We start from the raw sequence: 56,912 nt of genomic DNA on the forward strand, positions 1-56,912 counted from the left end.
GACCCTCCGGGCTTCGTTCTTTCGTGTTTCCAGCTTATCAGATGTTTTCCGCTCCGTTTCCGGGGCTTCGTTCATCCAACTCGCCGGTGTCTTCCGGGGCTTGACGCCCTGTCCGACGTTTCAAACTCTAGCCGATCCCCGCTCCGAAAAGCGAATCCGACCGCAACCCAATAAAACGAGCACACCGAATACGCACCAGGCCACGACGCACGCAGGCGAAGCGACCCGGCCCGAACCGGGAAGTGGTGTTTCAGAGGATTGGCCACCCCGGGACCGTCCGCGCAGCTGCGTGTCCGGTGCTCCCTGTCAGGCGACTAGGAGACAGTACTCCTACTCCGGGCCCAAGCCAAACGCCCCTGCCCGGCTCCGCTCCGTCCCGTCCCCGCCCCACCCCCGGACGCCGATGAACGCCGGCGTTCATCGTTTGTCTACCGCCCTCCCCCAAGCTCGTGCCACACCGCGCCCCGAGGACCTGGCGGCGCGATCGCACGAGAGAACCACGAGGTACACGGGGACATGAAGACGATGAAGGCCCTCCGGCAGATCGCCCTGGCCACCGCCACCACCGCGCTCGCACTGGCCGGGGCCGTGGCCTCCACCGGCACCGCGGAGGCGGCGATCGACCGGGCCACCGACCACGTCTCGATCTGGGACGACGAGCCGCTCTACCCGGGCTGGTACATCGAGTCCGGCTCCACCAGGATGATCATGCAGCCCGACGGCAACTTCGTCGTCTACCAGTTCGGCACCGACGTCAAGATGGCCAGCAACACCGTCGGCTGCGGCTACAAGGCCGTCATGCAGGTCGACGGCAACTTCGTCGTCTACGCCGCCAACGGCTACGCCTGCTGGTCGTCCGGCACCGCCGGCCACCCGCACGCCAAGCTGACCGTCACCGTCAACGGCACCTCCGGCGTCTACTGGGGCGGCGGCATCATCCCCCGGCTCGCGCACTCCTCCGACCGCGGCCCCTTCTCCGGCCCGGGCTCGGTCTTCTTCTCCTCCGACCTCTACTGAGGTCTCCCCGGCGCGTCCCCCCGGAGCGCGAGCCAGCTGACCAGGTCGGCCACCGTCCACCGCGGCCGGGCGGCCAGCCGCTCCGCCGCCGTCCGCAGCAGCACCGGCAGGTGGCCGCAGAGCGCGGCCACCTCGGCCACCGCCTCCGGCTCCCGCCGGACCCGCTCCGCGCCGGCGATCCGGGCGAGCAGCTCGTAGGCGTCGTGCGGCTCCAGCGGTCCCACCGCCAGCCGCACGGCGTCCCCGGGCAGCGCGCCCGGCTCCGCGCCCGCCACCACCGCGGCGCAGCCGGGCGCAGCCGGCAGCAGCGGCCCCGGCTCGGCCATCCCGTCGAGCAGCACCAGCACCCGACGCCCGGTGAGTGCCGCGCGGTAGCGCGCGGACAGCTCGTCGAGGCCGGCCGAGGAGTCCGCGCGATCCCCCAACGCCCGCAGGAAGCCGGCCAGCACCGCGCCGGAGCCGCCGCCGCCCGCGTACAGCTGCCTGCCCGCGTACAGCTGCCCGTCCGGGAAGGCGTCCTGGACGGCGTGGGCGACATGCACCGCCAGCGCCGACGCGCCGCAGCCCGCCGGGCCCGACAGCCCCAGCACCGGCCTGCCGCCCGCCCGCAGCGCCCGCTCCGCCTCCCGCACCTGCGCCGCCCGCCCGACCAGGTCCGGAATGTCCGGCGGCAGCTGACACGGCCTCGGCAGCCGCCGCAGCAGCACCGGGGTCTCGCCGCGCCGGATCTGCTCGGCCAGTTCGACCAGCGCCGGGGCGGGTTCGAGCCCGAGCTCCCCGTCCAGCCGCTCCCGCAGCGCCTCGTACCCCGCCAGCGCCTCCGCCGTACGGCCGCAGCGGTGCAGCGCCAGCAGGTGCAGCCGGTGCACCTCCTCGTCCTGCGGGTACGACGCCGCCAGCCCGGCCAGCGGATCCAGCGCCTCGGCGTGCCGGCCGAGCGCCAGGTCCAGGCCGAGCAGTGCCTTCACCGCCGCGAACCGCCCCGCCGCGAGCCGCTCCCGGACCCGCTCGGCGAACGCCCCGGGCACCCCGTCCAGGGCGCGCTGCCCCTCCCAGGAACCCAGTGCCCGCGCCAGCGACTCGCGTGCCCGCAAGGGGTCATGGTGACGCAGCGCAATGGCCTCGGCCACCGCGGCCTCGTAACGGAAGAGGTCCACCGCCGTGCGCGGCACCTCCAGCCGGTAGCCGCCCGCCGTCCCGACCAGCAGTCCGGGCGTGCCCAGGGCACGCCGCAGGCGGTGGATGTGCGTGCCGATCTGCCCGACCGGATCCTTCGGCCAGCGGGTGTCGTCCGCCCCCCACAGGTCCTCGACCAGCCGATCCGTGGACACCAGCTGTCCCGGCGGGATCAGCAGCGCCGCGAGCACGGCCCGCTGCTGCGGCCGGCCGAGGTCGAGCTCACGGCCCTCGCACCGGGCCCGCAGCGGACCCAGCAGGCTGAAATCGAGCCCCACCGCCCACCTCTCGAAAGACATCGATCCGGTACACAATCTGTGACAGAGAATAGGCCGCCGGGGTATGGGGGCCCCGCCGTCCGGCCGGAACTGGCGGGATCCCGGCACAGAACGGCTTTCGGGGACGGGACGGGGACGGGACATGGGTGACATCGGGGGGTCCGGACTGCGGTTCGGACTGCTGGGACCACTGCGGGCCTGGTACGGGGAGCAGGAGCTGGAACTGGGCAGGCCGCAGCAGCGGGCCGTGCTCGCCGTCCTGCTGGGCGCGGCCGGGCGGACGGTGGCCGTCCCGGTGCTGGTCGAGGGGGTGTGGGGCGGGGCCGCACCGGCCGACCCGCGCAAGGCCGTCCAGCTCGCCGTCTCCAGGCTGCGCGCCGCGTTCCGGCCGTACGCCGGGGACGACCCGGAGCGGATGCCGCTGGTCCGGGTCGGCGACGGCTACGCGTTCAAGGCGGCCGGGGCCGAGCTGGACTCGGCCGCGTGGGACGCCCTGCTGGCCGAGGCCCGACGGCTGCGCGACGCGGACGCGCCGCCGCAGGAGGTCCGGGAGGTGCTGCGCCGCGCCCACCGGATGTGGGTCGGCGAGGCACTGGCCGGACTGCCCGGGCCGCACGCCGAGGCCGTCCGCGCCCACCTGACCGAACAGCGGGTCTCGGCCAAGGAGACGGAACTGGAGCTGGACGCCGACCTCGGCGACCGCACCGACCTCACCGCCGCGGCGGCCGCCCTCGCCCTGGAGCACCCCGGCCGCCCCCGGCTCACCGCCCTCCTGATGCGCGCCCTCTACCAGGCCGGGCGCAAGGCCGAGGCGCTCGCCGTGTACGAGGACGCCCGCGCCTGGCTCCCGCCGGGCGAGGACGGACCGGCCGGGCTCCAGCTGCGCATCCTGCGCGAGGACGCCTCCCTGCTGCCCGCGAACGCCACCGCCGGCCCGACCGAACCGGCCGCCGCCGAAACCGACAGTTGGCAGGCGCCCGACCAGCTCCCGTCCGGCCTGCCCGACTTCACCGGCCGCACCGAGGAGGCCGAGACCCTCGCCGACCGCCTCGCCGGCGCCGGCGGCCGGGCCGTCGTGGTCTCCGCCCTGGACGGCATGGGCGGCGTCGGCAAGACCACCCTCGCGGTGCACGTGGCCCGCCGGGTCCGCGACCGCTTCCCCGACGGACAGCTCTTCGCCGACCTGCGCGGCGCCGACCGCACCCCGCCCGACCCCGGCACGGTGCTCGCCGGCTTCCTGCGGGACCTCGGCGTCGACCCGGGCGAGATCCCGCCGGACACCGGCGAACGCAGCGCGCTCTACCGCTCGGCCCTGGCCGGGCGGCGCGTCCTGGTCGTCCTCGACAACGCCGCCACCACCGGCCACGTCGAACCGCTGCTGCCCGGCTCACCCGGGTGCGCGGTCCTCGTCACCAGCCGTCACCGGCTGACCGGCCTCGCCGGGGCCCACCAGCTGCGCCTGGACACCCTGCCGCCCGAGCAGGCGCTGGAGCTGTTCACCCTGATCGTCGGCGCCGAACGCGTCGCCGCCGAGCCCGGGGCCGCCGAACAGGTCGTCCGGGCGTGCGGGCTGCTGCCGCTCGCCGTCCGCATCGTCGCCTCCCGGCTCGCCGCCGACCCCTCCCTCAGCTTGGCCGCGCTCACCGAAGGGCTTCGCCGCGAGCACCGGCTGGCCGAACTCAGCGACGGCGAACGGACCGTCGAAGCCACCTTCGCGCTCTCCTACCGCCGCCTCGACGCCGAACTCGCCCGCGCGTTCCGGCTGCTCTCCCTGCCCGACGCCCCCGACGTCCCGCTGCCCTGCGCCGCCGCCCTGCTCGACCGCACCGAGGCCGAGACCGGAGAGCTGCTCGAAACCCTCGTCGACCTCAATCTCCTGCACTCCCCGCGCTTCGGCCGCTACGGGTTCCACGACCTCGTCCGTGCCTACGCCCGCGGCCGGCTCGCCGAGGAGGACGGTGCCGCCGAGAGCACCGCCGCCACCGACCGGCTGCTCGACTTCTGCCTCGCCAGCGCCCGCAACGCCGACCTCGCCGCCCGCAGGCCCGACCCGGTCGAGCTCAGCCTGCTCGACGCGGCCGTGTCCCACCCCGGCCGACCGGTCGCCGACGGCGCGCAAGCCGTGCGCTGGATGCGCGAGCAGGCCGAGGTGCACGCCGCCGTCATCGCCCTGAGCTGCGCCGACCCGGCCGTGCCGCTCGACCGCGCCGCCGAACTCGCCGACCGGATGAGCTCGGTGCTCGCCGAACGCACCCAGACCACCGTCATCGCCGACCTCGCCGAACGCCTCGCCGGTGAGGCCGAGGCCCGCGGCGACCACGGCCCGCACGCCCTCGCCCGGTACGTGCGCGGCTCCATGCTCTGGCACGTCAACCGCTACGCCGAGTCCGCGGAGGAGATCCGCCGGGTCGTCGACATCTGCACCGCCACCGGCACCGAACGGGTCCTCGCCAAGGCCCTGCTCACCCTCGGCGGCAATGCCCGCGTCCACGGCCGCTACGCCGAGGCCGCCGAGCACGCCGGCCGCGCCGCGGGGCTGTTCCGCCGCCTGGACGCCGGACGCTCCGAGGGCAGCGCGCTCGGCGAGTTCGCCTTCAGCGCGGCCCAGACCGGACGCCTCGACGAGGCCCGGGACGCCGCCGAACGCTGCGCCCGCCTGATGAGCGACTCCGGCCCGGTCTCCGCCGCGACCGGCCGCTACTACCTCGCCCGGGTACTGCGGCTGTGCGGCGACCCGGAGGCGGCGCTCGCCCACGCCGTCGGCGCCCGCGAGGAGTTCGCCGCCCTCCAGGTCACCGTCTTCGCCGCCGCGTCCGGGGACCTCGCCGCCCGCATCCACGCCGAGGCCGGCCGCTGGCTGCTCGCCGTCGACGCCGCCGAGGCCGTCCTCCCGCTCGCCCGCCGCACCAGCGCCGCCCTGGAGGCCGCCCTGCTGCGCACCCTCGGCACCGCGCTCACCGGCCTCGGCCGCCCGCGCCAGGCCCGGGCCTGTCTGACGGACGCCCTGGAGGTGTACGAGCGGCTGGGGCTCAAGGAGGAATCCGAGCAGGTCAGGGGGCTGCTGGAGCGGTAGACGCGGTATCAACGCGGAGGTGCACTACGCGCGTTGACCGACCGTCTACCGCAGTGCCGGAACGTCTCTCTCGTCAGGCCCCGGGCCGCAGCGGTTGCGGCCCGGGGCGACACCACAGACGAGAGGCGCAACCATGCCCACGCTCCCCCAGCACGGTCAGAACTGGACGCTCAAGTCCGCCAACGGAACCGTCGCCGACCTCCGCTCCAGCCAGACCACCGCCGGCACCGCCATCCAGTCCTGGGGCCCCAACGGCACCACTGCCCAGGGCTGGACCTTCTGGGCCAAGGAGAACGGCAGCTTCCTCCTGGAGACCCTGCTGACCACCGGGCGGCACGCAGGCGGCCAGGCCATGGTCATGGACTTCAACTACTCCATCGGCCAGACCTGGCTCTACAACGAGCACAACCAGCCCAACCAGCACTGGTGCTTCGAGCCCCTCGACAACGACTGGGTGCGCATCCGCACCACCCGCACCAACGACGGCATGCTCTTCCTCACCGCCGCCGCCCCGGGCTCGCCCCTCACCCTGGCCAAGCAGGACGACGGCAACCCGGCGCAGCGCTGGCAGCTCGTCCCGGCCGGGAGCGCCGGCAGCGGCGGCCAGCAGCAGCCCCAGCCGCAGCCCCAGCCCCAGCCGCAGCCCGGCGGCGGCGGCGGCGGTGACTTCCGCACCGAGATGCTGAACTCCGTCAACGCCGAGCGCGGCCGGGTCGGCGCCCCGCCGGTGCGCCTGGACGACCGCCTCAGCGCGGCCGCCCAGCGCCACGCCAACGACATGGCCTCGCACGACCTCACCCAGCACAACGGCACCGACGGCAGCAGCCCCTGGGACCGCATCGCGGCCGCCGGCTTCTCCTCGCGGGCCTCCGCCGAGAACGTCACCCCGAGCAACAGCGTGCCGGAGGCGATGCAGATGTGGATGAACAGCCCGGGCCACCGGGTGAACATCCTCAACCCCGACTACAACTTCATCGGCATCGGCTACGCGCCCCGCCAGCGCGGCAACTGGGGCCGCTACGTGCAGACCTTCGGCAAGGCCTGAGACCCCGACCGGCACCCTTCCAGCAGCAAGGAGTCCCTACCCATGTCCTCGAACGCGGCGGACCTGATCCGCATCGCCCGAGACGAGGTCGGCTACCACGAGGGCCGCAGCGGCGGGCACTGGAACAACATCCAGAAGTTCTCCCCCGCCGTCGCCGGCCTGGAGTGGTCCCAGGGCGAGGCCTGGTGCGCCACCTTCGTCGCCTGGTGCGCCGAGCAGTCCGGCAACGACGGGCGCTTCCCGGTGAGCGCCTCCTGCGCGGAGGGCGTCGCCTGGTTCAAGGAGCGCGACCGCTTCACCGAGTACCCGGTCATCGGCGGCCAGGTCTTCTTCGGGCCCGGCGGCGGCAGCCACACCGGCATCTGCGTCGCCTACACCAGCTCCACCATCACCACCGTCGAGGGCAACACCAACGACGGGGGAAGCTCCGAGGGCGACGGCGTCTACCTCAAGACCCGTGAGCGCCACTCGGACTGGGTCCACGGCTACGGCATCCCGGACTTCGCCGAGGGCGTCGTCCTCGCCGATCCGCAGTGGAAGGACCGGTCCGGGGCGCTCTACTTCGGGCAGGAGGCGTCCGCCGACGACAGCCCCGCCGGCGGCGCCCCGTCCGGCACCGCCCCGGCGGCCGGCGGCGACGGCGACGGTGGCTACGAGCCCTTCCCCGGCGCCGACTTCTTCCACGACGGCCAGAACAGCGACGTCATCACCCGGATGGGAGAGCGCCTCGTCGCCGAGGGCTGCTCCGCCTACGCCGAGGGCCCGGGGCCCGAGTGGTCCGGCGCCGACCGCGAGTCCTTCCGCAACTGGCAGCACAAGCTCGGCGACTCGGGCGCGGACGCCGACGGCGTCCCCGGCCCCAAGCAGTGGGCCGCGCTCGCGGTCCCGCGCGGCTGACGCCGGGCACACGGCACACCCACCTCACCAGAAGGAGAAACCGATGAGCACCATCATCCGTACCCGCAGGCTCCTCGCCTCGGTCGGGACCGTCGCGGCCGTCGCGGGGGCGGTCGTGGCGGGCGCGCCCGCCGCACAGGCGGCGCAGGCCGGCGCCTGCGACCTGTCGCCGTCCGTGGGGGGCATGACGGCCGTGAACAACGGCTCCGGGGCCGGCGCGCTCGACCTGTTCCACAACGTCGAGGCCAACGGTCAGCCGATCATCATCTATCCGGCCAACCAGTCGCCCGCGCAGACCTGGTCGTTCTGGAAGTACTGCGACGGCACCACGGCGATCTCGCACGGGCAGGGCAAGGTCGTCGACCTCGACACCGGCTCGGGCGCGGTCCGCCTCTGGGACACCCCCGGCGGGCTGGACGGCCTCAACCGGCCGACCGGCGACTGGATGCCGGCCAACCAGAAGTGGCTGCTGACCGACAACGACCGCGGCTGGTACATGATCATCAGCGCGGCCACCGGGCAGTGCCTCACCTCCAACGGCGGCGGCCAGGCCACCGGGGTGACCTCCTGCAACACCGGCGACCCGGCCCAGCGCTGGCTGCTGGGCTGACGAACCACCGGGCCCGGTCCGCTCCTCGACGTCGAGCGGACCGGGCCTATCCTCGTCCGCGTGCCCCTCATCAGCCTGCACGACCGCGCCGCGCTCGCCGCCCGCTTCCGCACCGATCCGGCGCTGCACCTCTTCGAGCTCGGCGACCTGGACGACACCCTCTGGCCCAACACCACCTGGTACACCGCCGCTCCCGACGCCGGGCACGGACCGGTCGCACTGCTCTACAGCGGCGGCGACACCCCCGTCCTGCTCGCCTTCGCCCGGCCCGCCGGCCTCCCCCCGCTGGAGGCGCTGCTGCGCGACCTCCGCCCCTTCCTCCCCCGCCGGTTCACGGCCGGGCTGCCGGACGGCGCCGAGCGGGCGCTCGCACCCGACTACGCGGTCGAGCGCCGGACCCCGCTGCTGCGGATGCTCCTCACGGCGGAGCTCCCGGCCGAGGACACCCACGAGACCCGGCCGTTGGGCCTCGCCGACGTCGACGGCGTCCGCGCCCTGCTCGCCGAGTCCTACCCCGACTCCTGGTTCGACCCCCGGATGCTGGCCGGCGGCGGCTACGTCGGCGTCCGCGAGAACGGCCGGCTGCTGGCCGTCGCCGGGGTGCACGTCCACTCGCCCGCCCAGCGGGTCGCCGTGCTCGGCAACGTCACCACCCACCCCGACGCCCGCGGCCGCGGCCTCGCCCGGGCCTGCGTCACCGCGCTCTGCCGCCGGCTGGCCGCGAGCACCGACCACCTGGGCCTGAACGTCCGCACCGACAACGCCCCGGCGATCCGGCTGTACGAGCGGCTCGGCTTCACCACCGTCGCCACGTACAACGAGCTGGTGCTCGGCGCCACCTCATAGGGCGCGTCCCGGACGCCGCGGCCCGGGCACCGCGTCCCGGACGCCGGACCGCGGCGGACCGGATCGCGAGCGACCGGTCACGGCTCCTCCACGCGCCCCTCACCCGCCCCGCACCGGCGCCCCACAGCCCCCGCACCGGCCCCGGGCCGCGTCTCGCCGCCGCCCGGCCGGGCGGCGGATCACGAGTCGATATCCCTTGTCACGGCCGCGCCAGGGACTCGTCACGAGCGTGTCAAAGCGGCGCCGAACCCATGGTCCCGATCGTTCGCGCTGCGCTATGAACGTCCCTCAGGAGGACCGCCGGGACCGGGGGTCCGCAACCACGGGGGATCCACACGTGAAGCCCATCCGCAGCAGTCGCCACGCCCTGGCCCTGGCCTCGCTGGCCGCTGTCGGCGCGCTCACCCTGACCGCCTGCAACGACGACGCCTCGTCGTCCGACACCGCGACGACCCCGCCGGCGACCGGTGCGCCCGCCACCCAGGCCGCCTCGCCGAGCGCCGCGGCCACCACCCCGGCCGCCCCCGGTTCGGCCTCCGTCCCGGCGGGCGGCACCGCCTCCGGTACGGCCGCCGCGCCCGCGCCGGCCGGCAGCGCCCCGGCGGCCGGGACCACCCTGAAGCTCGGCGACGCCGCCACCATCCCGTTCAGCTCGGGCAGCACCAAGGGCACCATCGCGCTCGCGGTCACCTCGATCGAGAAGGGCGACCCGGCCGACCTCACCTCGCTCAACCTGGGCGACAAGGCCAAGGGGCTGGTGCCGTACTACATCCACTACAAGGTCACCAACGCCGGCGGCACCGACCTGTCCTACACCAGCGTCAACCACATGAAGGGCCTGCTGGCGGACGGCACCGAGGCGCAGGAGCTGATGGTCATCGGCTCCTTCCCCAAGTGCAAGAGCGAGTCGCTGCCCAAGGGCTTCACCAACGGCCAGTCCGCCACGTCCTGTGCGGTGGCGATGTCCCCGGAGGCCTCCAAGGTCGCGGGCGCGGAGTACTGGGGCGAGCCGTACACCCTCGGCAAGGGCCTCAACTGGAAGTGATGCCCGGGTGGTCCGGGCGGGGGCGGCGCACTGCCGCCCCCGCCCGGACCTGCCCAGCCCCGTGCCGTCAGCTCCGTGCCGTCGGCGACGACGCCGACGACGACGCGCCGTGGATCCGCAGGAAGGCGTCCACACCGGCCGCCGCGATCCGCTCGACCTCCTCGTCCGCCACCGGGAGGGCGCCCCAGAAGGAGCGCTCGGCGATGCCGTGGAAGGTCAGCAGCGTGAACTGCTCGGCGGCCAGCGCGGCGTCCTCGACCGTGAGGAGCCCGCGCTCGGCGAGCGCGGCGAAGTGCTGCGCGAGGTCGCGCTGGGAGGCGATCGGCCCGGCCTCCAGCCAGGCCTCCAGGACGTCCGCCGGGATGTTGGCCACTTCGGCCCGGATCGCCCGGCCGAGCGCCCCGTGCTCCCCGGCGGACAGGACGGCGCGGGCCCGCTGGACGGCGAAGTCGATCAGGTCCTGGCGCAGCTCCACCACCCGGTCGAGGTACTTCGCCATCAACTCCCGGATGCGTTCGGTCAGTTCCGCCGAGTTCTGCAGGGCCACCGACAGGAAGAGGGTCTCCTTGTCGGCGAAGTGGTTGTAGACCGTCCGCTTGGACACCCCGGCCTCGGCCGCGATCGCGTCCATGCTGGCCCGGACGTACCCCTCGCGCCCGAACACCGTCGTCGCGGCCCGCGTGATCGCCTTGCGCTTCTCCGGCCGCCCCGCTCCGCCCGTCGTCGCCACGGCCCTCTCCTCTTCCGCCGGCACGTCGGCCGACCGCCCAGAAACTACCCGGTGCAGTTTATCCGGGTCGCGGCGGACCCGGACTTGCCGCCGAACACGTGTGCTCTATGCTGCGTACGACTTCTACACCCGTGTAGAGGTGATACGGAAGCGCCTCCCCCGATCACGGGCGGCCGGGCGGGAACCAGTTGGCCGGAAACCGGCGTCCGGAACTGGCAGCGCCACGAACAGAGTTCCGGAACGACGGACGACGGGCCCACGGCCCGGACGAGGACCGGCCCGGGACCGGACGGACCGGACGGTCGGCACGCGGCGCAGGCGCCACCGTGGCGCGCGGAGCACGGGAACACCGGGGTGAGGGCGTGGCGGGGCAACGAGGACGGTCGGCCGACAAGCGGGCGCGCCGACGGGCGGCGGACGGACCCGCCGGACACATACGCCCCCTGCCCGGCGGTCCCGCACTGCCGGTGGCACTCGCCGTCGGACTGCCGCTGGCCGGCGCCGCGGTCGACGAACTCTCCGGCCCCGGGATGGGCCTGGCCTTCGCGGTGGCCGCGGTGCTCGGCACCGGCCTGGCGGCGGCGCTGAGCGGCCGCAACGGCTGGTGGTGGGTGCTCGCCGCCTCGCCGCTGGTCGTCCTGGGGGTGACGGCCGCCGTCGAGCTGGCTGCCCACCGCGACCGGTACCAGGGCAAGGCCCTGGCCACCGGCGCCGCCAAGTGGGTGGTGCACGGCTTTCCCGTGATGGCCGAGGCCGCCGTCGCGGCCGTCGTCGTGATCGCGTTCCGGCTGGTCCGGGCAAGGAGGAGGCAGCATGGCTGACAAGGCCGGAACCGACGGACCTGCCGCGGCCCGCCGCCCCTCCCCCGTGCTGATCGCGGGCCGGGCAGTGGCCTGCACCGTGGGGTTCGCGGTGTTCGCCGCCAGCGGGGTGGTCTGGTACGAGTACAAGCAGCTCACCGACGGGATGACCACCTCCGGCGTCATCGCCGAGACCAAGAAGGACGCGCCCAAGCACCTCGACAACTCGGTCAACCTGCTGCTGATCGGCCTGGACAGCCGCAAGAACATGGACGGCACGGACCTGCCGCCCGAGTTCGTCCAGGACGAACTGCACGCCGGCCACAGCTCCGACATCGGCGGCTACAACACCAACTCCCTGATCCTGCTGCACATCCCGGCGAACGGCGGCAAGGTGCAGGCCGTCTCGATACCCCGCGACGACTATGTGATGACCTACGGCGCCGACGGCTCCCAGCTGGGCATGGCCAAGATCAAGGAGGCCTACGGCGCGGCCAAGGACAAGGCCGACGCGGGCCTGCGCGCCAAGGGCCTCAAGGGCGCCGACCTGGAGAAGGCCGGCCGGGACATCGGCCGCGCGGCCACCATCCGCACCGTGCAGAAGTTCCTCGACCAGCCCATCGACCACATCGCCGAGGTCAACCTGATGGGCTTCTACGACATCGCCAAGGCCCTCCAGCCGATCGAGGTCTGCCTCACCCACGACACCAGGGACCCGGCCATGGAGGGCCAGGGCTCGGGTGCCGACTTCCACAAGGGCGTCAACAAGCTCAACGCCTCGCAGGCGCTCTCCTTCGTCCGCCAGCGCCACAACCTCGACGGCCCGGACGGCAACTCCGGCGACTTCGCCCGCACCCACCGCCAGCAGGCCTTCATCTCCTCGGTCGTGCACAACCTCAAGCAGAAGGGCGTGATCGGCGACCTCGGCAAGATGCAGGAGCTGATGGGCGTCATGCAGAAGGACCTGGTGATCGACAACGAGTGGAACGTGCTCGACTTCGCCCAGCAGGCCCCCAACCTCACCGGCGGCAACGTCGAGTTCAACACCCTGACCTTCGACGGGTTCGGCACCAGGAACGGCCAGGACGTCAACCTGGTGACCCCGGCGAAGGTCCAGAAGGTGGTCAAGCAGCTCTTCGGCTACGCCGACGCCGCCGCGCCGCCGGCCCCGGCCGACCCGGCCCCGGGGGCGGCCCCCGCACCGGCCCAGCCGACCGCGGCACCGACGCCGACCCCGACCGCGACCTCCGCCAGGCCCGTCACGGTCGACGTCTTCAACGCCTCCTCCGCCGCCGGCGTGACCTCCGCCGCCGAGGCCAAGGCCCTGGCGGGCCTGGGCTTCAAGGAGGGCCGCACCGGGTCGGCCGGCACCCGGCCGAAGACCACCACGGTCGTCTACGGCAAGGGCGCCAAGGAGGCCGCCGAGCAGATCGCGGCCCGCTACGGCGTGACGGCCACCGAGTCCGCGAGCGCCGCCGCCGACCACGTCGTCGTCACCCTCGGCACCACCTTCACCGGCGTCGCCGCCGACGAACCCGCCACCCCCGCGGGCGGCGCCCCGGCCGATCCGGCCGCCAATCTGCCCATGCAGGGCCCCGCCGTCGACGCCCAGGCCGACGGCGGCATCCCCTGCGTCTACTGACCCGCTCCGCATCGGCCGTCCGAGGGAGGCTCCCCGCCCGGGGAGCCTCCCTCGGCCGTTCCGGCCCGGAGGGGTCCTCGCGGAAACCCCTGGCGCAATTCTCCGTACTATGTATAGTGTACTGCGTACGGGATAACGCCCGAACGCCGACGAAAGGGTTCTCCGCCTTGCAGATCACCAGGACCGCCGTCTCCCTGACCGTCGAGGACGTCACCACTTCCGCCGCCTTCCTCCAGCGGCACTTCGGCTACACCGAGGAGATGTCGGCCGACGGCTTCGCCTCGCTCGGGCACCCGGGCGGCGGGGTCAACGTCGTCTACCTGCGGCGCGGCCTCGAAGTCCTGCCGGAGGAGCAGCGCCACCGGATCGCGGACGGCGTGATCCTGGCGTTCGTCGTCCAGGACATCGCCGCCGAGGAACGGCGGCTGCGCGCCGAGGGCGTCCCGATCACCCTCCCGCTGCGCGAGGAGCCCTGGGGCGAGAAGCTCTTCCAGGTCACCGACCCGAACGGCGTGCTGGTCGAGCTGGTCGAGTGGGCCGAGCAGTAGACAACGACGAGCGGTGGGCCACGACGCGCGGCAGGAAATGACGAGCGACAGGAAATGACGACGGCGCCCCCTGTCCCGGCCGGGACAGGGGGCGCCGCTCGCTCGGACCGGACGGCGGGGCGGTCAGTCCACCGTCCAGGTGTCGTTGCCGGCGAGCAGCGCGGCCAGGTCGCCCTCGCCGCGCTGGGTGGCGGCGGTGGCCAGCTGGTCCGCCATCAGCTCGTCGTAGACCGGCCGTTCGACGCTGCGCAGCACGCCGATCGGGGTGTGGTGCAGGGTGTCCGCGTCGGCGATCCGGGAGAGTGCGAAGGCGGCGGCGGGGCCGGCCGCGTGCGCGTCGTGGACCAGGACGTCCGCCTCGTTCTCCGCCGTGACCGGGGCGGTGAACAGCTCGCCGTCCGGCCCCCGGAAGACGCCGTTCGCCAGGTCCGTGCCGAAGCGGACGGGCCGCCCGTGCTCCAGCCGGATCAGCGCCTCGTCCCGGCTGCCGGGGTCCTTCAGCACCTCGAAGGCGCCGTCGTTGAAGATGTTGCAGTTCTGGTAGATCTCCACCAGCGCCGTGCCCCGGTGCTCGGCGGCCGCCCGCAGCACCGACTGGAGGTGCTGGCGGTCCGAGTCGATGGTGCGCGCGACGAAGGTGGCCTCGGCGCCGATCGCCAGCGACAGCGGGTTGAACGGCGCGTCCAGCGAGCCCATCGGGGTGGACTTGGTGATCTTGCCGACCTCACTGGTCGGTGAGTACTGGCCCTTGGTGAGGCCGTAGATACGGTTGTTGAACAGCAGGATCTTCAGATTGACGTTCCGCCGCAGGGCGTGGATCAGGTGGTTGCCGCCGATCGACAGCGCATCGCCGTCACCCGTCACCACCCAGACGCTCAGGTCCTGGCGCGCGGTGGCCAGCCCGGTCGCGATCGCCGGCGCCCGGCCGTGGATCGAGTGCACCCCGTAGGTGTTCATGTAGTACGGGAAGCGCGAGGAGCAGCCGATGCCCGAGACGAACACCGTGTTCTCGCGCTTGATGCCCAGCTCCGGCATGAAGGACTGCACCGCCGCCAGGATCGCGTAGTCCCCGCAGCCGGGGCACCAGCGCACCTCCTGGTCGGTCTTGAAGTCCCGGGCGCTCTGCGGCCCTTCGGCCTTGGGCACCAGCTTCAGGGACGGGAAGGCGTGCTCGCTCATCGGTGGTCCTCCTCGTCCAGGGTGCCGATCGCGGCCCACAGCACGTCCGCCAACTGGGCGGCCTTGAACGGCAGCCCGCGCACCTGGTTGTAGGACTCGGCGTCCACCAGGTACTTCGCCCGCAGCAGCAGGGCCAGCTGCCCCAGGTTCATCTCGGGCACGATGATCTTCTCGTAACTCCGCAGCACCGAGCCCAGGTTGGCCGGGAACGGGTTGAGGTTGCGCAGGTGCGTCTGGGCGACCTCGCCGCCGTCCGCGCGCACCCGGCGCACCGCGGCGGTGATCGGCCCGTAGGTCGAACCCCAGCCGATCACCAGCACCCGGGCGTCGCCGGTCGGGTCGTCCACCTCGACCGGCTTCACCGTGATGCCGTCGATCTTGGCCTGCCGGGTGCGGACCATGAAGTCGTGGTTGGCCGGGTCGTAGGAGATGTTGCCGGTGCCGTCCTGCTTCTCGATGCCGCCGATCCGGTGCTCCAGGCCGGGCGTGCCGGGCACCGCCCAGGGCCTGGCCAGCGTCCGCGGATCGCGCAGGTACGGCCAGAAGGCGCCGTCCTCGCGGTTCGGGCCGGTCGCGAACTGCGGGTCGATCTCCGGCAGTTCGTCGACGACGGGGATCCGCCAGGGCTCCGAGCCGTTGGCCAGGTAGCCGTCCGAGAGCAGGAACACCGGGGTGCGGTAGGTGACCGCGATCCGGGCCGCCTCCAGTGCCGCGTCGAAGCACTCCGCGGGCGTGGCCGGGGCGACGATCGGCACCGGCGCCTCGCCGTTGCGGCCGAACATCGCCTGCAGCAGGTCCGCCTGCTCGGTCTTGGTCGGCAGGCCGGTGGACGGGCCGCCGCGCTGGATGTCCACGATCAGCAGCGGCAGTTCGAGCGAAACGGCCAGGCCGATCGCCTCCGACTTCAGCGCGACCCCCGGCCCGGAGGTGGTGGTCACCCCGAGCGCCCCGCCGAAGGCGGCCCCGAGCGCGGCGCCGACGCCGGCGATCTCGTCCTCCGCCTGGAAGGTGCGCACCCCGAAGTTCTTGTGCCGGCTCAGCTCGTGCAGCACGTCCGAGGCCGGGGTGATCGGGTACGAGCCCAGGTACAGCGGCAGGCCGGAGCGCTTCGCCGCGGCGATCAGCCCGTAGGACAGCGCGAGGTTGCCGGAGATGTTGCGGTAGCGCCCGGCCGGGAGCCTGGCCGGCGGCACCTCGTAGGAGACCGCGAAGGACTCCGTGGTCTCGCCGAAGTTCCAGCCCGCCCGGAAGGCGCTGATGTTCGCCTCGGCGATCTGCGGCTTCTTGGCGAACTTGGTGCGCAGGAACGACTCCGTCCCGTGCGTGGGCCGGTGGTACATCCAGGACAGCAGGCCCAGGGCGAACATGTTCTTCGCCCGCTCCGCGTCCTTGCGGGCCAGGCCGCTGTCCTTGAGCGCCTCCAGGGTCAGCGCGGTCAGCGGCACCTTGTGCAGGTGGAAGCCGTCCAGCGAACCGTCGGTCAGCGGGTCCGCCGGGTAACCGACCTTGGCCAGCGCGCGCTTGGTGAACTCGTCGGTGTTGACGATGATCTCGGCGCCGCGCGGCAGGTCCGGCAGGTTCGCCTTCAGGGCGGCCGGGTTCATCGCGACCAGCACGTTCGGGGCGTCGCCCGGGGTCAGGATGTCGTGGTCCGCGAAGTGCAGTTGGAAGGAGGAGACGCCCGGCAGGGTGCCGGCGGGCGCCCGGATCTCGGCCGGGAAGTTCGGCAGCGTGGACAGGTCGTTGCCGAAGGACGCCGTCTCCGAGGTGAACCGGTCACCGGTCAGCTGCATGCCGTCACCGGAGTCGCCGGCGAAGCGAATGATCACCCGATCGAGTCTGCGGATGGGCTTGCCCGGCTTCACCGGAGGGCCGCCCGGAGCGGGGGGTCCGGCGGGAGCGGCCGCACCCGAGCGCGCGGCGCCGTTCCCGGCGCGGGCCTCGTCGCCGTCCGGGCCGTCCACTGCCTCTGACTGATCGACCTGACTGGTCACTGCCGCGGACCTCCTCGTGGGCACACCACCGCGGGCGCGGCCCCGTGCCCCGTCCGCCTGGTGCACCTCTCGCATCCTATGCGGGCCGACACGACGGCGGCCGGAACCACGGCAGCAATTTCACCGGCCCGCGGCCATACCGCACGTGAGCAACAACGCCCGCCCGCCGGAGATCATTCCGGCTCGGGCGGGCGGACGCGAGCACCTCGGAGGCGCATGGCCGAGATGCGCTCCCCGGGGGCGCGCCCCCGGGGAGCCCCGGCCACGGAGCGGTGCGTCAGGAGTTGAGGTAGGTGAGCACCGCCAGCACCCGGCGGTGGTCCTCCGAGCTCTGAGCCAGCCCCAGCTTGAGGAAGATGTTGCTGACGTGCTTCTCCACCGCGCCGTCGGAGACCACCAGCTGCCTGGCCACCGCCGCGTTGGTGCGGCCCTCCGCCATCAGCCCGAGCACCTCGCGCTCGCGCGGCGTGAGATTGGCCAGAACGTCGCCCTTGCGGCTGCGGCTGAGGAGCTGCTGCACCACCTCCGGGTCCAGCGCCGTGCCTCCATCGGCGACCCGGACCACCGCGTCGGCGAACTCGCGCACCTCGGCGACCCGGTCCTTGAGCAGGTAGCCGACGCCCCGGGTGGAACCGGCCAGCAGCTCGGAGGCGTAGCGCTCCTCCACGAACTGCGACAGCACCAGCACACCCAGCTGCGGGTAACGGCCGCGCAGCTCCACGCAGGCCCGCAGCCCCTCGTCGGTGTGGCTCGGCGGCATCCGCACGTCGGAGACCACGACGTCCGGCAGGGCGTCGGCCGCCGCCAGCTCGTGGATGGTCTTCACCAGGGCCTCGCCGTCCCCGACCCCGGCGACGACCTCCATGCCTCGATCGGTGAGCAGCCGGGTCAGTCCCTCCCTCAGAAGTACGGAGTCCTCGGCTATGACGACGCGACGCATAACGACCTTCCCGGCAGGCGTGTGCTGACGGGAGTCAGTCTCCCCCATCCCGGAGTCGGTGCGGTGCGTCCCGGCCCGGCCGCACCGCGGCCCGGCCCGGACGAGCCCGGGGGCTCACATGGTGCGGATCGCCACCGCGTCGCAGAGCCCCTCCAGGGCGGCCTTGGCGGCGCAGTCCGGCAGCGGGGCCAGCAGCGCCCTGGCCTCCTCGGCCCGGCGCAGGGTCTCGGCGCGGGCGCGCTCCAGCGCCGGGTGGGCGCGCAGCAGGCGCAGCGCCTCGGCGTGCAGGTCGTCGTCGGAGAGGTCCTGGTCGAGCAGTTCGCGCAGCCGGGCGTCGGCCGGGTCGGCCGGGTCGACGGGCATCTGCTGCAGCAGCAGGGTCGGCAGGGTCGGCACGCCCTCGCGCAGGTCGGTACCGGGGGTCTTGCCGGACTCGTGGCCGTCACTGGCGATGTCGAGCACGTCGTCGGCCAGCTGGAAGGCGATGCCGATCCGCTCGCCGAACTCGCCGAGGGTGTCCACCAGCTCGCGCTCGGCACCGGCCATCAGCGCTCCTATCCGGCAGGAGACGGCGATCAGCGAGCCGGTCTTGCCCTCCAGGACGTCCAGGTAGTGCAGCAGCGGGTCCATGTCCTGACCGGGGCCGCGGGTCTCCAGGATCTGACCGGTCACCAGCCGCTCGAAGGCCTCGGCCTGCATCCGCACGGCCTCCGGGCCGAGGTCGGCGAGCACCTGGGAGGCGCGGGAGAACAGGAAGTCGCCGGTGAGGATCGCGACCGAGTTGTCCCAGCGGGAGTTGGCGCTCGGGGCACCCCGGCGCACCGGCGCCTCGTCCATCACGTCGTCGTGGTACAGCGTGGCCAGGTGGGTCAGCTCGACCACCACGGCGGCGGGCACCACACCGGGCGCCCCCGGGTCGCCGAACTGGGCGGCCAGCAGCAGGAGCAGCGGACGGAAGCGCTTGCCGCCGGCTTCGAGGAGGTGACTGGCGGTGACGGTGATGAACGGGACGTCGCACTTGACGGCCTCGCCGAGCGCCGCCTCCACCGCGTCCAGTCCGGCCTGGACATCCCGGGTCAGGTCGCGGTCCTGCACGCTGAGCCCGAAGGGTTCCACGACGGTCACGAAGACCACTCCTCTGTCCCTGGTCGATCTAGCGGCCTGGTCCCTGAGTGCCGCCGCTGGCCATACAGGCAGGGTATCCGGTCGTGAGTGGATCACTGCACGGGCGTGCGGATCCTGTCATGATCGGGCCTGATGCCCTGGTCAGGGCGGCTGTGCGGGCCGGACGGCGGTGGGGGCGAATTCGGCTGGAAATAAAGGTGGGAGAGTCCTCGGAACTCCCCCGGCCCCGGCCCCCGACAAAGACCCGTCCGGGCCGCGCGGACTGGGCGCGGCCCGGACGGGCCCTGGTCGGAGGCGGTGTGCGCCAGGATCAGCGCACGAACAGCGAGGCCTTGGACGCCAGGTCGAGGAAGTACTGCGGGAGCAGCCCGAGACCCAGTGTCACCAGCACCCCCACCCCGATCGCGGTCGCCGTGAAGGCGCTCGGGATCGCCACCGTGGGGCCGCCCGGCTGCGGGTCCGAGAAGAACATCAGCACGATCACCCGGATGTAGAAGAACGCGGCCACCGCCGAGCTCAGCACACCGACGACCACCAGCGGGGTCGCCCCGCCGCTGGCCGCGGCCTGGAAGACCGCGAACTTCCCGGTGAAACCGGAGGTCAGCGGAATCCCGGCGAAGGCCAGCAGGAACAGCGCGAACACCGCCGCCACCAGCGGCGAGCGCCGCCCGAGCCCGGCCCAGCTGGACAGGTGGGTCGCCTCGCCCTTGGAGTCGCGCACCAGGGTGACCACGGCGAACGCGCCGAGCGTCACGAAGGAGTACGACAACAGGTAGAACAGCACCGAGGAGATGCCCTGCTTGTTGACGGCGATCACGCCGGTCAGGATGAACCCGGCGTGCGCGATCGAGGAGTACGCCAGCAGGCGCTTGACGTCCTGCTGGGTCACCGCGAGCACCGCCCCCACCACCATGGTCAGGATCGCCACGCCCCACATCACCGGCCGCCAGTCCAGCCGCAGGCCCGGGAAGGCCACGTAGAACAGCCGCAGGAAGGCCCCGAACGCCGCGACCTTGGTGGCCGCCGCCATGAAGCCGGTCACCGGGGTCGGCGCACCCTGGTAGACGTCCGGGGTCCAGGAGTGGAAGGGGACCGCGGCGACCTTGAACAGCAGGCCGACCGCGAGCATCGCCAGGCCGGTCAGCACCAGCGCGTCGCTCTGGGTGGTGCTCAGCTGCGCGGGGGTGGTCATCGCCTTGCCGGAGATGACGTCCCCGATGTCCCCGAGCTTCACGCTGCCCGCGTAGCCGTACAGCAGCGCGGTGCCGAAAAGGAAGAACGCCGAGGCGAAGGCGCCGAGCAGGAAGTACTTGACCGCCGCCTCCTGGGAGAGCAGCCGGCGGCGCCGGGCCAGCGCGCACAGCAGGTACAGCGGCAGCGAGAAGACCTCCAGCGCCACGAACATGGTCAGCAGGTCGTTGGCGGCAGGGAACAGCAGCATGCCGCCGACCGCGAACAGGGTGAGCGGGAAGACCTCGCTGGTCGCGAAGCCGGCCCGGACCGCGGCCCGCTCCTGTTCGCCGCCGGGGGTGGCGGCGGCCTGGGCGGCGAAGGCGTCGGCGGGCAGGCCGCCGGCCTTCGGCTCCAGCCTGCGCTCGGCGTAGGTGAGCACCGCGACCACGGAGGCCAGCAGGATCACGCCCTGGAGGAACAGTGCCGGGCCGTCCATCGCGACGGACTCCATGGCCAGCAGGTCGATCCGGGTGAAGCCGTGGCTCTGCACGGCCAGCACCACCACGGCGACGAAGGCGCCGACCAGCCCGGCCAGCGCGAGCGTCACCTGGGTCCAGTGCCGGTACCGGCGGGGCACGAAGGCCTCCACCAGGACACCGGCCACGGCGGCGGCGAACACCACGAGCATCGGCGAGAGCTGGCCGTACTCGATGTGCGGCGCCGGAATGCTGGGGGTGTTGCCGCCCGCGGCGGCGAGCATCGCGGTGGCGCTCACTTCTGCTCACCTCCTGAGGTGGCGGCGACCGGGTGGGCCGGCGCCGGGTCGGTCTGGTGGATCTGCGACAGCGTCGCGTTCACCGAGGGGTTGACCAGGTCGGTGAGCGGCTTGGGGTAGACGCCGAGCAGGATGGTCAGCGCCACCAGCGGGCCGACCACGGCGAGTTCCCGGGCCTTGAGGTCGGGCATCGTGCGCACCCCCTCCTTCACCGGGCCGGTCATGGTGCGCTGGTACAGCAGCAGGGCGTACAGCGCGGCCAGCACGATGCCGAAGGTGGCCACGACGCCGATCGCCGGGTAGCGGGTGAAGGTGCCCACGAGCACCAGGAACTCGCTGACGAAGGGGGCGAGCCCGGGCAGCGACAGGGTGGCCAGGCTGCCGATCAGGAACGTCCCGGCGAGCACCGGGGCGACCTTCTGCACACCGCCGTAGTCGGCGATCAGCCGCGAACCGCGACGGGAGATCAGGAAGCCGGCCACCAGCATCCACGCCGCCGTGGACAGGCCGTGGTTGACCATGTAGAGGGTGGCGCCGCTCTGGCCCTGGCTGGTCAGGGCGAAGATGCCCATGATGATGAAGCCGAAGTGCGAGATCGAGGCGTACGCCACCAGGCGCTTGATGTCCTTCTGCCCGACCGCCAGCAGCGCGCCGTAGACGATCCCGATCAGCGCGAGGACCAGGATCGCCGGGGCGAAGGTCTTCGAGGCGTCCGGGAACAGCCCGAGGCAGAAGCGCAGCATCGCGAAGGTGCCGACCTTGTCCACCACGGCGGTGATCAGCACCGCGGTCCCGGCGGTGGACTCGCCCATCGCGTTCGGCAGCCAGGTGTGCAGCGGCCACAGCGGGGCCTTCACCGCGAAGGCGAAGAAGAAGCCCAGGAACAGCGCCTTCTCGGCGGTGCCGGTCAGCTGGAGCCGGCCGTCGGCGATCGCCGAGGTCAGCGTCGGCAGGTCGAAGGTGCCGAAGCCCTGGTCCTGCGCGATCACGTACAGGCCGATCACGGCCGCCAGCATCACCAGGCCGCCGAGCAGGTTGTAGAGCAGGAACTTCACGGCCGCGTAGGAGCGCTGACGCGCCGACTCGGGGCCGCCCGCCCGGTCGCCGAAGCCGCCGATCAGGAAGTACATCGGGATCAGCATGGCTTCGAAGAACACGTAGAAGACGAAGACGTCGGTGGCGTAGAAGGAGACGACCACCATCGCCTCCACCGCCAGGATCAGGGCGAAGAACCCCTGGGTCCTCCTCCTGTTCTCGAAGGTGCCGTCGGGACCGGCCGGCCCCGGATCGGCGTCGTGCCAGGAGGCGAGGATCACCAACGGCACGAGGACGGCGGTGAGCAGGGCGAGCACCGCGCCGATGCCGTCCACGCCGAGCGAGAAGGTGATACCGAAGGAGCGGATCCAGCTGTACGACTCGTTCAGCTGGAAGCGGGCGCCCTGCGGGTCGAACCGGGTCGCCACCACGGCGGCCAGCACCAGGGTGACGGCCGAGACGCCCAGCGCGACGGCCTTGGTGTTCCGGCGCCGGCTCTCGGAGGACCCGGCGGGCAGCGCCGCGGTCAGCACCGCGCCGGCCGCCGGCACGGCGCAGGTGGCGGTCAGGAGGACGCTCATGCGCCCACCTCGCCGCGCCCGGCAGGGGCGTCCGTCCGCGCGCACCGCTTGGCGGTTCGTTCGCTGCGCTCACTCATGGCCTGCCCTCCCAACGGATATCAGGACGAGTCATCACGTGGACCTCATCAGGAGAGTCGTGGCGACCAGCACCAGCGTGCCGCCGAACATGGAGAGCGCGTAGGAGCGGACGTAGCCGTTCTGGATCCGCCGCAGCCGGCCGGAGAGCCCGCCGATCGCGGCGGCCAGGCCGTTGACCACGCCGTCCAGGCCGCGGCTGTCGAAGAAGACCAGCGCCGCGGCGAGCGCCGAGCCCGGCCGCACCAGCACCGCGTGGTTGAAGTCGTCCTGCAGCAGGTCCCGGCGGGCGGCCCGGGTGAGCGGGGAGCCGACCGGCGGCACCACCGGGACCGGCGAGCGCCCGTACATCAGGTAGGCGAGGCCGACACCGGCCAGCATGCAGGCCGTGGTCAGCAGGGTGACGGTCAGCGGGGCGAGCGGGGAGTTGCCCTCCTCGTGCCCGGTGACCGGCTCCAGCCACTTCAGGAAGGAGTCGTTGAAGGCGAACAGCCCGCCCGCGAACACCGAGCCGAAGGCCAGCAGGACCATCGGGATCGTCATGGTCCTGGGCGACTCGTGCGGGTGCGGCAGGTCGCCCTCCCCCGCGGCGGAGCCGCCGGTGCCACCGGCCGGCTGCCAGCGCTTCTCGCCGAAGAAGGTCAGCACCATCACCCGGGTCATGTAGAACGCGGTGATCGCCGCGCCGACCAGCGTGCACAGCCCGAGGATCCAGCCCTCGGTGCCGCCCTTGGCGAAGGCCGCCTCGATGATCTTGTCCTTGGAGAAGAAGCCGGACAGGCCCGGGAAGCCGATGATCGCCAGGTACCCGAGGCCGAAGGTGACGAAGGTGACCGGCATGTACTTCCGCAGGCCGCCGTAGTGACGCATGTTCACCTCGTCGTTCATGCCGTGCATGACCGACCCGGCGCCGAGGAACAGTCCGGCCTTGAAGAAGCCGTGGGTCACCAGGTGCATGATCGCGAAGACGTAGCCGATCGGACCGAGCCCGGCCGCCAGCACCATGTAGCCGATCTGCGACATGGTCGAGCCGGCCAGCGCCTTCTTGATGTCGTCCTTGGCGCAACCGACGATCGCACCGAACAGCAGCGTGACCGCGCCGACCACCACCACGGCGGTCTGCGCGTCCGGCGCCAGGTCGAAGATCGCCGAGGAACGGGTGATCAGGTAGACGCCCGCGGTCACCATGGTGGCCGCGTGGATCAGCGCCGACACCGGGGTCGGGCCCTCCATCGCGTCCCCCAGCCAGGACTGCAGCGGCACCTGGGCCGACTTGCCGCAGGCCGCCAGCAGCAGCATCAGGCCGATCGCCGTCAGCTTGCCCTCGCTCGCCTCGTGCGCACCGCCGAAGACGGGGCCGAAGGCGAAGGAGCCGAACTCCGCGAACATCAGCATGATCGCGACGGACAGGCCGATGTCGCCGACCCGGTTGACGATGAAGGCCTTCTTCGCCGCCGTCGCCGCGCTCGGCTTGTGCTGCCAGAAGCCGATCAGGAGGTACGAGGCCAGGCCCACGCCCTCCCAGCCGAAGTACAGCAGCAGGTAGTTGTCCGCGACCACCAGCAGCAGCATGGCGGCCAGGAACAGGTTCAGGTACGCGAAGAAGCGGCGCCGGCGCTCGTCGTGCGCCATGTAGCCCACCGAGTAGAGGTGGATCAGCGTGCCGACGCCGGTGATCAGCAGGACGAAGGTCATCGACAGCTGGTCGAGCAGGAAGGAGAAGTCGGCCTGGAAGCCGTTCACCGGGATCCAGCTGAACAGGTGCACGGTGAGCGCCCGGTGCTCGGCGTCACGGCCGAGCATGTCCGAGAACAGGGCCAGGCCGAAGCCGAACGAGAGCGCCGCGAGCGCGGTGGCCAGCCAGTGGCCGTAGCGGTCCAGCACCCGGCCGCCGAGCAGCAGCAGGGCGGCACCGGCCAGTGGAGCCGCCACCAGCAGCGGAATGAGAGAGTTCACCGAAGGTCCTCCGCCTACAGCTTCATCAGGTTGCTGTCGTCGACCGAAGCGGAGTGCCTGGTCCGGAAGATGGAGACGATGATGGCGAGGCCGACCACGACCTCGGCCGCCGCCACCACCATCGTGAAGAACGCGATGATCTGGCCGTCCAGGGTCCCGTGCAGCCGGGAGAAGGTCACCAGGGCGAGGTTCGAGGCGTTCAGCATCAGCTCCACGCACATGAACAGCACGATCGCGTTGCGCCGGATCAGCACCCCGGCCGCGCCGATGGTGAACAACAGGGCCGACAGGTAGAGGTAGTTGACCGGGTTCACTCCGCGCCCTCCTCGCCGGCCGGGTGCTTCACGTTGTTCGCCGGCACCGGCTCGCCGTTCGCCGGCACCGGCTCCAGCGACTTGCGCGGGGCCGTCACCGCCGGCCGCTCCGAGGACGGACGGCCCAACCAGTCCGCCGTGCTGTTCTCCAGCTCCGCCATCCGCTGCAGCATCGCCTGGCTGACGTCCCGGACCTGGCCGCGCTCGCGCAGCGTCGCCATCACCGAGTCCTCGGCGATCGTGCCGTCCGGCAGCAGCGCCGGGACGTCCACCGCGTTGTGCCGCGCGTACACGCCCGGCGCCGGCAGCGGCGGCAGCTGGATGTTGTCCATGATCCGCTGCGCCGCCAGCTCGCGCTGCGTCTTCGGCGCCTTCACGTGCTCCCGGTGGGTCAGCACCATCGCGCCGATCGCCGCGGTGATCAGCAGCGCGCCGGTGACCTCGAAGGCCCACACGTACCGGGTGAAGATCAGCCGGGCCAGGCCCGGCACGTTGCCCTCGGCGTTCGCCTCGGACAACCCGGTGAAGTGGTCCAGCTTCGCGTTGGCGATCCCGGCGATCAACAGCACGCCGAAGCCCAGCCCGCACAGCGCCGCGGCGAACCGCTGGCCCTTCAGCTGCTCCTTCAGCGAATCCTCGCTGGTGACACCGACCAGCATCACCACGAACAGGAACAGCATCATGATCGCGCCGGTGTAGACCACGATCTGCACCACGCCCAGGAACACCGCGCCCTGGGCCATGTAACAGACCGCCAGCGCCAGCATGGTGGCCGCCAGGCAGAGCGCGCTGTGCACGGCCTTGCGCATCAGCACCATGCCGAGCGCGCCGCCGACCGCGATCACCGCGAGCACCCAGAACTGGACGGCCTCACCCGTCGAGGTCGTCCCGGTCGCTTCCGCCAGCCGCGCGATCACTGCTGCACCTCCCGGTCCCGGTCGGTGCGCTCCTGCTGGACCGTGCCCGGCGCCGCCGCGGTGATCTCGCCCCGGTAGTACGCGCCCTCGTCGGTGCCGGGGAAGATCGCGTGCGGGGTGTCGACCATGCCCTCGGACAGGCCCACCAGCAGCTGCTCCTTGGTGAAGATCAGATCCCGCCGGGAGGAGTCGGCCAGCTCGTACTCGTTGGTCATGGTCAGCGCCCGGGTCGGACAGGCCTCGATGCACAGCCCGCACAGGATGCAGCGGGCGTAGTTGATCTGGTACACCACGCCGTAGCGCTCACCCGGGGAGTAGCGCTCCTCGTCCCGGTTGTCCGCGCCCTCCACGTAGATCGCGTCGGCCGGGCAGGCCCACGCGCACAGCTCGCAGCCGACGCACTTCTCCAGGCCGTCCGGGTGCCGGTTCAGCTGGTGGCGGCCGTGGAAGCGCGGAGCGGTGGGCTTCTTCTGCTCCGGGTACTGCTCGGTGAGCCGCTTCTTGAACATGGCCTTGAAGGTCACGCCGAAGCCGGCGGCCGGGCCGAGGATCGACGGACGGTCGGCCCGTTCGGGGCGGCCCGTACGATCGGACTGGTCGGACATCTCGGTTCAGCTCCCTTCGGAATGGTCGGCCCCGTTGAGGGCGTCCTGGAGTTGCTTCGGGGCGCGGCTGCGCCGGCGCGGCACCGGCGGGAGCGCCTGGCCAGGCAGCGGCGGGACCGGATAGCCGCCCGCCATCGGGTCGAAATCGGCCTTGGGCGGAGTGACTTCGGGTTCCGGCTGCTTCCTCAGGAAGTCCCGCAGCAGCGCCAGCAGCAGGATCACGCCGACCGGCGCGCCCACGTACAGCACCACCTCGCCGAAGTCGTAGCCCTCGTTGCGCAGCGCCCGCACGCTCGCGATCAGCACCAGCCACACCAGCGAGACCGGGATCAGCACCTTCCAGCCCAGCTTCATGAACTGGTCGTAGCGGAACCGGGGCAGCGTGCCGCGCAGCCAGATGAAGAAGAACAGCAGCAACTGGATCTTCAGCGTGATCCACAGCATCGGCCACCAACCGTGGTTGGCGCCCTCCCAGAACGTCGACACCGGCCACGGGGCCCGCCAGCCGCCCAGGAAGAGGGTCGAGGCCACCGCCGAGACCGTCACCATGTTCACGTACTCGGCCAGCATGAACATCGCGAACTTCAGCGAGGAGTACTCGGTGTTGAAGCCGCCGACCAACTCGCCCTCGGCCTCCGGGAGGTCGAACGGCGCCCGGTTGGTCTCGCCGACCATCGCGATGATGTAGACGATGAACGACACCGGCAGCAGCGCCGCGAACCAGGTCGGCTGCTGGTGCGCCACGATCTCCGAGGTCGACATCGAACCCGAGTAGATGAACACCGCCGCGAAGGACAGGCCCATCGCGATCTCGTAGCTGATCATCTGCGCGGACGAGCGCAGCCCGCCCAGCAGCGGGTACGTCGAACCCGAGGACCAGCCCGCCAGCACGATGCCGTAGATGCCCACCGCGGCCGTCGCCAGGACGTACAGCAACGCCACCGGGAAGTCCGTCAGCTGGAGCGGCGTGCGGGTGCCGAAGATCGACACCTCGTTGCCGGCCGGGCCGAACGGGATCACCGCGAAGGCCATGAACGCGGGGATGGCGCAGACGATCGGGGCCAGGATGTAGACCACCTTGTCCGAGCCCTTGACCACCAGGTCTTCCTTCAGCGCCAGCTTCACGCCGTCCGCCAGCGACTGCAGCATGCCCCACGGGCCGTGCCGGTTGGGCCCGATGCGCAACTGCATCCAGGCCACCACCTTGCGCTCCCAGACGATCGCGATCAGCACCGTCAGGACCAGGAAGGCGAAGCAGAACACCGCCTTCAGCAGCACCAGCCACCACGGGTCCTGCCCGAAGAAGTGGAGCGTCTCGTACGGCTGCGGAGTCATCGGTCCTCCCCTTCTCCCGCGGTCCCGTCCACGGTCGAACCGGCCTGGGCCTGCGCCCGGGCCGACTCGTCCGGTTCCTGCTCGTCCTGCGCCGCCCCGTCCTGTGTTGCCGGGCCGGGATCGGGCTGGGCCTGGGCCTCGGCTGCGGGCTCGGCCGCGGCCTCGGGCTCGGGCTCGGGCTCGGGCTCAGGCTTCGCCTCGGCCGCGGCGATCGTGACCAGGTGGCCGACGGAGGCGCCGAGCGCACGCGGGGCACCGCCCGGAGTGGAGCCGAGCGGGACCCAGACCGTGCGGTCCGGGATCGAGTCGGTGACCTCCAGCGGCAGGGTCAGCGATCCGGCCGGGCCGGTCAGCCGCAGGGCCCCGGCCGCCTCCGCGCCGATCTCCTTGGCCGTCTCCGCCGAGATCCGGGCCACCGCCCGGTGCCGGGTGCCCGCCAGGTGCGGATCCCCCTGCTGCAGCGCGCCGTTGTCCAGCAGCAGGCGCCAACCCGCCAGCACCGCCTGGCCGGCGGCCGGCCGGGGCAGCGGGCCGGGGTGGGCCGCCGGGTCGGCCGTGCGCTCGCCCTCCCAGGGGGCGAAGCGGTCCAGCTCCAGCCGGGCCGCCCGGACGTCCGGCAGTCCCAGCCGCCCGCCCAGCGCGTCCGCCAGCATGCTCAGCACCCGCAGGTCCGGCTGGAGGTGACGGCCCATCTGCTGGTCCGGCTTGAGCGCGGCCTCGAACATCCGCACCCGGCCCTCCCAGTCCAGGAAGGTGCCGGCCTTCTCCACCGCCGCGGCCACCGGCAGCACCACGTCGGCGCGCGCCGTCACCGCCGAGGGCCGCAGCTCCAGCGACACCAGGAACGGCACCGCCGCCAGCGCCTCGTCGGCCAGCGCGGGGTCCGGCAGGTCGTCCGGGTCCACGCCGCCGACCAGCAGCGCGTCCAGCTCTCCGGCCACGACCGCCGCCAGGATCCCGTCGGTGTCCCGGCCCGGCCGGGACGGCAGCTCGGCCCCGCCCCACAGCTCGGCCGCCTCCGCCCGGGCCGCCGCGGCGGCCACCGGACGGCCGCCGGGCAGCAGGCCCGGCAGCGCGCCCGCCTCCACGGCCCCGCGCTCACCGGCCCGGCGCGGCACCCAGGTGAGCCTGGCGCCGGTCGCGTGCGCCAGGCGCAGCACCGCCGTCGGCCCGCCCGGGACCGCGGCCAGCCGCTCGCCCACCAGGATCACCGCACCCGGGGCGCGCAGCAGTTCCGCCGCCCGGCCCGCGTCGTCGTTCAGCGGCTCGTCCGCCGCCAGCGCCGCGAACCACTCCGGCTCGGTGCCGGGGGCGGCCGGCAGCAGCGCGCCGCGCAGCTTCGCCAGGCCCCGGGAACCGAACGCGGCCACCGAGAACACCTTCAGGCCCGTCGCCCTGGTCGCCTTGCGCAACCGCAGGAAGACGATCGGCGACTCCTCCTCCGGCTCGAAGCCCGCCAGCAGCACCGCCGGCGCCCGGTCGAGGTCCTCGTACGCCACGCCGGCGCCGTTCACGTCGACGCCCCGCCCGGCCACCGCCGCGGCCAGGAAGTCCGCCTCCTCACCGCTGTGCGGGCGGGCCCGGAAGTCCACGTCGTTGGTGCCGAGCACCACCCGTGCGAACTTCCCGTACGCGTAGGCGTCCTCGACCGTCACCCGGCCGCCGGCCAGCACCCCGGTCCGGGCCCCGCGCAGCCCCTCGGCCGCCCGGGCCAGCGCCTCCGGCCAGGAGGCCGGCACCAGCTCGCCGTCGACCCGCACCAGCGGGGTGGTCAGCCGGTCGCGCTGCTGGGCGTAGCGGAAGGCGAAGCGGCCCTTGTCGCAGTTCCACTCCTCGTTCACCGCCGGATCCTCGCCCGCCAGCCGGCGCAGCACCTTGCCGCGCCGGTGGTCGGTGCGCTGCGCGCAGCCCGAGGCGCAGTGCTCGCACACGCTCGGCGAGGAGACCAGGTCGAAGGGGCGCGAGCGGAACCGGTACGCCGCCGAGGTCAGCGCGCCCACCGGGCAGATCTGGATGGTGTTCCCGGAGAAGTACGACTCGAAGTCGTCGCCCTCGCCGGTGCCGACCTGCTGCAGCGCCCCGCGCTCCACCAGGTCGATGAACGGGTCCCCGGCGATCTGCTGCGAGAAGCGGGTGCAGCGCGCGCACAGCACGCAGCGCTCGCGGTCCAGCAGCACCTGGCTGCTGATCGGCACCGGCTTCTCGTAGGTGCGCTTCATCCCCTCGAAGCGGGAGTCGGCGGCGCCGCTGGTCATCGCCTGATTCTGCAGCGGGCACTCGCCGCCCTTGTCGCAGACCGGGCAGTCCAGCGGGTGGTTGATGAGCAGCAGCTCCATCACGCCGCGCTGGGCCTTCTCGGCCACCGGCGAGCTGAGCTGGGTTCGCACCACCATGCCCTCGGCCACCGGAACGGTGCAGGAGGCGACCGGCTTGCGCTGGCCCTCGATCTCGACGATGCACTGGCGGCAGGCGCCGGCCGGATCGAGCAGCGGGTGGTCGCAGAAGCGCGGGATCTGGGTGCCGATGGTCTCGGCGGCCCGGATCACCAACGTTCCCTTGGGGACCCGCACTTCGACGCCGTCGATGGTGAGCGTGACCAGTTCGACCGCGGTCTCGGAGGCGGTTGGCTCTGTGATCGTCACGCGTGCACCTCCCTTTCGGTGGCGGACTGGTGGCCGGGGCGGGGGCCGTCGGCCCAGACGGTGGAGGCGGCCGGGTCGAACGGGCAGCGGCGCTCGGCCAGGTGCTGCTCGTACTCGGCCCGGAAGTGCTGGAGCGAGGAGACGATCGGGCTGGCCGCGCCGTCGCCCAGGGCGCAGAAGGACTTGCCGTTGATGTTGTCGGCGATGTCGAGGAGCTTCTCCAGGTCCCCGTCGACGCCCTCGCCCGCCTCGATCCGCTGGAGCAGCTGGACCAGCCAGTAGGTGCCCTCGCGGCAGGGGGTGCACTTGCCGCAGGACTCGTGGGCGTAGAACTCCGTCCAGCGGGTGACGGCCCGCACCACGCAGGTGGTCTCGTCGAAGACCTGGAGCGCCTTGGTGCCGAGCATCGAGCCGGCCGCGCCGACGCCCTCGTAGTCCAGCGGGACGTCGAGGTGCTCATCGGTGAACATCGGGGTGGAGGAGCCGCCCGGGGTCCAGAACTTCAGCCGGTGCCCGGGGCGGATGCCGCCGCTGAGGTCGAGCAGCTGGCGCAGCGTGATGCCGAGCGGGGCCTCGTACTGGCCGGGGTTGGTGACGTGGCCGGAGAGCGAGTAGAGCGTGAAGCCGGGGGACTTCTCGGTACCCAGGGCCTTGAACCACTCCTTGCCGCGGGACAGGATCGGCGGCACCGAGGCGATCGACTCGACGTTGTTGACCACCGTCGGGCAGGCGTACAGGCCGGCGATCGCCGGGAACGGGGGCCGCAGCCTCGGCTGGCCGCGGCGGCCCTCCAGCGAGTCCAGCAGCGCCGTCTCCTCGCCGCAGATGTAGGCGCCGGCCCCGGCGTGCACGGTGATGTCGAGGTCGACCCCCGAGCCGAGGATGTTCCGGCCCAGCAGCCCGGCCCCGTACGCCTCGGCGACGGCCGCGTGCAGCCGGCGCAGCACCGGGACGACCTCGCCGCGCAGGTAGATGAAGGCGTGGTCGCAGCGGATCGCGTAGGAGGCGATGATCATGCCCTCGATCAGCACGTGCGGGTTGGCGAACAGCAGCGGGATGTCCTTGCAGGTGCCCGGCTCGGACTCGTCGGCGTTGACCACCAGGTAGTGCGGCTTGCCGTCGTTCTGCGGGATGAACTGCCACTTCATGCCGGTCGGGAAGCCGGCGCCGCCGCGGCCGCGCAGGCCGGCCTCCTTGACCAGGGCGATCACGTCGTCCGGCGGCATGGCGAGGGCCGCCTTGAGGCCCTCGTAGCCGTGGTGGCGGCGGTAGGTGTCGAGCGTCCAGGGGCGACTGTCGTCCCAGGAGTCGGACAGGACCGGGGTGAGCAGCTTCTCGGCCGGCTCGGCGGAGGTCATCACGCTTCGCTCCCTTCCTGGCCCTTGCCCGCCTGGCCGTTGTTCGTCTGGCTGTTGCTCGCCTGGGGGTTGCTTGCCTGGCCGTTGCCCGCCGGGCCGTTGCTTGCCTGGCCGTTGCTTGCCTGGCCGTTGTTCGCCGGGCCGTTGCCCTCGTGGCGGGGGGACGCGGGGCGGGGCGAGACCACCTTGGTGCCGGCGGTGCCGGGCAGCGCCTCGCCGCGGGCCAGCCGCAGACCGGCCAGGGACGGCGCGCCGCCGGCCCCGGACTCGTCGTTGGCGCCCGGGCGCTCGTCCGGGAAACCGGCCAGGATCCGGGCGGTCTCCTTGAAGCCGCACAGCCGGGCACCGCGGGTGGGCCGGACCTCACGGCCGGCACGCAGGTCGTCGACCAGCTGCCGGGCGCTCTCCGGGGTCTGGTTGTCGAAGAACTCCCAGTTGACCATCACCACGGGCGCGTAGTCGCAGGCCGCGTTGCACTCGATGTGCTCGATCGAGACCTCGCCGTCCTCGGTGGTCTCGTTGTTGCGGACACCCAGGTGCTCCTGGAGCTCGGCGAAGATCTGGTCGCCGCCGAGCACCGCGCACAGGGTGTTGGTGCAGACCCCGACGTGGTACTTCCCGGCCGGGCGGCGCCGGTACATGGTGTAGAAGGTCGCGACCGCGGTGACCTCGGCGGTGGTGAGGTCCAGCTGTTCGGCGCAGAAGCGGATCCCGGTCGGGCTGACGAAGCCCTCCTCGGCCTGCACCAGGTGCAGCAGCGGCAGCAGCGCCGAGCGGGGCTGCGGGTAGCGGGCGATCAGCTCGGCGGCATCGGCGGCCAGCCTGGCGTACACCTCCTCGGGGTACGGTGCGGCCGGCAGTGCCGGCAGTCCGAGTTCGACGTTGGTCACCGGTCCACGCCTCCCATCACCGGGTCGATCCCGGCCACCGCGACGATCACGTCGGCCACCTGGCCGCCCTCGCACATCGCCGCCATCGTCTGCAGATTGGTGAACGACGGATCCCGGAAATGGACCCGGTACGGGCGCGTCCCGCCGTCGCTGACCACGTGCACGCCCAGCTCGCCCTTGGGCGACTCGACCGCCACGTACGCCTGGCCGACCGGGACCCGGAAGCCCTCGGTGACCAGCTTGAAGTGGTGGATCAGGGCCTCCATCGAGGTGCCCATGATCTTGCGGATGTGGTCGAGGGAGTTGCCCAGCCCGTCCGGGCCGACGGCCAGTTGGGCGGGCCAGGCGATCTTCTTGTCGGCCACCATGACCGGGCCCGGACGCAGCCGGTCCAGGCACTGCTCGACGATCCGCAGCGACTGCTTCATCTCCTCCAGGCGGATCAGGAAGCGGCCGTAGGAGTCGGCGCTGTCGGCGATCGCGACCTCGAAGTCGTAGTCCTGGTAGCCGCAGTACGGATCGGTCTTGCGCAGGTCGTGCGGCAGGCCGGTGGCGCGCAGGATCGGGCCGGTGGCACCGAGGGCCAGACAGCCGGGCAGGTCCAGGAAGCCGACGTCGACCAGGCGGGCCTTGAACACCGGGTTGCCGGTGGCGAGTTTGTCGTACTCGTGCATCCGGGAGCGGAAGACCTTGACCGCCTCGCGGATCTGGTCGACGGCGCCGGGCGGCAGGTCCTGGGCGAGGCCGCCGGGGCGCACGTACGCGTGGTTCATGCGCAGACCGGTGACCAGCTCGAAGACGTCCAGGATCAGCTCGCGGTCCCGGAAGCCGTAGATCATCAGGGTGGTGGAGCCGATCTCCATGCCGCCGGTGGCCAGGCAGACCAGGTGCGAGGCGATCCGGTTGAGCTCCATCATCATCACGCGGATGACGTTGGCGCGGTCCGGGACGTCGCCGGTGATGCCGAGCAGCTTCTCGACCGCCAGGCAGTAGGCGGTCTCGTTGAACAGCGGGGTCAGGTAGTCCATGCGGGTCACGAAGGTGGTGCCCTGGACCCAGCTTCGGAACTCCATGTTCTTCTCGATGCCGGTGTGGAGGTAGCCGATGCCGCAGCGGGCCTCCTTCACCGTCTCGCCGTCGATCTCCAGGATCAGCCGCAGCACGCCGTGGGTGGACGGGTGCTGGGGGCCCATGTTGACGATGATGCGCTCGTCGTCGGCCCGGCCGACCGCCTCGACCACCTCGCCCCAGTCACCGCCGGTGACGGTGAAGACCCGGCCCTCGGTGGTATCGCGGGCGTCCGCTTCCTCGGTCTCTCCAAAGTGCTGGGTGTTCATCAGCTGTACGACCTCCGCTGGTCGGGAGCCGGGATCTGGGCGCCCTTGTACTCGACGGGGATGCCGCCGAGCGGGTAGTCCTTGCGCTGCGGGTGGCCCAGCCAGTCGTCCGGCATCATGATCCGGGTGAGCGCGGGGTGGCCCTCGAAGACCAGGCCGAAGAAGTCGTAGGCCTCGCGCTCGTGCCAGTCGTTGGTCGGGTAGACGCTCACCACGGAGGGGATGCGCGGGTCCGCGTCGGGCGCGGTGACCTCCAGCCGGATCAGCCGGCCGTGGGTGATCGAGCGCAGGTGGTAGACCGCGTGCAGCTCGCGGCCCTTGTCGCCGGGGTAGTGCACGCCGCTCACGCCCAGGCACAGTTCGAAGCGCAGCGCCGGGTCGTCGCGGAGGATGCGGGCGGTCCCCAGCAGGTGGTCGCGGTCGATGTGGAAGGTGAGCTCGCCGCGGTCGACCACGGTCCTCTCGATCACCTCGACCGGGTCCAGGCCCTGCTCCTCCAGGGCGCCCTCCAGCTCGTCGGCGACCTCGTCGAACCAACCGCCGTACGGGCGTTCGCTCGGACCGGGCAGCACGATCGGGGCGGCCAGACCGCCGAAGCCGGAGGTGTCGCCGCTGCCCTTGGCACCGAACATGCCCTGGCGGCGGCCGACCACCTCGACCGGGATCTCGCGGACCGGCTGCTCGCGGCGGGTCTCGGGTACCTGGTCGTTCATCGCAGCTGCCCCCGCATCTCGCTGATCGGGGTGGCCTTCAGGGCGAGCGCCTCACCGAGTTCCTCGGCCCGGCGCCTGTTCACGCCCAGCGGCTCGTGCTGGATCTTGTCGTGCAGCTTCAGGATGGCGTCCATCAGCATCTCCGGACGGGGCGGACAGCCGGGCAGGTAGATGTCCACCGGGACGATGTGGTCGACGCCCTGGACGATCGCGTAGTTGTTGAACATCCCGCCGGACGAGGCGCAGACACCCATCGAGATGACCCACTTGGGGTTGGGCATCTGGTCGTACACCTGGCGCAGCACCGGGGCCATCTTCTGGCTCACCCGCCCCGCCACGATCATCAGATCGGCCTGCCGGGGGGAGCCCCGGAAGACCTCCATGCCGAACCGGGCCAGGTCGTAGCGGCCCGCCCCGGTGGTCATCATCTCGATCGCGCAGCAGGCCAGACCGAAGGTGGCCGGGAAGAGTGACGCCTTGCGCACCCAGCCGGCGGCCGTCTCCACCGTCGTGAGCAGAAAGCCGCTCGGCAGCTTCTCCTCGATTCCCATCAGATCCCTCTCAATGCCCTCGAGTCCGCTGATACGTGGGCCGGTTCTGGCTTGTCCGCTCGTTCACAAGCGGGCGCGCAGCCGGCGGACGGGTGGGGTCGCCACCCCGCGCTCGGACCACCCCGCGCTCAGTCCCACTCCAGGCCGCCGCGCCGCCACACGTAGGCGTACGCGACGAAAACGGTGGCGATGAACAGGAGCATCTCGACCAGCCCGAAGATCCCCAGGGCGTCGAAGGTCACCGCCCAGGGGTAGAGGAAGACGATCTCGATGTCGAAGACGATGAAGAGCATCGCCGTCAGGTAGTACTTGATCGGGAACCGACCGCCGCCCACGGGCTGCGGTGTCGGCTCGATGCCGCACTCGTACGCCTCCAACTTGGCCCGGTTGTAGCGCTTGGGGCCGGTGAGTGAGGCCATCACGACGGAGCCGACCGCGAACGCCGCCGCGATGGCACCGAGTACGAGGATCGGCGCGTAGGCATTCATAGCCCCCGCTCCCTCCGTCCAGTCGTCCTTGACTGCAGATCGGAACCGGCGGGTCACACAGAGGTGAACCCGCGTTCCAGTTCCCGAGATCCACCTCATGTGAGGCAGTTCACAAAGCCTGGAACGAGCGCATCCTATGCCCGTCGGCTTGTGATCTGCGACACGCAGTTCACGGTCACCTTTGTGATCTACGACACCCTTCGAATGGGGTCGAATATGAACATGCCCAGATTTGTCGACGCAAAGCAGTCAAATGATCACAAGCAGTCGCATTTACTTGTGAAGCGGCAGGTCAGGGGCGTGTTCCTATATCAACTATGCGTCGGCCTGAGCAAATTTCCAGGCGCCATGTTGACGTGTTATAGAGGCTCACTCGCAGGGGTGGCGGGGGTCCGAACGCTCGCTTGACCCTTCGTTCACAAGCGCGCGAGCTTGCCGTTGCACGGGGTTCCCCTGCCGCTCCCCGAGCCGCCCGATTCCTCCACCGGGCACCCCCACGTGCCACCTCTGTGCCACCTCCGCGCCGCGTCCGTGCCGCGTCCGTGCCGCCTCGGACAGGCCCGCCTCGGCCCGGCATTTCGAGCGGGCCGGGACGGCTACTGGCGGCCGGCCGCCTGCTCCCAGATCCAGGCCGCGATGCCCACCCGGTTACGGGCTCCGATCTTGCGCTGGATGTTGGCAAGGTGGTTCTTCACCGTCCCCGGCGAGATGAACAGCCCCGCGCCGATCTCGGCGTTGGTCGCGCCGTCTGCCACCAGCTCGGCGATCTCCCTTTCCCTCGTGGTCAGTTCCTCCGTCGGGCCGGCTGTCGACTGCGGAGCCGCCGCGGCCGGCTTGGCGCCGCCCCGCCCGGGCACCGGCTCCGCACCCGGGAGTGCCATGTGCCGCAGGAGCCGGACGGTGATCTGCGGGCTGATCAACGCGTCCCCCGCCATCGCCGCCCGGACCGCCTCGATCAGCAGCACCGGCCCCGACCGCTTCAGCAGGAATCCGGCCGCCCCGTGCCGCAGTGCCGTGTGCACGTACTCGTCCAGGTCGAAGGTGGTCACCACGATCACCTTGCACTGGTCGGCCAACTGCCGTGTGACCTCCAGGCCGTCGACCTTCGGCATCCGGATGTCCGCGAGCACCACGTCCGGCCGCAGCCTCCTGGCCTCCTGCACCGCTGCGGCACCGTCCGCCGCCTCCGCCACCACCACCATGTCCGGCTGGACGTCCAGGATCATCCGGAACGCACTGCGAACGTCCGCCTGGTCGTCCGCGATCAGGATCCGAATCGGCCCTGTTCCACTGCCCATCTCCGTACCTCCCCGCTACCCGTCCCGCCTCGGCTCCCACGAACCCGTCGGCCCCGCACCGGCCTCCTCCAGTGGCAGCACCGCCGTCACCCTCCAGGCCTCCCGCTCGTGCGGGCCGGCTTCCAGCGAACCTCCGAGGGCCTCGACCCGGGCAGCCAAGCCCGGCAGGCCGCTGCCGCCGCCCCGGCGCGGCCGCCCTGCCGAGCCCGGGGCCCGACCGTCGTTGGTCACCGTCAGCTCCAGCCGTCCGCCGCTACGGCGGGCCCGGATCTCGATCTCCCGCGCGGCCGGAGCATGCCGCCGGACATTGGTCAGGGACTCGACCACGATCCGGTGGACGGTACCCTCCACCTCGCGCGGCACCGGCTCCTCCGGCAGCTCCAGACGGACCTCGGCTCCACCCGCCGCAGTAAACCGCTCGGCCACCTCGGCGAGTTCGGCGAGTCCGGCCTGCGGACCGCGGCCTCCGCCCTCCTCGCTGCGCAGCAGCTGCACCGTCCGGTCCAGCGAGGCCAGTGCCCGCTGCCCGGCCTGCTCTATTCGCTGGAACATCTCCGCCGCCCGGGCCGGATCGATCCCGGCCAGGTAGGCCCCCGCCTGGGCCTGGGCGACCATGCCGCTGACATCGTGCGCCACGAAGTCGTGCAGGTCGTGGGCCAGCTCCAGCCGCTGCGCCCGCCTGGCCTCGGCCACCGCCTTGTTGCGCACCTCGTCCAGGCCCCGCAGGTAGAGCCCGATCAGCACGGCCGGCAGGGAGAGCATCGATCCGAAACCGAAGAGCGTGAGCGTGTCCGCGGGCCCCTCGATGAACACGAACCGGGACGGCCAGAGGGCGACCGCTCCGCAGGCCGTCCAGGCGGCCGCCGCACACCACGGGCCGTCCTCGGCGCGCAGGCCGACGACCACCGACAGCAGCAGGACGGCCAGCTCCACCAGGCCCAGCAGCCCGGCCCAGCGCTGCCCCTCCGCCCAGCGGCCGAGGGACCAGACGGCGACCGTGACCGCGACCGACGCCGCCCCGAGCGCCATGGTCACGGTCGCCGCCCCGTACCGCCGCCGCACCGGCCGGACGAACGGCACCAGGACCAGGACGACCCCGGACAGGATCTGAGTCATCGTCACCACCTCCCTCGCCTCCTCGACTGCCGTCACATTACGACGCCGCCCATGCGTCGCGCCTGTGCCGATCGGCATATTTCAAAGGCGGGTTGAGCAGGAGGAACAGCCCGATCGGCATCTGCCGCCAACCCCTGTCGGGGCTCCAGTCTTGAGTCGTCGCACCGGCCACGGAGGCCGGAGCCGAAGGGAGTCCACCACCATGTCGAAGCTCGTGATCAATGCCCGCGGCACCGCCTCCCGGGCCGTGGCGGCCGCCCCGGACGTCCCGCCCGCACCGCGCTGGGCCCGGCTCGCCGCCAAGGCCGCCGTCCTGACCACCGTCCCCTCGGGGCTGTGGCGGATCGCCTTCGGCTTCGGCGTCCCGGTCGGCTTCGGCGGCGCGACGCTCACCGCGTACGCCGAGCACCAGCCGGGCTGGGGCACGGTCTACTGCGTGGCGTTGAGCGCCCTGGCCGAGTCGCTGGCCTTCCTGACCCTGGGCCTGGTCCGGCCCTGGGGGCTGGTGGCGCCCCGGTGGATACCGCTGCTGGGCGGCCGTCGGGTCCGGCCACTCGCCGCGATCGTCCCGGCGTTGCTGGGCTCGGTGATCCTCACCTCCCTCGGCACGACCGCGCTCTTCGGCGGCTGGGCCCGCAACCTGGCCGAACCGGATTCTCCGCACGGTCTCGCCGGCGTGGTGATGACGCTCGCCTACCTGCCCCTGGTCGCCTGGGGCCCGCTGCTCGGTGCGGTCACCCTCGACTACGCCCGCCGGACGCTGTGGCGGCACCGGTGACGACGGCGGCCGGTCACACCTGGGCCGGCTCCGCGCTCGGCCCCACCGCATCCCTCCCGCTCGCGCCCTCGCCCTCGCCCTCGCCCTCGCCCTCGCCCTCGTTCCGGATCAGGGCCGGCGCGGGGGCCGTGCGCCGACCCCACTCCGTCGCGACCAGGACCAGGGCTCCGCCGAGCAGGGCGAACGGGCCCATCCGGTTCCCGGCCAGGGTGATCCCGAAGACGGCGGCCCACAACGGCTCGGTGCCGAGCAGCAGGCTCACCCGCGAGGGCGACGTGGCCCGCACGGCCCACATCTGGACGAAGAAGGCGAACAGAGTGCAGAACAAGGACAGATGCAGCAGCCAGGCCCACTGGCCGGCTCCGTACGAACGGGCGACCGTCCACGGCGCAGGGCCGACCGACAGCGCGACGACGGAGAACACCCCGGTGGCCACGGCGAGTTGGACCCAGGTGACGGCGAGCATGTCGGTGTCGCGGACGGCTCGGGTGCGGGCCATCGCGAGGACGTACGCCGAGCGGACGAGGGCGGCGCCCAGCACCAGCAGATCTCCGAGCGTCGGAGGGCGCAGCCCGCCGTCTCCGGTGAGCAGGGCGACACCGAGGACGGCCAGCCCGGCGGCCGCGAGGAAGGCCTTCGGTGGTGCGGTCCGGCCGAGGGCGCTCTCCCCGAGCGGGGTGAGCACCATGGCGAGGCTGATGATCAGTCCGGCGTTGGTAGCGGAGGTGTGCACGGCTCCGTAGGTCTCCAGCAGGAAGATCCCGCTGAGCACCAGCCCCAGTGCGGCACCGCCGAGCCACTCGGCACGACTCAGCCTCCGCAGGGCACGCCAGGCGACCACCCCGAGCAGCGGCAGCACCAGCCCGAACCGCAGCACGAGCATCGCCACGACCGTCCCGGGCTCGGCCACGCGCTGGACGGCGAGAAAGCTCGATCCCCACACCACGGCCACGAGCAGGACCGGAAGATCACGAAGGACCGACGAGGTCGAACCCTCGGGCAGGTCGGACAAGGAGGCAGACATGCGAAAGATCCCTCCGAACGGACGGAACCGGCGGGCGCGAGTACCGTACGGCGTCGGACGGACCCAAAAGCCGGGCGGAGAGCCCGGCGGCGGACGAGGTGGAGCGTGGAGCAAAGGTGCGCCATCCTCGCGCACCGGACCGCCGGTGATCAATGCCCCGCGCGGGCGCCGATGGGTCGGGCGACGAGCAGGTGACCGCGGCAGGCGGGCAGACCCTGCTCGTAATGCAACTTGAGTCGCATTACGATGAGCACGGCGCGACCGTCACGCCACAGCGATCCCTGACGCGACCGGAGTCGACTTTGACTGAGGCCACCCACCCCGCTCCGGAACCCCGCACCCCCACCCCGCGCCCGGGCGGCCGCAGCGCCCGGGTCCGGGCCGAGGTGGTCGCCGCGACGCTCGCCGAAGTCACCGAGAAGGGGTACGACGGCCTCACCGTCGAGGCGGTCGCCACCCGCTCCGGCGCCCACAAGGCGACCCTCTACCGACGCTGGGGCGGAGTGGACGGCCTGGTCGCCGACGCCCTGACCGCATCCGCCGACCAGCCCTGGCCCCTGCCCGACACCGGAGACCTCCAGCAGGACCTCCGCCGGATCACCCAGGAGGTGTTCAGCGTCTTCACCGACCCGGAGCTCGGCCCCACACCGATAGCGCTGATCTCCGCCGCCCAGCGCTCGGACGCCGGCGCGGCCGCCCTTCGCGCCTTCTTCGCGGCCCGGCACCGCCAGGCCGCCGAGGTGGCCGAACGCGCCGTCGCCCGGGGCGAGCTCCCCACGGGGACGGACGGCGCCGAGGTGGTCCGGGCCGCCACCGCGCCGCTCTACTACCGCCTGTTCGTCTCCGGCGAGCCCCTGGACGCCCGCACCGCCGAGCGGGCCGCCGACGCCGCGGCCCTGGCCGCGCGCGCCGGGCTCTTCACCACCACCGCGGCCACCACGACCACCACGGAACAGAACTGACAAACCATCACACCACTGCCGTCCGAGGAGCCACGGCCGCCCCAACCCCTACCGCATCCCCATCCGGCCGTGGATGATGCACCCATGACAACCCCGCCGTCCACCACTCCCCGGAAGGTCCGTCACGTGAAGCGCACGCACTGGGCGCTGGTCGCCGCCGCCACCGTCCTCCCGCTCGTGGCGAGCACCGGCACCGCCGTCGCGGACGCCCCCGCGGCCGGCACCCCCACCGCCGGCTGCACCTACACACCGGCTGTCCCGGCCGACAACTTCAAGGGCATCCCGGTGTTCGACGCCAAGAAGGCGGCGAAGCCCTACCGCGCGACACTGCGGACCAGCCAGGGCCAGATCACCTTCGAGGCGCTGACCGACAAGGCGCCCTGCACCACCTTCTCGTTCCGGTTCCTCGCCGAGCACGACTACTTCGACCGCAGCCACTGCCACCGCCTCACCACCCAGCGGATCTACGTCCTCCAGTGCGGCGACCCGACCGGCACCGGCAGCGGCGGTCCGGGCTACTCCTTCCCGGACGAGAACCTGACCGGCGCCACCTACCCGGCCGGAACCGTGGCCATGGCCAACGCCGGCCCGAACACCAACGGCAGCCAGTTCTTCTTCGTCTGGAAGGACACCAAGCTCTCCCCCGCCTACACGCCCTTCGGCCGGATCACCGCCGGCCTGGACGTGCTCCAGAAGATCGCCGCCGGCGGCGAGGACGACCAGAACAACCCGGGCGACGGCTTCCCCACGCTCCCGGTGAACATCCGCAACGTGAAGATCAGCGCCCGCTGACCGGGCGGGCCGGACAGCCCCGGCCCGCCACCCGCCGTCCCCCGCTCCCGTACGGTGGCAGCACCAACGACACCGCAACGGGAGCAGGAGCAGCACCGCATGGACAGCCGGATCTGGGAGAGCGTCGACCACCTGGTCACGTGGCTGGACGAGCAGAGCACGCAGTCGCCCCAGGAGGAGCGACTGCTGCGGATCCTCAAGCTCTCCGAGGAGATCGGCGAGGTCGGTGCGGCGGTGGTCGGTGCCACCGGCCAGAACCCGCGCAAGGGGGTCACCCACACCTGGGAGGACGTCCAGCACGAGCTCTGCGACGTCGTCTTCTCCGCCCTCGTCGCCCTGAGGACCCTCACCCCCGACGCGGCCCGGGTCTTCGCCGAGCGCCTCGCCTACGTCGAACAGCGCTCCACCGCCTCCCGGCGACCGCCGGAGGAACCCCCGGCGGTCGACGAGGCATAGGCGACGCCCCCGTCAGGGACGAGGCACGCCGTCCCCCCGGGTCAGGCGTTCGGCGCGACCCTGGCGAGGCCGTTGATCACGCGGTCCATCGCGTCGCCGCCCTGCGGGTCGGTGAGGTTCGCGAGCAGCTTGAGGGTGAAGCGCATCAGCATCGGGTGGGTGAGGCCGCGCTGGGTGGCGATCTGCATCACCTTGGGGTTGCCGATGAGCTTCACGAAGGCGCGGCCCAGCGTGTAGTAGCCGCCGTACACGTCCTTGAGGATGCGCGGGTAGGCCTGGAGGGCGCGCTCGCGGCCGCCGTCGGTGACCCGGGCGAGGGCCTGCACGATGACCCCGGCGGCGATCTGGCCGGATTCCATCGCGTAGGCGATGCCCTCGCCGTTGAAGGGGTTGACCATGCCGCCCGCGTCGCCGACCAGCAGCAGGCCGCGGGTGTAGTGCGGCTGCCGGTTGAAGGCCATCGGCAGTGCGGCGCCGCGGATCGGCTCGGTCATGTTCTCGGGGGTGTAGCCCCACTCCTCCGGCATACCGGCGCACCAGGCCTTGAGCACCTCGCGCCAGTCCAGCTCGCCGAAGGCCGGCGAGGAGTTGAGGATGCCGAGGCCGACGTTGGAGGTGCCGTCGCCCATGCCGAAGACCCAGCCGTACCCGGGCAGCAGCTTGCGCTCGCTGCCGCGGGTGTCCCACAGCTCCAGCCAGGACTCCAGGTAGTCGTCGTCGTGGCGCGGCGAGGTGAAGTAGGTGCGGTAGGCGACGCCCATCGGGCGGTCCTCGCGCCGGTGCAGACCCATGGCGAGGGAGAGCCGGGTGGAGTTGCCGTCGGCGGCGACCACCAGCGGGGCCCGGAAGGTGACCGGCCGCTTCTCCTCGCCGAGCTTGGCGGTGACGCCGACGATCCGGCCGGTGCGCTCGTCCAGGACCGGCCCGCTGACGTTGCAGCGCTCGTAGAGCCGCGCGCCGGCCTTCTCGGCCTGACGAGCCAGCAGCTCGTCGAAGTCGGCGCGCTTGCGCACCAGGCCGTAGTCGGGGAAGGAGGACAGCTCGGGCCAGTCCAGCTCCAGCCGGACACCGCCGCCGATGATGCGCAGGCCCTTGTTGTGCAGCCAGCCGTTCTCGGTGGAGACGTCGATGCCCATGTCCACCAGCTGCTTGGTGGCACGCGGGGTCAGGCCGTCGCCGCACACCTTCTCGCGCGGGAAGGCGGTCTTCTCCAGCAGCAGCACGTCCAGCCCGGCCTGGGCCAGGTAGTACGCGGTGGTGGAGCCGGCCGGGCCCGCGCCGACCACGATGACGTCGGCCGTGCTCTCCACGGGGCTGTCCGGCTTCGTCAGATCGGCTGCGGTCTCGGACACGTGGACACACTCCTGGAACTGCGGCTGGGGGACGGCGGCTCTGTCTCCGGCAGTCTAGTTCCGCTCACGTCACCGGATGCGCCCCCGCCCCCCGACCGTCGGCCCCGGGCCGACGGTCGGCTACGCGATCTTGTAGGCCCGGTGCAGCGCGACGATCCCACCGGTCAGGTTCCGCCAGGCGACCTTCGACCAGCCGTTGTCCTGGAGCCTGGTGGCCAGCCCGGGCTGGTCCGGCCAGGCCCGGATGGACTCGGCGAGGTAGACGTACGCGTCCGGGTTGCTGCTGACGGCGGTGGCCACCGGCGGCAGCGCACGCATCAGGTACTCGGTGTAGACCGTCCGGAACGGCGTCCAGGTCGGGGTGGAGAACTCGCAGATCACCAGCTTGCCGCCGGGCTTGGTGACCCTCAGCATCTCGCGCAGCCCCGCGTCGGTGTCCTGGACGTTGCGCAGCGCGAAGGAGATCGTCACCGAGTCGAACGTGTCGTCCGCGAACGGCAGCCGGGTGGCGTCGCCGGCGGTGAGCGCCAGCTCGGGGTGGCGGCGCTTGCCCTCGGCGAGCATGCCGACCGAGAAGTCGCACGGGACGACCTCGGCCCCGGCCTCGGCGAAGGGCAGTGAGGAGGTGCCGGTGCCGGCCCCGAGGTCGAGCACGAGGTCCCCCGGCCCGGCGGCCACCGTCTCGGCCACCGCCCGGCGCCAGGCGCGGGCCTGGCCGAGGGAGAGCACGTCGTTGGTGCGGTCGTACTTGGCCGCGACGTCGTCGAACATGGCGGCGACTTCGTGCGGCTGCTTGTCCAGAGAGGCTCGGGTCACGCCCCCATTGTTCACCCTCGCACGGACGCCCCGACCAACGGGGCACACCGACCCGGAGCCGAACCCGGAGCCGACCCCGGCCGAGCCCCGGCCCGCGCCCGACGTCGAGCAGCCGCCCGCCAGTGCCGGGCGCGGCCCACCCGCACCGGGCCCGGCTCGTCAGTGCTGAGCGCGCCGCCCGCCCGCGCGGCGCCGCCGACGCGACCGCTTGCCGTGCGTTATCGCGGGCATCCCGTCCGCCAGCGCCCCCGTCGCCAGCGCGAGGTTGGCGGCCAGCTTCCCCTGTCCGCCCCGGAGCGCGAGGGCCTTGTGGTGCCGTCGGATGCGCAGCACGCAGATCACGAAGAGCACGACGGCCACCGGCACGCTGAACCGGGCCAGGCCCACGCCGACGGGCTGCGGGTAGGTGTCGCCGCAGATCCGCACCGCGCCCGGGTCGTCGGCGGCGTGCTCCAGGCAGATCCTGTCGCCGAGCCTGGCGCTGTCCGAGAGCGGCAGCGCGGCCGCGGTGTGCGGCTCCCCGCCGGCCCGGTAGCTGACGGCGCTGTAGGTGCCGCCGCCGGTCGGGAGCTGGGTGACGACCCCCTCGACTCTCACCGGGTGCGCCTCGATCCGGTCGGCCTGGTCGGCCTGGCGCCAACCGAGCAGGCACATGCCGACGGCCAGCACGGCGCTGAGCACGGCGGCGAGGTACCAACCACGGCCCATCCGCGGGGTGCGCGGCGGGGGAACGGTCGCGGTTTGCATGGTTCCTGTCCTGGCTTGCCTTCGGGGCCGGGGACACGGCCCCGCCGCCCGCGGGCGCGGGCAGTGGTGTGGTGAGGGTACGGAGTGAGCTGTCCGGGATCGTATCCGCTGGCGGGCCCTCAGGTCACGATGAAGGGACAATCACTCTCCGGCACCGACACCGGAGTTCGGGTGCACACGAAGGAAGTCCCGTTCGCCACAAGGAAATCCGGCTACTGACGAGTACGTCACACCTGCCGTGACGACCGTCTCACCGTCGGCGGTACACCAACCGCCCGCCCAGCACCGTGGCCAGGCACCCACCCGCCGCCGGCTCCGCGCCCGACACCGCGCCCGACACGGCTTCCGCGCCCCCGCGCCCGATCCCGCCCCCTGCGACCGCGAACACCGCGAAGTCCGCCCGCCGCCCGGCCGCCACCCGCCCGTACACGGCCTCCGCGAGCGGCAGGACGGCCAGCGGGTCCAGCGGCCCCGCGCCCACGTCGCCCGGCCCTCCTGACGAACCAGCAGAACCGGCGGAAGCGGGTGACCCTGGCAGTCCCACGACCCCCGACCGCGCCACCGCCGTCCGCACCGAAGCCCGCTCGAAGGGCCCGGCCACCGCCGTCACCCCGTACCCGAGCATCCGCTGCAGTCCCCGCCGTGCGCTGGCCCCGCACCGCGCCTCGTCCGTGGAACCGGCCAGTCCGTCCGCCACCGGCTCGACGCCGACCTCCTCCCGGGGATCGGGGTGGTACGCCCGTTCCAGCAGCCGGTGTCCGTACGGATTGCGCAGCCCGGGGGTGAGCACGGCCACACCCCAGTCCCGTACCCGCGCGCCCGGGTGGGCGGCCGCCAGCTCCCCGTACGGACCGACCGCCTCCACCAGCTCGCCACGCACCACCACCGCCCCGTCGGCGATGGACGGGGCGGTGGGGTCGGCCGGGTCGGGCAGCACGAACGCCGCCCGGTGCAGAGTCAGCACAACAGCGCCTTCGACTTCGACAGCAACGCCGGCGGCAATGCCGACGCCAGCGGCAACGGCCACGGCCACGACCACAGGGACACCGGCATCAACCACACCGGCGCAGGAGGGGCCAGGAGGAGAGGAGGAGAAGGGGACTCAGTTGTCCAGGATCTTCAGCTCGGGGTGCGCGGTGCCGCCCTCGATCGCCGTGGAGGCGATGTGCGAGGCGACGCGCGGGTCGACCGGGTCGTTGGCCGGGTCGTCCAGCACCCGCAGGTGCTCGTAGGTGGTCGAGCGCTGCGCCGGGACGCGGTCGGCGGCCCGGATGAGGTGGATCAGCTCGGTGAGGTTGGAGCGGTGCTTGGCACCCGCCGCCGAGACGACGTTCTCCTCCAGCATGACGGACCCGAGGTCGTCCGCACCGTAGTGCAGCGACAGCTGGCCGGCCTCCTTGCCGGTGGTGAGCCAGGAGCCCTGGATGTGGGCGACGTTGTCGAGGAACAGGCGGGCGATCGCGATCATCCGCAGGTACTCGAAGACGGTGGCCTGGGTCGAGCCCTTCAGGTGGTTGTTCTGCGGCTGGTAGGTGTACGGGATGAAGGCCCGGAAGCCGCCGGTGCGGTCCTGCACGTCGCGGATCATCCGCAGGTGCTCGATCCGCTCGGCGTTGGTCTCGCCGGTGCCCATCAGCATGGTGGAGGTGGACTCCACGCCGAGGCCGTGGGCGATCTCCATGATCTCCAGCCAGCGCTCGCCGGACTCCTTCAGCGGGGCGATCGCCTTGCGCGGCCGCTCCGGCAGCAGCTCGGCGCCGGCGCCGGCGAAGGAGTCCAGGCCGGCCTTGTGGATCCGGGTGATGGCCTCCTCGACGGAGACGCCCGAGATCCGCGCCATGTGCTCGACCTCGGAGGCGCCCAGCGAGTGGATCACCAGCTGCGGGAAGTCGGCCTTGATCGCCGAGAACGCCCGCTCGTAGTACTCCACGCCGTAGTCCGGGTGGTGGCCGCCCTGGAACATGATCTGGGTGCCGCCGAGCTCGACCGTCTCGGCGCAGCGGCGCAGGATCTCGTCGAGCTCGCGGGACCAGCCCTTGTCGCTCTTCGGCGGCACGTAGAAGGCGCAGAACTTGCACGCCGTCACGCAGACGTTGGTGTAGTTGATGTTGCGCTCGATGATGTACGTCGCGATGTGCTCAGTACCCGCGTAGCGACGGCGGCGCACCGCGTCGGCGGCGGAGCCGAGCGCGTGCAGCGGCGCCGAGCGGTAGAGCTCCAGCGCCTCCTCCGGGGTGATCCGGTCACCGGCGGTGGCGCGGTCGAGCACGGCCTTCAGGTCGGTGCTGGACGCATCGAGGGTGGTCGCTGCGAGCTCGGTCACCTGGCGGCCTTCTCTCTCTCAAGTGCTACTCGGGTACGGCCGAACCAGCCTACGCCAGCACATTCCGCCGCCCGCGTCAGCCCGCTGAACTGCGCACGGGCCGCCCCGGACCCCGCCGGAGCCCTCGGCCGTCGACCCCGCCGCAACCCTCAGCCGTCGGCCCCGCCGGCCCCGTCGGCCCTGCGCATCGTGCCGGCCGGGTTCCCGGCCGGCGGGTCGGCGGAGGCGAAACGGATCGTCCCGTCGGACTGCAGGGTGAGCGTCTCCGCGTTGGAGCCGCCGGTGCAGGCGCCGGGGATCGAGGAGCGGACCAGTCGGGACTGGAACACCAGCTTGGTGGCGGAGGCCGACTTGAGGGTCCAGGCGCCCTCGCAGCTGATCGAGAGCAGCCCGGAGACGGCGTTGCGGCTGGTGGTGCTCTCCTGGCCGATCGCCGCCGGACGGACGGTGAGCGTGGTGGTCCCGCCGGGCAGCCCCTTGTCGGTGACCATGTCCCCGCTCCAGGTGCCCAGGAAGGCGGCGGGCACCACGCTCGGCCCGCCCGTCCCGGGCGGCACCGCACCCGGGGCGGACGCCGTCGCGTTCCCCGGAGCGCCGGAGGCCGAGGTGGACCCGGAGGTGACGGCGCCGCTCGGCGGGACGGCCCGGCCGGGGTCTGCGGACGCCTCCGGCAGCGGCGCCGCCGTGGGCCCCGACACCGCCGGTTCGGCCCGGTGCAGCCACCCGTACAGCCCGTACCCGCCGCCCCCGAGCAGCACGAGCACCGCCGCGACCGCCGCCGCGTTCCGGGCCCGCCGCGGCCGCGCCCCCTGCGCGGTCCCGTCCCGGACGGCCCCGCTCAGCGGCGGGTGCTCCCCCGCGCCCTGCGGCCCGCCCGCGGACACGAAGGTCGGTGTCCGCACCGCCCCGGCCAGGGCACCGGAGGCACCCGCGTCCGCGCCCACCCCGTCCGGAGCCGCTTCCCCCGACTCCCCCGGCTCCCCCATCTCCCCGTCCAGGTCCAGGTCCAGCAGTTCCACCGCGCTGCGTCCCACCCCCGCCGCCAGTTCCCCCGGCAGCCAGCGGCCCTGCGCCAGCCGGGCGGCGGCCGCACCGTCCGGGTCCAGCCGGGCGCGCAGCTGCCGCGGGGTGGGCCGGGCGACCGGGTCCTTGGCCAGGCAGCCGAGGACGATCCCGCGCAGCGGCTCGGGCAGCCCGGCCACGTCCGGCTCCTCGTGCAGCACCCGGTAGAGCAGCACGGCCGCGCTGACCCCTTCGCCGAAGGGGTGGACGCCGGTGGCGGCGAAGGCGAGGACGGCGCCGAGCGAGAAGACGTCCCCGGCCGGCCCGACGGCCTGCCCGTTCGCCTGTTCGGGTGACATGAAGCCGGGCGACCCGACCACGTAACCGGAACGGGTGAGGCCGCCCGCGGCGTCCAGGGCCCGGGCGATCCCGAAGTCGATCAGCCGCGGTCCGTCCAGGGTGAGCAGCACGTTGGACGGTTTGACGTCCCGGTGCACCAGGCCGAGTCCGTGGACGTGGGCCAGGGCCTCGGCGAGCCCGACGCCGAGCGAGCGCACGGCCGGCTCGGGCAGCGGCCCGTACGTCCGGACGGCGTCGCCGAGCGCGGGGCCCGCCACGTAGCCGGTGGCGACCCACGGGCGTGCGCCCTCGGTGTCGGCGTCCAGTACGGGCGCGGTCCAGGCGCCGCCGACCCGCCGGGCGGCGGCGACCTCCTGCCGGAAGCGGGCGCGGAACTCGGCGTCGTCGGCGAGCTCCGACCGCACCACCTTGACGGCGACGGTGCGCCCGCCGGCCGTCCGGCCGAGGTAGACCCGGCCCATTCCGCCCGAGCCGAGCCGCCGCAGCAGCCGGTAGCCGCCCACCTGGCGCGGATCGTCCGACCCCAGTGCCCGCATCCCGCACGCTCCCCTCGCCCTCGCACGCGCGCTCCGCCGACCGACGGCCCACCGGACGCGCCTCGGGTGCAGACCGTACCGGGCCGGGCGGTGCTCCGCCCGGCCCTCGGGCCTGTCTTCACCCTTCCGCCCGCGCGGCGGCGCCGGGCGTACGAAGACGGGCACGGGCCCCGCGAACAGGTGCGGGAACCCCGCAGCCGGACGCCGCGCCCCTACCTCCCCTACATCCCCTGCTGCGTCCCCAGCGGCAACGCCACCGGCTCCAGCAGCCGCACCGCGACGTCGGGGGCGAACCCGCTGTCGTGCGCGACCCGCCGGGCGAACTCCGTGACGCCGGACAGCTGGCGCTCGCCGAGCGAGAAGTCGAGCGCCTCGCTGAAGTACCGCTCCAGCACGTCCGCTCCGAAGGCCTCCCAGCGGGCGGCCTGTTCGGCGACCTTGCCGGCCTCCACCAGCGACAGGTCGCGGGACTCCAGGAAGGCCCGGTGCACCGCGGCGGTCAGTTCCGGGGCGCGCTCGGCGAACTCGCGCCGCACCGCCCAGACCGCGAAGACGAAGGGCAGTCCGGTCCACTCCTTCCACATCTCGCCGAGGTCGTGGACGGTCAGCCCGAGGTCGGCGGCCTGCCCGAGGTAGGCGCGCAGGGCCGGGTCGCCGATCAGGACGGCGGCGTCGGCCTCGGCGAGCATCGCGCTGAGGTCCGGCGGGCAGCTGAAGTAGTCCGGGCGCACGCCCTCGCGCTCCTCCAGGAGCAGCCGGGCGAGCCGTACGGAGGTGCGGCTGGTGGAGCCGAGGGCGACCCGGCGGCCGTCGAGGTCGGCGAGCGGCACCTTGCTCACGATCAGGCAGGACATCACCGGGCCGTCGCTGCCGACCGCGATGTCCGGCAGGACCAGCAGGTCGTCTGCGTTGCGCAGGTACTCCACGCAGGTGATCGGGCCGATGTCCAGGGTGCCGTCGACGAGCTGGTCGCTCAGCTTCTCCGGGGTGTCCTTGGTGAGGTCCAGGTCGAGCAGGTTCCCGGTCCTGGCGAGTCCCCAGTAGAGGGGTACACAGTTCAGGAACTGAATGTGGCCGACCCGGGGCCTGACCGGTGTGTTCTCCTGGGGCTCCCGCGTCCGCGCGTCCGGTGTCCGTTCCTCCGGTGCTGCCACTGCGCCGCTCCCTCGCTGTTCGTGCCTCCCCGCAGCGTATGCCTGCTGTTCGCGGCGGCTCGCACCGGCCGTCCGACACGCCTTCAGCCGCCGTCGACGCGGCGGCGACGCGCCTTTCCACGCCCGCTGCCGACACCCGCTCCGGCCCTTACGACACGCGCCTTCCACGCCGCAAGTGACCTCTGGTCGTCACAGCGGCCGCATGCTAGCGTTGCCCTCAGTTGCAGTTTGATTCCCCTTGCAGTACTTGAAGCCTGCGGAGCATGTAACCGCAGGCTTTTTGTAGTTTTTCAGCAATATCGAAAAATTTCGGACACGTCCGGAGGCAGGGCGATCAGCGCAGCGGACCGGGTGTCACACGGTGTGGCCCCCGACACGCATCGCAAGGAGAACGGCATGGCTCAGGGAACCGTCAAGTGGTTCAACGCTGAGAAGGGCTTCGGCTTCATCGCCCAGGATGGCGGCGGCCCCGACGTCTTCGTTCACTACTCCGCCATCAACGCGAACGGCTTCCGTTCGCTGGAGGAGAACCAGACGGTCACCTTCGACGTCACCCAGGGCCCGAAGGGCCCGCAGGCGGAGAACGTCACCGCTGTCTGACCATCCTCTGATGTTCTGATCGCTCGGGACCCGTACGGGTCCGCCGGCGGCTCCCGACAGCCGCCACCATGAGCACAAGAGCAGTACCCAAGGGGGCCCGCCCATCGGCGGGCCCCCTGCCTTTTCGAAAGCCCGTCCCGGGGCGGAAGTTCGGGCACGGAGCGAAGGAATGCGGAAAGGGCCCTCTCCCGTCACCGGGAGAGGGCCCTTTCCGTCATGCCGGTCGAACGTCCCCTCTGGCGTTCGACCGCACGTTCCGTCCCGGGCAGCCTGCCTCAGGCCGCGACCGGGGTCGCACCGCCCTGGCCTGCGGCGACGGCCGGCTCCGGGGCCTCGTCGTACAGGTCCCCGGACGGGTTGTTGTACGCGGCGACGTCCAGGATCTTCTCCCGGGCCGCGACCACGATCGGCACGACGACCTGGCCGGCGACGTTGGTCGCGGTGCGCATCATGTCCAGGATCGGGTCGATGGCGAGCAGCAGGCCGACGCCCTCCAGCGGCAGGCCCAGCGTGGACAGGGTCAGCGTCAGCATGATGATCGCGCCGGTGAGGCCCGCGGTGGCGGCCGAGCCGACCACCGAGACGAAGGCGATCAGGATGTAGTCCTTGATGCCCAGCTCGATGTTGAAGACCTGGGCGACGAAGATCGCGGCGACGGCCGGGTAGATCGAGGCGCAGCCGTCCATCTTGGTGGTGGCGCCGAACGGCACGGAGAAGGACGCGTACTCGCTCGGAACGCCGAGCCGCTCGGTGACGCGGCGGGTGACCGGCAGGGTGCCGACCGAGGAGCGGGAGACGAAGGCCAGCTGGATCGCGGGCCAGGCGCCCTTGAAGAAGTGCAGCGGGTTGAGCCCGGCGGCGAAGCGCAGCACCAACGAGTAGACGACGAACAGCACCAGCGCGCAGCCGAGGTAGATGTCCAGGGTCAGCGTGGCGAAGGGCTTCAGCAGGTCCCAGCCGTACTTGGCGACGGACTTGCCGATCAGGCCGAGGGTGCCGAGCGGGGAGAGCCGGATGACCCACCACAGCGCGGTCTGGGTCAGCTCCAGCACGGACTCGCTGAGCTTGAGGACCGGCTCGGCCTTGGCGCCGAGCTTGAGGATCGCAGCGCCGACCACGACCGCCAGGAAGACGATCTGAAGCACGTTCACCTTGGTGAAGGAGTCGACGATGTTGGTCGGGAAGATCCCGGTCAGGAAGTCGATCCAGGTGCCCTTGGAGTCGAGCGCCTTGAGGCCCTCGGTCTTCAGGTTGGTGCCCTCGCCCGGGTTGGTCAGCAGACCCAGGCCGATGCCGATGCCGACCGAGATCAGCGAGGTGATCATGAACCAGAGCAGCGTGCGGGTGGCCAGGCGGGCCGCGTTGGTGACGTTGCGCAGGTTCGCGACGCTCACCACGATCGCGGTGAACACCAGCGGCGGGACGGCCAGCTTGAGCAGCTGGACGAAGATCTTGCCGATGGTCTCCAGGGTGGTGGCCAGCCAGGAGATGTCGGCGGCACGGGCCAGGTAGCCGAGGCCGACGCCGAGCACGAGGCCGGCGACGATCTGCACCCAGAAGGGCGTCTTGCGGATGCGGGCGAGCACGGACGGCGACGAGGTCGCCTCGGGCGCTGTGGACATGGGGGAGCGTCTCCGGGGGAGGGCGTTGCTGACGGTGAGGTGGGGGCGGAGCGGGCGGCACGGCGCGGGGCCGGACGGGATGGGTCGGGCCCCCGGTCAGGGGCGTGCCGCCGCGGTACAGCTCAGGGCAGCACAGCGCATGGCGCGACAACGGCGCGGGCTGTCCACAGCACCGGTCAGAGCACACGGGCGGGCGGCGGCGGGCAGGGGGCCCGGGCCGTGCATCCGCAGTGCGTCTGAGGCTGTCATGGCCGATACGTTAGCAGTAAAGGTTTGAGATGTTCAAAGTACTTGTTTGAGGTCACGCAGCGCACACGCCGCCCGAGGCCCGCCGCCGACCCGAACTCCGGACACGAACGAAGCTGACGCCCCATCAGTCCGACTCGGCGGCCCGATTGACCGCTGAGCAGTTATACGTATAACTTTGACGGCGTCCCTGCCCCTGCCTGCCCACCCGGAGAGGACGGCCGATGGGCTACCTCGCCCTGCTCCGTGCCCCGCACGTCACCCGCCTGCTGCTCGGCACCCTGCTCGGCCGTCTGCCCGCCGGCATGACCGCCCTCGTCATCGCCCTCGCCCTGCGCGACGCCGGGGTGACGTACGGCCGAGTCGGACTGGCCACCTCCGCCTACGCGATCGCCGCCGCCGTCGGCGGCCCGGTGCTCGGCCGGATCGTGGACCGCACCGGACAGCCGCGCGTCCTGCTCGCCTCCGCCGTGGTGGCCGGCGGCGGGTACGCGCTGCTCGCCCTCGCCCCCGGCTCCGCGCTCGGTGCGCCGATCGGGGCCGCGATCGCCGGCCTCGCCATGCCCCCGCTGGAGCCCTGCCTGCGCTCGCTCTGGCCGGACGTGGTCGAGGAGAAGCAGCTCGACACCGCGTACGCCTTCGACTCGGCCGCCCAGCAGATCCTCTACGTGGCCGGTCCGCTGGCCGTCGCCACCATCTCCGGGCTGTTCAGCCCGGTCGCCGCACTCTGGGTGGCCGCCGGGCTCGGACTGGCCGGCGCGCTGATCGTCGCCACCGCCGGGCCCGCCCGGGCCTGGCGCGCCCCGGCGCAGGAACGGTCCGCCGGACTGCTCGGGCCGCTGCGCTCCCCCGGACTGGTGCTGCTGCTGGTCGGACTGGCCGGGGCCGGCTGGGCGGTCGGCGCGCAGAACGTGCTGTTCATCGCCTACGCCGAACAGCACGTCGGTACGCTGCCCGGCGGCGGAGGCACCCTGCTGGCACTGGCCGCGCTGGGCGGCCTGCTCGGCGCGCTCGCCTACGGCGCGGTCACCTGGCGGCAGACCACGGCCACCCGCACCTGGGTGATGGCCCTCGCGATGGCCGCCTCCTACCTGCCTCTGGTCACCCTGCCCGGGCCGTACCCGATGGCCGCGCTGGCCTTCCTCTCCGGGATCATGCTGGCCCCGCTGCTGGCGGCGGCGTTCGTCCTGGTCGCCGAACTGGCGCCGACCGGCACCGTCACCGAGGCCTTCGCCTGGCTGGTGACGCTGTTCGCCACCGGCAACTCGCTCGGCTACGCCGTCTCCGGCAAGCTCGCCGAGGACTCGCTGCGCCCGGTGGCGCTCTGCGCGGTGGGCGGGATCGCACTCGGCGGGCTGGTGCTGTTCGCCGCCCGGCGCTGGTTCCACCCGGTGCCGCTCGCCCCGGCCGCCCGGCCCGTCCCGGTGGGCTGACCCACCCCCACGAACGACTGCGCCCGCCGGTGGTCTGGCCGACGGGCGCAGCCCTGTCTCCGGTGACGGACCGTCACCGCCCGGTCGGAGCCGTACCGGCCGGCGCCGTGGAGGAGCGCAGCACCAGCGAGGTGGCCAGCGGCGCGACCGGCGCCACCCGCTCCCCGCGCAGCAGGGCCGCCAGCGCGGCCGCGCCCGCCCGGCCCAGTTCCTCGCCCGGCAGGTCGACGGTGGTCAGCGGCGGGGCGAGCAGCGCGGCCACCGCGACGTTGTCCATGCCGACCACCGACAGGTCCTCCGGCACCCGCAGCCCCAGCTCGGCGGCGGCCTGGTAGACCCCGGAGGCGACCACGTCGTCGTCGCAGATCACCGCTCGCGGCCGGTCCGCCCGCTCCAGCAGCCGACCCGCGACGGTCCGCGCGGCCCGGTGGCCGTCGTTCAGGCTCACACCCAACTCCACGACGTCCAGGTCGAGTTCACGGACAGCCTGCTCGAAGGCGGCCTGCCGGACCCGGAAGGTGTAGGCGGAGTGGCTGGAGCGCAGCCGGCCGATCCGGCGGTGGCCGAGCGCGGCCAGGTGCTCGACCGCGGCACGCATCCCGCCGGCCACGTCGAGCTCGACGGTCGGTCGCGCCCGGTCGGTGCCGGGGTCGGCGTCCAGGAAGACGGCGGGGGTGTCGACGGGCAGCTCACCGAGCTGGCTGTCGTCCGGGGAGCAGATCAGCAGGCCGTCGAAGCGGCCGGCGGTGGCGGCCTCGGCCAGGGTGGCGCTGCCCCAGCCGGAGCTGACCACGACGGCCAGGCCGTTGCGGCCGGCCTCCTCGTGGACGCCCTCCAGCACCCGGCCGAAGAAGGGGCCCTGGAGGTTCGGCACGGCCAGCAGGATCATCCCGCTGCGGCCGAGCCGCAGCTGCCGCCCGGCCGCCTGCGGGCGGTAGCCGAGGCTGCGGGCGGCCTCGCGGACCCGCTCCCGGGTGGCCTCGGAGACCCGCCGGCCGGCCTCGGCGCCGGAGAAGACCAGGGAGACGGTGGCCTGGGAGACCCCGGCGAGCCGCGCCACGTCCCGCCCGGTGGGGCGGCGGACGGGGGCCGGCCACGTACCGAGCGCCCCCTCGGACGGCGGCTGCCCGGCGGACGCCCCCTCGGAGGGCGGCTGCCCGGCGGGCGGCTCGGACGGCGCGGAGTCTCGGGTGGCGGGCACGGCGGCTGCGCTCCGGGGCCGGGCCCCGGTCAGTTCTGGCCGGCGGTGGCCGAGCGGGCGGCGTCGTCGGCGGCGTCCTCCTCGGCATTCTGCGCGGCGATCCGGTCGGCGGTACGGCTGCGCATCCCGGAGACCTTGCCGCTGATCTGCGTGGACATCTCGTCGCGCTGCCTGCTCAGCAGCGCGTAGCTGAGCGGCGCGGAGGCGACCGCCGCCAGCAGGAACAGGAAGATCATGCCGGCCTCACCGCTGACCGGGATGACGCCGAAGTGCCCGAGCAGCAGGGCCACCAGCAGGCAGCCGAGGAAGATGCTGACCCGCAGCGAGGTGTAGCGGAGCGTGGCGTGCGACTTCTCCGGGCCGTTGCTGGTCACTCGACACGTCCTTCTTCGTTGCGCTGGGGCGGGTTCTCCAGTCAAGCATGCCTGACGGCCGGAGCGGGGCACGGGGCACCCGATCCGGCCCGCGGCCCGGCGGGCGCTCGTCAGCGCAGGTCGAGCCAGAGGGTGATGTCGTCCCGGTCGTCCCCGGGGGCGACCCGGATCGCGGCCGGCACCCGGCCGACCTCCCGGTAGCCGCTGCGGGCGTAGAACCGCTCCAGCCCGAGGCCGCCGCGCGCGGTGAGCCGCAGCGACTCCAGGCCCCACTCCCGGGCCGCCCGCTCGGCCTCGGCGAGCAGTCGGGCGCCGTGGCCCAGGCCCTGAAAGTCGGGGTGCACCATGACCCGCTTGAGCATCCGCCAGTGCTCCATGAGGTCGAAGCGCATCGACTCGAAGAACAGCACGCCGACCAGCCGGCCCGTCGCGCTCTCGTGCGCGACGAGCAACCGGTCCGGACCGTCCGGTCCGACCCCGGCGAACTGGCGTTCGGCGGTGTCCCGGACCTCCTCCTCGGTGACCGGCGCCACGAAGCCGACCGCCCCGCCGGCGTTGGTGACGTCGGCCCACAGCCGGACGATGGCCGTCCGCAGATCGGGGTCGAGCTCGGGGTCCAGGGTGAAGGTGAGCACCATGGAGCGGAGCCTAGACCTCCGGTACGACGGTCCTACCGGGAGGTCCGGCGCCGCCCCCCGGTCGCGCGGACCGCCCGTCACCGGAGGGCCGGCACCGCCCGGTCGGGCCGCCCGCCGCGCAGCGCCAGGCAGAGCCCGACCGCGACCGCGCACAGCGCGCCGGCGCCGTACCAGGTGAGGTCGTAGTTGCCGAGGGCGTCACGGGCCAGGCCAGCCAGCCCGGCGACGACGGCCGCGCCGATCTGGTGGGCGGCGAGCACCCAGCCGAAGACGATCGGGGCGTCCTCGCCGAAGTGCCGGCGGCACAGCGCGACGGTCGGCGGCACGGTGGCCACCCAGTCCAGGCCGTAGAAGATCACGAAGGCGAGGATCGGCGGCTGGAGCGATCCGGC

General features: G+C 72.6%; 50 protein-coding genes and 1 pseudogene (1 of these 51 running past the window's edge). 16 read left to right on the top strand and 35 right to left on the bottom strand.

The window, feature by feature from the left end; translation table 11 throughout:
* Positions 1-516 precede the first annotated feature (516 nt).
* Entirely contained in the window at positions 517-1,017 is a 501-nt protein-coding gene (locus ACFVUY_RS32750) for a hypothetical protein (RefSeq protein WP_387691455.1), read from the top strand.
* On the opposite strand, the gene ACFVUY_RS32755 is transcribed toward ACFVUY_RS32750, so the two are convergent.
* Positions 1,011-2,492: a BTAD domain-containing putative transcriptional regulator gene (locus ACFVUY_RS32755; protein WP_387735898.1), complete on the bottom strand. Its 1,482-nt coding sequence runs from the start codon at positions 2,490-2,492 to the stop codon at positions 1,011-1,013. The genes ACFVUY_RS32750 and ACFVUY_RS32755 overlap by 7 nt on opposite strands.
* A 121-nt stretch (positions 2,493-2,613) precedes the next feature.
* On the opposite strand from ACFVUY_RS32755, the gene ACFVUY_RS32760 reads away from it, so the two are divergent.
* From ACFVUY_RS32760 to ACFVUY_RS32785, 6 genes are all read left to right on the top strand, one after another.
* Positions 2,614-5,544: a BTAD domain-containing putative transcriptional regulator gene (locus tag ACFVUY_RS32760; protein WP_387735901.1), complete on the top strand. Its 2,931-nt coding sequence runs from the start codon at positions 2,614-2,616 to the stop codon at positions 5,542-5,544.
* 133 nt (positions 5,545-5,677) lie between these two features.
* Positions 5,678-6,589, top strand: a complete 912-nt coding sequence (locus ACFVUY_RS32765; RefSeq protein WP_387735903.1) for a CAP domain-containing protein — start codon at positions 5,678-5,680, stop codon at positions 6,587-6,589.
* 42 nt (positions 6,590-6,631) lie between these two features.
* Complete coding sequence (locus ACFVUY_RS32770) at positions 6,632-7,486, top strand: peptidoglycan-binding protein (RefSeq protein WP_387735905.1); 855 nt, start codon at positions 6,632-6,634, stop codon at positions 7,484-7,486.
* A 43-nt stretch (positions 7,487-7,529) separates the two neighbouring features.
* Positions 7,530-8,096: an RICIN domain-containing protein gene (locus tag ACFVUY_RS32775; RefSeq protein ID WP_387735907.1), complete on the top strand. Its 567-nt coding sequence runs from the start codon at positions 7,530-7,532 to the stop codon at positions 8,094-8,096.
* Positions 8,097-8,156: 60 nt separating this feature from the next.
* On the top strand, positions 8,157-8,942 hold the full coding sequence (locus ACFVUY_RS32780) for a GNAT family N-acetyltransferase (protein WP_387691467.1): 786 nt from the start codon (positions 8,157-8,159) through the stop codon (positions 8,940-8,942).
* A 337-nt stretch (positions 8,943-9,279) separates the two neighbouring features.
* On the top strand, positions 9,280-9,987 hold the full coding sequence (locus tag ACFVUY_RS32785) for a hypothetical protein (RefSeq protein ID WP_387735909.1): 708 nt from the start codon (positions 9,280-9,282) through the stop codon (positions 9,985-9,987).
* Between the two features lie 67 nt (positions 9,988-10,054).
* On the opposite strand, the gene ACFVUY_RS32790 is transcribed toward ACFVUY_RS32785, so the two are convergent.
* Positions 10,055-10,717, bottom strand: coding sequence for a TetR/AcrR family transcriptional regulator (locus ACFVUY_RS32790; protein ID WP_387735911.1), 663 nt, complete (start codon positions 10,715-10,717; stop codon positions 10,055-10,057).
* A gap of 467 nt (positions 10,718-11,184) precedes the next feature.
* Between ACFVUY_RS32790 and ACFVUY_RS32795 the strand changes: the two genes are divergently transcribed.
* From ACFVUY_RS32795 to ACFVUY_RS32805, 3 genes are all read left to right on the top strand, one after another.
* The gene (locus tag ACFVUY_RS32795; RefSeq protein ID WP_387691473.1) at positions 11,185-11,538 is read left to right on the top strand and encodes a DUF6542 domain-containing protein; all 354 of its coding nucleotides are present in this window, start codon (positions 11,185-11,187) and stop codon (positions 11,536-11,538) included.
* Positions 11,531-13,159: an LCP family protein gene (locus ACFVUY_RS32800; RefSeq protein WP_387735914.1), complete on the top strand. Its 1,629-nt coding sequence runs from the start codon at positions 11,531-11,533 to the stop codon at positions 13,157-13,159. Before ACFVUY_RS32795 ends, ACFVUY_RS32800 begins: the two co-directional genes overlap by 8 nt.
* A gap of 167 nt (positions 13,160-13,326) precedes the next feature.
* Positions 13,327-13,707, top strand: coding sequence for a VOC family protein (locus ACFVUY_RS32805; RefSeq protein ID WP_387735917.1), 381 nt, complete (start codon positions 13,327-13,329; stop codon positions 13,705-13,707).
* Positions 13,708-13,830: 123 nt separating this feature from the next.
* On the opposite strand, the gene ACFVUY_RS32810 is transcribed toward ACFVUY_RS32805, so the two are convergent.
* The 20 genes and pseudogenes from ACFVUY_RS32810 to ACFVUY_RS32905 all read right to left on the bottom strand — a co-directional run bounded on the left by ACFVUY_RS32810 (position 13,831) and on the right by ACFVUY_RS32905 (position 38,104).
* Complete coding sequence (locus ACFVUY_RS32810) at positions 13,831-14,886, bottom strand: 2-oxoacid:ferredoxin oxidoreductase subunit beta (protein WP_387735920.1); 1,056 nt, start codon at positions 14,884-14,886, stop codon at positions 13,831-13,833.
* Complete coding sequence (locus ACFVUY_RS32815) at positions 14,883-16,751, bottom strand: 2-oxoacid:acceptor oxidoreductase subunit alpha (RefSeq protein WP_387691661.1); 1,869 nt, start codon at positions 16,749-16,751, stop codon at positions 14,883-14,885. The genes ACFVUY_RS32810 and ACFVUY_RS32815 overlap by 4 nt, the downstream gene beginning before the upstream one ends.
* Before the next feature lie 406 nt (positions 16,752-17,157).
* On the bottom strand, positions 17,158-17,820 hold the full coding sequence (locus ACFVUY_RS32820) for a response regulator transcription factor (RefSeq protein WP_359902278.1): 663 nt from the start codon (positions 17,818-17,820) through the stop codon (positions 17,158-17,160).
* 114 nt (positions 17,821-17,934) lie between these two features.
* The gene (locus ACFVUY_RS32825) at positions 17,935-18,945 is read right to left on the bottom strand and encodes a polyprenyl synthetase family protein (RefSeq protein WP_359902275.1); all 1,011 of its coding nucleotides are present in this window, start codon (positions 18,943-18,945) and stop codon (positions 17,935-17,937) included.
* A gap of 310 nt (positions 18,946-19,255) precedes the next feature.
* On the bottom strand, positions 19,256-20,878 hold the full coding sequence (gene nuoN / locus ACFVUY_RS32830) for an NADH-quinone oxidoreductase subunit NuoN (RefSeq protein ID WP_387736058.1): 1,623 nt from the start codon (positions 20,876-20,878) through the stop codon (positions 19,256-19,258).
* Between the two features lie 11 nt (positions 20,879-20,889).
* Positions 20,890-22,509, bottom strand: a complete 1,620-nt coding sequence (locus tag ACFVUY_RS32835) for an NADH-quinone oxidoreductase subunit M (protein ID WP_387735923.1) — start codon at positions 22,507-22,509, stop codon at positions 20,890-20,892.
* A gap of 111 nt (positions 22,510-22,620) precedes the next feature.
* Positions 22,621-24,540, bottom strand: a complete 1,920-nt coding sequence (nuoL, locus tag ACFVUY_RS32840) for an NADH-quinone oxidoreductase subunit L (protein ID WP_387691484.1) — start codon at positions 24,538-24,540, stop codon at positions 22,621-22,623.
* Between the two features lie 14 nt (positions 24,541-24,554).
* Positions 24,555-24,854, bottom strand: a complete 300-nt coding sequence (nuoK, locus tag ACFVUY_RS32845; protein WP_195911268.1) for an NADH-quinone oxidoreductase subunit NuoK — start codon at positions 24,852-24,854, stop codon at positions 24,555-24,557.
* Positions 24,851-25,768, bottom strand: a complete 918-nt coding sequence (locus ACFVUY_RS32850; RefSeq protein WP_359902331.1) for an NADH-quinone oxidoreductase subunit J — start codon at positions 25,766-25,768, stop codon at positions 24,851-24,853. The genes nuoK and ACFVUY_RS32850 overlap by 4 nt, the downstream gene beginning before the upstream one ends.
* A complete protein-coding gene (gene nuoI / locus ACFVUY_RS32855; RefSeq protein WP_359902267.1) occupies positions 25,768-26,376 on the bottom strand; it encodes an NADH-quinone oxidoreductase subunit NuoI in 609 nt (202 codons plus the stop codon). The genes ACFVUY_RS32850 and nuoI overlap by 1 nt, the downstream gene beginning before the upstream one ends.
* Positions 26,377-26,382: 6 nt before the next feature.
* On the bottom strand, positions 26,383-27,711 hold the full coding sequence (nuoH, locus tag ACFVUY_RS32860) for an NADH-quinone oxidoreductase subunit NuoH (protein ID WP_387691487.1): 1,329 nt from the start codon (positions 27,709-27,711) through the stop codon (positions 26,383-26,385).
* Between the two features lie 200 nt (positions 27,712-27,911).
* Positions 27,912-30,353 (bottom strand): annotated as a pseudogene (locus ACFVUY_RS32865) (NADH-quinone oxidoreductase subunit G); the annotation flags it as partial.
* Positions 30,350-31,711, bottom strand: a complete 1,362-nt coding sequence (gene nuoF, locus ACFVUY_RS32870) for an NADH-quinone oxidoreductase subunit NuoF (RefSeq protein ID WP_387691489.1) — start codon at positions 31,709-31,711, stop codon at positions 30,350-30,352. The gene nuoF and the pseudogene ACFVUY_RS32865, both read right to left, overlap by 4 nt.
* The gene (nuoE, locus tag ACFVUY_RS32875; protein ID WP_387691490.1) at positions 31,711-32,601 is read right to left on the bottom strand and encodes an NADH-quinone oxidoreductase subunit NuoE; all 891 of its coding nucleotides are present in this window, start codon (positions 32,599-32,601) and stop codon (positions 31,711-31,713) included. Before nuoE ends, nuoF begins: the two co-directional genes overlap by 1 nt.
* Entirely contained in the window at positions 32,598-33,938 is a 1,341-nt protein-coding gene (locus tag ACFVUY_RS32880) for an NADH-quinone oxidoreductase subunit D (protein WP_387691491.1), read from the bottom strand. The genes nuoE and ACFVUY_RS32880 overlap by 4 nt, the downstream gene beginning before the upstream one ends.
* Positions 33,938-34,651 carry an NADH-quinone oxidoreductase subunit C gene (locus ACFVUY_RS32885; RefSeq protein WP_387691492.1) on the bottom strand — a complete coding sequence of 238 codons (714 nt, stop codon included), beginning with the start codon at positions 34,649-34,651 and terminating at the stop codon, positions 33,938-33,940. The genes ACFVUY_RS32880 and ACFVUY_RS32885 overlap by 1 nt, the downstream gene beginning before the upstream one ends.
* Positions 34,648-35,202, bottom strand: a complete 555-nt coding sequence (locus tag ACFVUY_RS32890; RefSeq protein ID WP_074005520.1) for an NADH-quinone oxidoreductase subunit B family protein — start codon at positions 35,200-35,202, stop codon at positions 34,648-34,650. The genes ACFVUY_RS32885 and ACFVUY_RS32890 overlap by 4 nt, the downstream gene beginning before the upstream one ends.
* Before the next feature lie 128 nt (positions 35,203-35,330).
* Positions 35,331-35,690, bottom strand: a complete 360-nt coding sequence (locus ACFVUY_RS32895; protein ID WP_030060100.1) for an NADH-quinone oxidoreductase subunit A — start codon at positions 35,688-35,690, stop codon at positions 35,331-35,333.
* A 596-nt stretch (positions 35,691-36,286) separates the two neighbouring features.
* On the bottom strand, positions 36,287-36,988 hold the full coding sequence (locus ACFVUY_RS32900; protein ID WP_387691495.1) for a response regulator: 702 nt from the start codon (positions 36,986-36,988) through the stop codon (positions 36,287-36,289).
* Positions 36,989-37,003: 15 nt separating this feature from the next.
* Positions 37,004-38,104 carry a sensor histidine kinase gene (locus ACFVUY_RS32905; protein ID WP_387735925.1) on the bottom strand — a complete coding sequence of 367 codons (1,101 nt, stop codon included), beginning with the start codon at positions 38,102-38,104 and terminating at the stop codon, positions 37,004-37,006.
* Positions 38,105-38,306: 202 nt separating this feature from the next.
* On the opposite strand from ACFVUY_RS32905, the gene ACFVUY_RS32910 reads away from it, so the two are divergent.
* The gene (locus tag ACFVUY_RS32910; RefSeq protein WP_387735928.1) at positions 38,307-38,882 is read left to right on the top strand and encodes a hypothetical protein; all 576 of its coding nucleotides are present in this window, start codon (positions 38,307-38,309) and stop codon (positions 38,880-38,882) included.
* A gap of 13 nt (positions 38,883-38,895) precedes the next feature.
* Here ACFVUY_RS32910 and ACFVUY_RS32915 read toward each other — a convergent pair whose 3' ends face one another.
* Positions 38,896-39,906 carry a DMT family transporter gene (locus ACFVUY_RS32915; RefSeq protein WP_387735930.1) on the bottom strand — a complete coding sequence of 337 codons (1,011 nt, stop codon included), beginning with the start codon at positions 39,904-39,906 and terminating at the stop codon, positions 38,896-38,898.
* A 302-nt stretch (positions 39,907-40,208) separates the two neighbouring features.
* Between ACFVUY_RS32915 and ACFVUY_RS32920 the strand changes: the two genes are divergently transcribed.
* The 3 genes from ACFVUY_RS32920 (at position 40,209) to ACFVUY_RS32930 (ending at position 42,116) form a co-directional block, all read left to right on the top strand.
* The gene (locus ACFVUY_RS32920) at positions 40,209-40,868 is read left to right on the top strand and encodes a TetR/AcrR family transcriptional regulator (RefSeq protein WP_387735932.1); all 660 of its coding nucleotides are present in this window, start codon (positions 40,209-40,211) and stop codon (positions 40,866-40,868) included.
* A gap of 126 nt (positions 40,869-40,994) precedes the next feature.
* Positions 40,995-41,660 (top strand): peptidylprolyl isomerase, encoded by a 666-nt coding sequence (locus ACFVUY_RS32925; protein WP_359902240.1) that lies wholly within the window; start codon positions 40,995-40,997, stop codon positions 41,658-41,660.
* Between the two features lie 99 nt (positions 41,661-41,759).
* A complete protein-coding gene (locus ACFVUY_RS32930; protein ID WP_387735935.1) occupies positions 41,760-42,116 on the top strand; it encodes a MazG-like family protein in 357 nt (118 codons plus the stop codon).
* Positions 42,117-42,157: 41 nt separating this feature from the next.
* Here the strand turns inward: ACFVUY_RS32930 and ACFVUY_RS32935 are convergent, their stop codons facing one another.
* The 7 genes from ACFVUY_RS32935 to ACFVUY_RS32965 all read right to left on the bottom strand — a co-directional run bounded on the left by ACFVUY_RS32935 (position 42,158) and on the right by ACFVUY_RS32965 (position 50,406).
* Positions 42,158-43,468 carry a geranylgeranyl reductase family protein gene (locus tag ACFVUY_RS32935; RefSeq protein ID WP_387691508.1) on the bottom strand — a complete coding sequence of 437 codons (1,311 nt, stop codon included), beginning with the start codon at positions 43,466-43,468 and terminating at the stop codon, positions 42,158-42,160.
* Between the two features lie 120 nt (positions 43,469-43,588).
* Positions 43,589-44,284 (bottom strand): demethylmenaquinone methyltransferase, encoded by a 696-nt coding sequence (locus tag ACFVUY_RS32940; RefSeq protein WP_359902232.1) that lies wholly within the window; start codon positions 44,282-44,284, stop codon positions 43,589-43,591.
* 159 nt (positions 44,285-44,443) lie between these two features.
* Positions 44,444-45,031: a hypothetical protein gene (locus ACFVUY_RS32945; protein ID WP_387691510.1), complete on the bottom strand. Its 588-nt coding sequence runs from the start codon at positions 45,029-45,031 to the stop codon at positions 44,444-44,446.
* Positions 45,032-45,281: 250 nt separating this feature from the next.
* Positions 45,282-45,995, bottom strand: a complete 714-nt coding sequence (locus ACFVUY_RS32950; RefSeq protein ID WP_387735938.1) for a hypothetical protein — start codon at positions 45,993-45,995, stop codon at positions 45,282-45,284.
* Positions 45,996-46,133: 138 nt separating this feature from the next.
* Positions 46,134-47,354 (bottom strand): cyclic dehypoxanthinyl futalosine synthase, encoded by a 1,221-nt coding sequence (mqnC, locus tag ACFVUY_RS32955; RefSeq protein WP_359902223.1) that lies wholly within the window; start codon positions 47,352-47,354, stop codon positions 46,134-46,136.
* A 149-nt stretch (positions 47,355-47,503) separates the two neighbouring features.
* The gene (locus ACFVUY_RS32960; protein ID WP_387735941.1) at positions 47,504-49,252 is read right to left on the bottom strand and encodes a protein kinase; all 1,749 of its coding nucleotides are present in this window, start codon (positions 49,250-49,252) and stop codon (positions 47,504-47,506) included.
* Between the two features lie 221 nt (positions 49,253-49,473).
* Positions 49,474-50,406: a menaquinone biosynthetic enzyme MqnA/MqnD family protein gene (locus ACFVUY_RS32965; protein WP_387735944.1), complete on the bottom strand. Its 933-nt coding sequence runs from the start codon at positions 50,404-50,406 to the stop codon at positions 49,474-49,476.
* A gap of 396 nt (positions 50,407-50,802) precedes the next feature.
* On the opposite strand from ACFVUY_RS32965, the gene ACFVUY_RS32970 reads away from it, so the two are divergent.
* Entirely contained in the window at positions 50,803-51,006 is a 204-nt protein-coding gene (locus ACFVUY_RS32970) for a cold-shock protein (RefSeq protein ID WP_188301247.1), read from the top strand.
* A 275-nt stretch (positions 51,007-51,281) separates the two neighbouring features.
* Here ACFVUY_RS32970 and ACFVUY_RS32975 read toward each other — a convergent pair whose 3' ends face one another.
* Positions 51,282-52,628: a dicarboxylate/amino acid:cation symporter gene (locus ACFVUY_RS32975; RefSeq protein WP_359902214.1), complete on the bottom strand. Its 1,347-nt coding sequence runs from the start codon at positions 52,626-52,628 to the stop codon at positions 51,282-51,284.
* Between the two features lie 470 nt (positions 52,629-53,098).
* On the opposite strand from ACFVUY_RS32975, the gene ACFVUY_RS32980 reads away from it, so the two are divergent.
* On the top strand, positions 53,099-54,307 hold the full coding sequence (locus ACFVUY_RS32980; RefSeq protein WP_387735947.1) for an MFS transporter: 1,209 nt from the start codon (positions 53,099-53,101) through the stop codon (positions 54,305-54,307).
* Positions 54,308-54,380: 73 nt separating this feature from the next.
* On the opposite strand, the gene ACFVUY_RS32985 is transcribed toward ACFVUY_RS32980, so the two are convergent.
* The 4 genes from ACFVUY_RS32985 to ACFVUY_RS33000 all read right to left on the bottom strand — a co-directional run.
* Positions 54,381-55,508, bottom strand: a complete 1,128-nt coding sequence (locus tag ACFVUY_RS32985; protein WP_387735949.1) for a LacI family DNA-binding transcriptional regulator — start codon at positions 55,506-55,508, stop codon at positions 54,381-54,383.
* 29 nt (positions 55,509-55,537) lie between these two features.
* A complete protein-coding gene (locus tag ACFVUY_RS32990; protein WP_387691522.1) occupies positions 55,538-55,882 on the bottom strand; it encodes a DUF4229 domain-containing protein in 345 nt (114 codons plus the stop codon).
* Positions 55,883-55,992: 110 nt separating this feature from the next.
* A complete protein-coding gene (locus tag ACFVUY_RS32995; protein WP_387691524.1) occupies positions 55,993-56,520 on the bottom strand; it encodes a GNAT family N-acetyltransferase in 528 nt (175 codons plus the stop codon).
* Positions 56,521-56,597: 77 nt separating this feature from the next.
* Positions 56,598-56,912, bottom strand: partial view of an MFS transporter gene (locus ACFVUY_RS33000; protein ID WP_387691526.1) — the final stretch only. It continues 1,002 nt past the right edge of the window; 315 of the gene's 1,317 nt are visible here — the last part of the coding sequence; its start codon lies off the right edge, out of view — the gene reads right to left on this strand; its stop codon occupies positions 56,598-56,600.

The organism is Kitasatospora sp. NPDC058063 (genome assembly GCF_042885395.1).
Lineage (GTDB): Bacteria > Actinomycetota > Actinomycetes > Streptomycetales > Streptomycetaceae > Kitasatospora > Kitasatospora lactacystinica.

Bases quoted from the DNA above. Each gene is read 5' to 3' on its own strand.
- ACFVUY_RS32820 (WP_359902278.1), bottom strand. From the start codon at position 17,820: ATGCGTCGCGTCGTCATAGCCGAGGACTCCGTACTTCTGAGGGAGGGA.
- ACFVUY_RS32835 (WP_387735923.1), bottom strand. From the start codon at position 22,509: ATGAGCGTCCTCCTGACCGCCACCTGCGCCGTGCCGGCGGCCGGCGCG.
- nuoI (WP_359902267.1), bottom strand. From the start codon at position 26,376: ATGTCCGACCAGTCCGATCGTACGGGCCGCCCCGAACGGGCCGACCGT.
- ACFVUY_RS32750 (WP_387691455.1), top strand. From the start codon at position 517: ATGAAGACGATGAAGGCCCTCCGGCAGATCGCCCTGGCCACCGCCACC.
- ACFVUY_RS32930 (WP_387735935.1), top strand. From the start codon at position 41,760: ATGGACAGCCGGATCTGGGAGAGCGTCGACCACCTGGTCACGTGGCTG.
- ACFVUY_RS32915 (WP_387735930.1), bottom strand. From the start codon at position 39,906: ATGTCTGCCTCCTTGTCCGACCTGCCCGAGGGTTCGACCTCGTCGGTC.
- ACFVUY_RS32980 (WP_387735947.1), top strand. From the start codon at position 53,099: ATGGGCTACCTCGCCCTGCTCCGTGCCCCGCACGTCACCCGCCTGCTG.
- ACFVUY_RS32755 (WP_387735898.1), bottom strand. From the start codon at position 2,492: ATGTCTTTCGAGAGGTGGGCGGTGGGGCTCGATTTCAGCCTGCTGGGT.
- ACFVUY_RS32910 (WP_387735928.1), top strand. From the start codon at position 38,307: ATGTCGAAGCTCGTGATCAATGCCCGCGGCACCGCCTCCCGGGCCGTG.
- ACFVUY_RS32970 (WP_188301247.1), top strand. From the start codon at position 50,803: ATGGCTCAGGGAACCGTCAAGTGGTTCAACGCTGAGAAGGGCTTCGGC.
- ACFVUY_RS32880 (WP_387691491.1), bottom strand. From the start codon at position 33,938: ATGAACACCCAGCACTTTGGAGAGACCGAGGAAGCGGACGCCCGCGAT.
- ACFVUY_RS32800 (WP_387735914.1), top strand. From the start codon at position 11,531: ATGGCTGACAAGGCCGGAACCGACGGACCTGCCGCGGCCCGCCGCCCC.
- ACFVUY_RS32810 (WP_387735920.1), bottom strand. From the start codon at position 14,886: ATGAGCGAGCACGCCTTCCCGTCCCTGAAGCTGGTGCCCAAGGCCGAA.
- ACFVUY_RS32995 (WP_387691524.1), bottom strand. From the start codon at position 56,520: ATGGTGCTCACCTTCACCCTGGACCCCGAGCTCGACCCCGATCTGCGG.
- ACFVUY_RS32760 (WP_387735901.1), top strand. From the start codon at position 2,614: ATGGGTGACATCGGGGGGTCCGGACTGCGGTTCGGACTGCTGGGACCA.
- ACFVUY_RS32885 (WP_387691492.1), bottom strand. From the start codon at position 34,651: ATGAACGACCAGGTACCCGAGACCCGCCGCGAGCAGCCGGTCCGCGAG.
- ACFVUY_RS32765 (WP_387735903.1), top strand. From the start codon at position 5,678: ATGCCCACGCTCCCCCAGCACGGTCAGAACTGGACGCTCAAGTCCGCC.
- nuoN (WP_387736058.1), bottom strand. From the start codon at position 20,878: ATGCTCGCCGCCGCGGGCGGCAACACCCCCAGCATTCCGGCGCCGCAC.
- nuoH (WP_387691487.1), bottom strand. From the start codon at position 27,711: ATGACTCCGCAGCCGTACGAGACGCTCCACTTCTTCGGGCAGGACCCG.
- ACFVUY_RS32975 (WP_359902214.1), bottom strand. From the start codon at position 52,628: ATGTCCACAGCGCCCGAGGCGACCTCGTCGCCGTCCGTGCTCGCCCGC.
- ACFVUY_RS32945 (WP_387691510.1), bottom strand. From the start codon at position 45,031: ATGCAAACCGCGACCGTTCCCCCGCCGCGCACCCCGCGGATGGGCCGT.
- ACFVUY_RS32905 (WP_387735925.1), bottom strand. From the start codon at position 38,104: ATGACTCAGATCCTGTCCGGGGTCGTCCTGGTCCTGGTGCCGTTCGTC.
- ACFVUY_RS32960 (WP_387735941.1), bottom strand. From the start codon at position 49,252: ATGCGGGCACTGGGGTCGGACGATCCGCGCCAGGTGGGCGGCTACCGG.
- ACFVUY_RS32775 (WP_387735907.1), top strand. From the start codon at position 7,530: ATGAGCACCATCATCCGTACCCGCAGGCTCCTCGCCTCGGTCGGGACC.
- ACFVUY_RS32900 (WP_387691495.1), bottom strand. From the start codon at position 36,988: ATGGGCAGTGGAACAGGGCCGATTCGGATCCTGATCGCGGACGACCAG.
- nuoF (WP_387691489.1), bottom strand. From the start codon at position 31,711: ATGACCTCCGCCGAGCCGGCCGAGAAGCTGCTCACCCCGGTCCTGTCC.
- ACFVUY_RS32890 (WP_074005520.1), bottom strand. From the start codon at position 35,202: ATGGGAATCGAGGAGAAGCTGCCGAGCGGCTTTCTGCTCACGACGGTG.
- ACFVUY_RS32770 (WP_387735905.1), top strand. From the start codon at position 6,632: ATGTCCTCGAACGCGGCGGACCTGATCCGCATCGCCCGAGACGAGGTC.
- ACFVUY_RS32895 (WP_030060100.1), bottom strand. From the start codon at position 35,690: ATGAATGCCTACGCGCCGATCCTCGTACTCGGTGCCATCGCGGCGGCG.